The sequence below is a fragment of the Achromobacter aegrifaciens genome (genome assembly GCF_902859965.1).
Lineage (GTDB): Bacteria > Pseudomonadota > Gammaproteobacteria > Burkholderiales > Burkholderiaceae_B > Achromobacter > Achromobacter aegrifaciens.
On sequence record NZ_CADIKO010000001.1, the window covers coordinates 907,867 to 965,232 of the forward strand.

49 protein-coding genes (1 of these 49 only partly in view) are annotated in these 57,366 nt (G+C 66.7%); 16 read left to right on the plus strand and 33 right to left on the minus strand.

The genetic code is table 11. The features are described 5' to 3' along the window. Positions 1 to 223 precede the first annotated feature (223 nt). The 3 genes from HV793_RS04230 to HV793_RS04240 form a co-directional block, all read right to left on the minus strand. On the minus strand, positions 224 to 994 hold the full coding sequence (locus HV793_RS04230) for a phytanoyl-CoA dioxygenase family protein (RefSeq protein WP_119451679.1): 771 nt from the start codon (positions 992 to 994) through the stop codon (positions 224 to 226). A gap of 5 nt (positions 995 to 999) precedes the next feature. After that, positions 1,000 to 2,100, minus strand: coding sequence for an AI-2E family transporter (locus tag HV793_RS04235; protein WP_054458797.1), 1,101 nt, complete (start codon positions 2,098 to 2,100; stop codon positions 1,000 to 1,002). Between the two features lie 150 nt (positions 2,101 to 2,250). After that, complete coding sequence (locus tag HV793_RS04240) at positions 2,251 to 3,318, minus strand: LysR family transcriptional regulator (protein WP_054458795.1); 1,068 nt, start codon at positions 3,316 to 3,318, stop codon at positions 2,251 to 2,253. A 384-nt stretch (positions 3,319 to 3,702) separates the two neighbouring features. Between HV793_RS04240 and HV793_RS04245 the strand changes: the two genes are divergently transcribed. The 3 genes from HV793_RS04245 (at position 3,703) to HV793_RS04255 (ending at position 9,692) form a co-directional block, all read left to right on the plus strand. Further along, positions 3,703 to 4,899: an efflux RND transporter periplasmic adaptor subunit gene (locus tag HV793_RS04245; protein WP_054458793.1), complete on the plus strand. Its 1,197-nt coding sequence runs from the start codon at positions 3,703 to 3,705 to the stop codon at positions 4,897 to 4,899. Positions 4,900 to 4,924: 25 nt separating this feature from the next. Beyond that, positions 4,925 to 8,140 (plus strand): efflux RND transporter permease subunit, encoded by a 3,216-nt coding sequence (locus HV793_RS04250; protein ID WP_175212734.1) that lies wholly within the window; start codon positions 4,925 to 4,927, stop codon positions 8,138 to 8,140. Between the two features lie 73 nt (positions 8,141 to 8,213). Further along, positions 8,214 to 9,692, plus strand: coding sequence for an efflux transporter outer membrane subunit (locus HV793_RS04255; protein ID WP_054458788.1), 1,479 nt, complete (start codon positions 8,214 to 8,216; stop codon positions 9,690 to 9,692). Positions 9,693 to 10,159: 467 nt separating this feature from the next. Here the strand turns inward: HV793_RS04255 and HV793_RS04260 are convergent, their stop codons facing one another. The 10 genes from HV793_RS04260 to HV793_RS04305 form a co-directional block, all read right to left on the minus strand. Continuing rightward, positions 10,160 to 12,736, minus strand: a complete 2,577-nt coding sequence (locus HV793_RS04260; protein ID WP_054459221.1) for a sensor domain-containing protein — start codon at positions 12,734 to 12,736, stop codon at positions 10,160 to 10,162. A 35-nt stretch (positions 12,737 to 12,771) separates the two neighbouring features. Beyond that, positions 12,772 to 13,572, minus strand: coding sequence for a biofilm regulation diguanylate cyclase SiaD (gene siaD / locus HV793_RS04265; protein WP_054459223.1), 801 nt, complete (start codon positions 13,570 to 13,572; stop codon positions 12,772 to 12,774). Continuing rightward, the gene (gene siaC, locus HV793_RS04270; protein ID WP_054459225.1) at positions 13,569 to 13,946 is read right to left on the minus strand and encodes a biofilm regulation phosphoprotein SiaC; all 378 of its coding nucleotides are present in this window, start codon (positions 13,944 to 13,946) and stop codon (positions 13,569 to 13,571) included. Before siaC ends, siaD begins: the two co-directional genes overlap by 4 nt. A 36-nt stretch (positions 13,947 to 13,982) precedes the next feature. Further along, positions 13,983 to 14,522: a biofilm regulation protein kinase SiaB gene (gene siaB / locus HV793_RS04275; RefSeq protein WP_054459227.1), complete on the minus strand. Its 540-nt coding sequence runs from the start codon at positions 14,520 to 14,522 to the stop codon at positions 13,983 to 13,985. 23 nt (positions 14,523 to 14,545) lie between these two features. Then, positions 14,546 to 16,528 (minus strand): biofilm regulation protein phosphatase SiaA, encoded by a 1,983-nt coding sequence (gene siaA, locus HV793_RS04280; protein WP_199728345.1) that lies wholly within the window; start codon positions 16,526 to 16,528, stop codon positions 14,546 to 14,548. 308 nt (positions 16,529 to 16,836) lie between these two features. Further along, a complete protein-coding gene (locus tag HV793_RS04285) occupies positions 16,837 to 17,541 on the minus strand; it encodes an ABC transporter ATP-binding protein (protein WP_175159935.1) in 705 nt (234 codons plus the stop codon). Further along, positions 17,541 to 18,308, minus strand: a complete 768-nt coding sequence (locus tag HV793_RS04290) for an ABC transporter ATP-binding protein (protein ID WP_175212735.1) — start codon at positions 18,306 to 18,308, stop codon at positions 17,541 to 17,543. Before HV793_RS04290 ends, HV793_RS04285 begins: the two co-directional genes overlap by 1 nt. Then, positions 18,305 to 19,270, minus strand: coding sequence for a branched-chain amino acid ABC transporter permease (locus HV793_RS04295; RefSeq protein WP_054459232.1), 966 nt, complete (start codon positions 19,268 to 19,270; stop codon positions 18,305 to 18,307). The genes HV793_RS04290 and HV793_RS04295 overlap by 4 nt, the downstream gene beginning before the upstream one ends. A 2-nt stretch (positions 19,271 to 19,272) precedes the next feature. Then, positions 19,273 to 20,193 carry a branched-chain amino acid ABC transporter permease gene (locus HV793_RS04300; protein WP_013391329.1) on the minus strand — a complete coding sequence of 307 codons (921 nt, stop codon included), beginning with the start codon at positions 20,191 to 20,193 and terminating at the stop codon, positions 19,273 to 19,275. Between the two features lie 207 nt (positions 20,194 to 20,400). Beyond that, positions 20,401 to 21,564: an ABC transporter substrate-binding protein gene (locus HV793_RS04305; RefSeq protein WP_054459234.1), complete on the minus strand. Its 1,164-nt coding sequence runs from the start codon at positions 21,562 to 21,564 to the stop codon at positions 20,401 to 20,403. A 359-nt stretch (positions 21,565 to 21,923) separates the two neighbouring features. On the opposite strand from HV793_RS04305, the gene HV793_RS04310 reads away from it, so the two are divergent. From HV793_RS04310 to HV793_RS04330, 5 genes are all read left to right on the plus strand, one after another. Continuing rightward, positions 21,924 to 22,418, plus strand: coding sequence for a MarR family winged helix-turn-helix transcriptional regulator (locus HV793_RS04310; RefSeq protein ID WP_175212736.1), 495 nt, complete (start codon positions 21,924 to 21,926; stop codon positions 22,416 to 22,418). Positions 22,419 to 22,468: 50 nt separating this feature from the next. Next, the gene (locus tag HV793_RS04315; protein ID WP_175212737.1) at positions 22,469 to 23,491 is read left to right on the plus strand and encodes a hypothetical protein; all 1,023 of its coding nucleotides are present in this window, start codon (positions 22,469 to 22,471) and stop codon (positions 23,489 to 23,491) included. A 99-nt stretch (positions 23,492 to 23,590) separates the two neighbouring features. Further along, positions 23,591 to 24,817, plus strand: a complete 1,227-nt coding sequence (argJ, locus tag HV793_RS04320; RefSeq protein ID WP_054459243.1) for a bifunctional glutamate N-acetyltransferase/amino-acid acetyltransferase ArgJ — start codon at positions 23,591 to 23,593, stop codon at positions 24,815 to 24,817. A gap of 24 nt (positions 24,818 to 24,841) precedes the next feature. Next, positions 24,842 to 25,708, plus strand: a complete 867-nt coding sequence (locus tag HV793_RS04325; protein ID WP_054459246.1) for an ATP-binding protein — start codon at positions 24,842 to 24,844, stop codon at positions 25,706 to 25,708. After that, positions 25,701 to 26,663 (plus strand): Nudix family hydrolase, encoded by a 963-nt coding sequence (locus HV793_RS04330; protein ID WP_175159722.1) that lies wholly within the window; start codon positions 25,701 to 25,703, stop codon positions 26,661 to 26,663. The genes HV793_RS04325 and HV793_RS04330 overlap by 8 nt, the downstream gene beginning before the upstream one ends. A 99-nt stretch (positions 26,664 to 26,762) precedes the next feature. Here the strand turns inward: HV793_RS04330 and HV793_RS04335 are convergent, their stop codons facing one another. Then, positions 26,763 to 27,956, minus strand: a complete 1,194-nt coding sequence (locus HV793_RS04335) for a low temperature requirement protein A (protein WP_054459250.1) — start codon at positions 27,954 to 27,956, stop codon at positions 26,763 to 26,765. A 496-nt stretch (positions 27,957 to 28,452) separates the two neighbouring features. On the opposite strand from HV793_RS04335, the gene vapC reads away from it, so the two are divergent. Continuing rightward, positions 28,453 to 28,863 carry a type II toxin-antitoxin system tRNA(fMet)-specific endonuclease VapC gene (gene vapC / locus HV793_RS04340; protein WP_119451847.1) on the plus strand — a complete coding sequence of 137 codons (411 nt, stop codon included), beginning with the start codon at positions 28,453 to 28,455 and terminating at the stop codon, positions 28,861 to 28,863. A 135-nt stretch (positions 28,864 to 28,998) separates the two neighbouring features. Here vapC and HV793_RS04345 read toward each other — a convergent pair whose 3' ends face one another. From HV793_RS04345 to HV793_RS04365, 5 genes are all read right to left on the minus strand, one after another. Then, entirely contained in the window at positions 28,999 to 29,739 is a 741-nt protein-coding gene (locus tag HV793_RS04345) for a branched-chain amino acid ABC transporter ATP-binding protein (RefSeq protein WP_054459254.1), read from the minus strand. 1 nt (position 29,740) lies between these two features. Beyond that, complete coding sequence (locus HV793_RS04350; protein ID WP_054459256.1) at positions 29,741 to 30,448, minus strand: ABC transporter ATP-binding protein; 708 nt, start codon at positions 30,446 to 30,448, stop codon at positions 29,741 to 29,743. Between the two features lie 14 nt (positions 30,449 to 30,462). Further along, positions 30,463 to 31,344, minus strand: coding sequence for a branched-chain amino acid ABC transporter permease (locus HV793_RS04355; RefSeq protein WP_054459258.1), 882 nt, complete (start codon positions 31,342 to 31,344; stop codon positions 30,463 to 30,465). 9 nt (positions 31,345 to 31,353) lie between these two features. After that, positions 31,354 to 32,346: a branched-chain amino acid ABC transporter permease gene (locus HV793_RS04360; protein WP_175180458.1), complete on the minus strand. Its 993-nt coding sequence runs from the start codon at positions 32,344 to 32,346 to the stop codon at positions 31,354 to 31,356. A gap of 89 nt (positions 32,347 to 32,435) precedes the next feature. Next, positions 32,436 to 33,320: a LysR family transcriptional regulator gene (locus HV793_RS04365; protein WP_054459262.1), complete on the minus strand. Its 885-nt coding sequence runs from the start codon at positions 33,318 to 33,320 to the stop codon at positions 32,436 to 32,438. Positions 33,321 to 33,481: 161 nt separating this feature from the next. Here HV793_RS04365 and HV793_RS04370 point away from each other — a divergent pair, with 161 nt between their 5' ends. Both HV793_RS04370 and HV793_RS04375 read left to right on the plus strand, forming a co-directional pair. Next, entirely contained in the window at positions 33,482 to 34,714 is a 1,233-nt protein-coding gene (locus HV793_RS04370; RefSeq protein WP_054459264.1) for an amino acid ABC transporter substrate-binding protein, read from the plus strand. Between the two features lie 64 nt (positions 34,715 to 34,778). After that, positions 34,779 to 36,197: an amidase gene (locus HV793_RS04375; RefSeq protein ID WP_175212738.1), complete on the plus strand. Its 1,419-nt coding sequence runs from the start codon at positions 34,779 to 34,781 to the stop codon at positions 36,195 to 36,197. A gap of 39 nt (positions 36,198 to 36,236) precedes the next feature. Here HV793_RS04375 and HV793_RS04380 read toward each other — a convergent pair whose 3' ends face one another. Beyond that, positions 36,237 to 37,175: a LysR family transcriptional regulator gene (locus HV793_RS04380; RefSeq protein ID WP_175212739.1), complete on the minus strand. Its 939-nt coding sequence runs from the start codon at positions 37,173 to 37,175 to the stop codon at positions 36,237 to 36,239. 147 nt (positions 37,176 to 37,322) lie between these two features. Here HV793_RS04380 and HV793_RS04385 point away from each other — a divergent pair, with 147 nt between their 5' ends. Next, the gene (locus HV793_RS04385; RefSeq protein WP_119451851.1) at positions 37,323 to 38,096 is read left to right on the plus strand and encodes an SDR family oxidoreductase; all 774 of its coding nucleotides are present in this window, start codon (positions 37,323 to 37,325) and stop codon (positions 38,094 to 38,096) included. A 10-nt stretch (positions 38,097 to 38,106) separates the two neighbouring features. Beyond that, on the plus strand, positions 38,107 to 38,376 hold the full coding sequence (locus HV793_RS04390) for a hypothetical protein (protein ID WP_054459270.1): 270 nt from the start codon (positions 38,107 to 38,109) through the stop codon (positions 38,374 to 38,376). Positions 38,377 to 38,429: 53 nt separating this feature from the next. Here the strand turns inward: HV793_RS04390 and HV793_RS04395 are convergent, their stop codons facing one another. The 7 genes from HV793_RS04395 to HV793_RS04425 all read right to left on the minus strand — a co-directional run bounded on the left by HV793_RS04395 (position 38,430) and on the right by HV793_RS04425 (position 50,000). Then, positions 38,430 to 39,950 (minus strand): efflux transporter outer membrane subunit, encoded by a 1,521-nt coding sequence (locus HV793_RS04395; protein WP_054459273.1) that lies wholly within the window; start codon positions 39,948 to 39,950, stop codon positions 38,430 to 38,432. Further along, positions 39,947 to 43,060 (minus strand): multidrug efflux RND transporter permease subunit, encoded by a 3,114-nt coding sequence (locus tag HV793_RS04400; protein ID WP_054459275.1) that lies wholly within the window; start codon positions 43,058 to 43,060, stop codon positions 39,947 to 39,949. Before HV793_RS04400 ends, HV793_RS04395 begins: the two co-directional genes overlap by 4 nt. Continuing rightward, positions 43,057 to 46,155 (minus strand): MdtB/MuxB family multidrug efflux RND transporter permease subunit, encoded by a 3,099-nt coding sequence (locus HV793_RS04405; protein ID WP_175212740.1) that lies wholly within the window; start codon positions 46,153 to 46,155, stop codon positions 43,057 to 43,059. The genes HV793_RS04400 and HV793_RS04405 overlap by 4 nt, the downstream gene beginning before the upstream one ends. Positions 46,156 to 46,168: 13 nt before the next feature. After that, positions 46,169 to 47,443, minus strand: coding sequence for an MdtA/MuxA family multidrug efflux RND transporter periplasmic adaptor subunit (locus HV793_RS04410; RefSeq protein WP_054459279.1), 1,275 nt, complete (start codon positions 47,441 to 47,443; stop codon positions 46,169 to 46,171). A 233-nt stretch (positions 47,444 to 47,676) separates the two neighbouring features. Continuing rightward, positions 47,677 to 48,429, minus strand: coding sequence for a cell division protein ZapD (gene zapD, locus HV793_RS04415; RefSeq protein ID WP_175212741.1), 753 nt, complete (start codon positions 48,427 to 48,429; stop codon positions 47,677 to 47,679). A gap of 61 nt (positions 48,430 to 48,490) precedes the next feature. Continuing rightward, complete coding sequence (gene coaE / locus HV793_RS04420; protein WP_125472749.1) at positions 48,491 to 49,120, minus strand: dephospho-CoA kinase; 630 nt, start codon at positions 49,118 to 49,120, stop codon at positions 48,491 to 48,493. Positions 49,121 to 49,151: 31 nt separating this feature from the next. Beyond that, the gene (locus HV793_RS04425) at positions 49,152 to 50,000 is read right to left on the minus strand and encodes a prepilin peptidase (protein ID WP_175212742.1); all 849 of its coding nucleotides are present in this window, start codon (positions 49,998 to 50,000) and stop codon (positions 49,152 to 49,154) included. Between the two features lie 203 nt (positions 50,001 to 50,203). On the opposite strand from HV793_RS04425, the gene HV793_RS04430 reads away from it, so the two are divergent. After that, entirely contained in the window at positions 50,204 to 50,992 is a 789-nt protein-coding gene (locus HV793_RS04430; RefSeq protein WP_175212743.1) for a copper resistance protein NlpE N-terminal domain-containing protein, read from the plus strand. 90 nt (positions 50,993 to 51,082) lie between these two features. Here the strand turns inward: HV793_RS04430 and HV793_RS31230 are convergent, their stop codons facing one another. The 4 genes from HV793_RS31230 to HV793_RS04450 all read right to left on the minus strand — a co-directional run bounded on the left by HV793_RS31230 (position 51,083) and on the right by HV793_RS04450 (position 53,602). After that, positions 51,083 to 51,499 (minus strand): response regulator transcription factor, encoded by a 417-nt coding sequence (locus HV793_RS31230; protein ID WP_175212744.1) that lies wholly within the window; start codon positions 51,497 to 51,499, stop codon positions 51,083 to 51,085. A gap of 116 nt (positions 51,500 to 51,615) precedes the next feature. Then, the gene (panC, locus tag HV793_RS04440; RefSeq protein ID WP_054459288.1) at positions 51,616 to 52,470 is read right to left on the minus strand and encodes a pantoate--beta-alanine ligase; all 855 of its coding nucleotides are present in this window, start codon (positions 52,468 to 52,470) and stop codon (positions 51,616 to 51,618) included. 36 nt (positions 52,471 to 52,506) lie between these two features. Continuing rightward, a complete protein-coding gene (locus tag HV793_RS04445) occupies positions 52,507 to 53,397 on the minus strand; it encodes a segregation and condensation protein A (RefSeq protein WP_054459290.1) in 891 nt (296 codons plus the stop codon). A gap of 16 nt (positions 53,398 to 53,413) precedes the next feature. Continuing rightward, on the minus strand, positions 53,414 to 53,602 hold the full coding sequence (locus HV793_RS04450; RefSeq protein WP_042796240.1) for a DUF3460 family protein: 189 nt from the start codon (positions 53,600 to 53,602) through the stop codon (positions 53,414 to 53,416). Positions 53,603 to 53,700: 98 nt separating this feature from the next. On the opposite strand from HV793_RS04450, the gene HV793_RS04455 reads away from it, so the two are divergent. Together HV793_RS04455 and glpK are read left to right on the plus strand one after the other, a co-directional pair. Further along, positions 53,701 to 55,155, plus strand: coding sequence for a DHA2 family efflux MFS transporter permease subunit (locus HV793_RS04455; RefSeq protein WP_054459292.1), 1,455 nt, complete (start codon positions 53,701 to 53,703; stop codon positions 55,153 to 55,155). Then, positions 55,142 to 56,668, plus strand: coding sequence for a glycerol kinase GlpK (glpK, locus tag HV793_RS04460; protein WP_119451860.1), 1,527 nt, complete (start codon positions 55,142 to 55,144; stop codon positions 56,666 to 56,668). The genes HV793_RS04455 and glpK overlap by 14 nt, the downstream gene beginning before the upstream one ends. A 311-nt stretch (positions 56,669 to 56,979) precedes the next feature. Here glpK and HV793_RS31030 read toward each other — a convergent pair whose 3' ends face one another. Continuing rightward, the gene (locus tag HV793_RS31030; RefSeq protein WP_217481755.1) at positions 56,980 to 57,138 is read right to left on the minus strand and encodes a hypothetical protein; all 159 of its coding nucleotides are present in this window, start codon (positions 57,136 to 57,138) and stop codon (positions 56,980 to 56,982) included. Between the two features lie 192 nt (positions 57,139 to 57,330). Further along, a protein-coding gene (locus HV793_RS04465; protein WP_054459385.1) for a lysophospholipid acyltransferase family protein crosses the window boundary here: on the minus strand, positions 57,331 to 57,366 show its end. 705 nt of this gene lie beyond the right edge of the window; 36 of the gene's 741 nt are visible here — the last part of the coding sequence; the start codon falls outside the window, past its right edge; its stop codon occupies positions 57,331 to 57,333.

Below are 57,366 nucleotides of genomic sequence, written 5' to 3' on the forward strand. Positions count from 1 at the left end.
GCCCTCTCAGCACCGGAAAAAGCGCCCGCAGCCGAGCCCGCCAGCGAGCGGGCGCAGTGGTCGACAATCAAGGGGAAAGATCCCGTCAGGACACGAACCCGGACCGGGAAAGTCGGCGCATGCGGGGCCGCGCCCGGAAAGATTTCAGGCGGACAGCACGGGCCGCAGTAGCGGCTGATCGAGAAAGGAACAGCGCCGCAGAATGCGGCGCTGACTCAGAGCATCAGGCGGCCGGGACCGTCAGCGGCACGCCCGGCTGGCTGGCCGAGCGCGTACCCGGCAGCGGATGACAGGACTGTGGATGGTAGGTATGCACCAGCGACAGCTTCACGCGGTCGCTGGCGTTGCCCTGGGCGGCATGCAGGGTGCGGCAATGGAAGAACACCACGTCGCCCGCCTGCAGTTCGGGGCAGACCGCGCGGGCGATCCACTCGGCGTTCTGGGGCGCGTCGTCGCGGAAGAACTTCTGCTGGTCGAACTGTTCCGGCGCGAAGGCGGCCGCGTGCGAACCCGGGATGAAGGACAGGCCGCCGTTGGCGCGCGTTTCCGGGCCCAGCGCCAGCCAGGTGGACACCAGATCGGTGTCGGAAAACGACCAATAGCGGATGTCCTGGTGCCAGCCGGTCAGGCTGCCATAGGCCGGATGCTTGGTCATCACGCAGTTGTGATGCACGGTGGACAGCACCGGCGTTTCGCCGAAGTAGCGTCCCAGCCACTGGCCGATGCGGGAATCGGCGGCCCATTGCGCGAACAAGGGGTCGCGGCCATAGGCGCCGAGCAGGCGCCGCACGGTCAGCCCGCCTTCGGCCGCGCGCGACTCGGGCGCGCCGGGATAGCGCAGGTCGGCTTCGTATTCGATGGGCGCGACGTGGTCGCGCAAATGGCGTTCGGCAACGGCGCGCAGCGCCGCCACCTGTTCCGGGCTGGCGAACTGGCGCGCCACCACGAAGCCCTGCTCGCGCAGGACGGCTATCTGGTCATCAGGCAACAACATGGCATTCAAGCAGCAGGGGGTTGGGCGGGAGGATTGATGCGGGCGGCATCGCGTTCCTGCACCTCATGGTGCACCCATTCGCGCCACACCGCCACCAGCAGGGCCATCAGCACGGGGCCGACGAACAGCCCGACGATGCCCATCGTCTTCACGCCCCCCACCAACCCGAAGAAGGTCGGCAGGAAAGGCAGCTTGACCGGCCCGCCCACCAGCCGCGGACGCAGGGTCTTGTCGACGATGAAGAGTTCCACGCTGCCCCACACCATCAGCGCGATGCCCGCCACCAGATGGCCCGAGCCGACCAGATAGAGCGACACCAGCGTGAACGACAGCGGCGCGCCGCCGGGTATCAGCGCCATGAAGCCGGTGACCACGCCCAGCAGCACGGGCGACGGCACGCCCGCCACCCAGTAGGCGATGCCCAGCACCACGCCCTCGCCCAGGGCGATCAGGCCCATGCCGGTGACGGTGGAGTTGATGGTGGCCGGCACCACGCGCGAGAAGCGCTGCCAGCGGGCAGGCAGGATGCGTTCGCCCAGCACGTCCAGCTGGGCCACCATGCGGATGCCGTCCTTGTAGACGAAGAACAGCGTGATCAGCATGAACAGCACGGTCAGCAGCAACTGGAACACATTGCCCGTGGCCGCCAGGACCATGCGGTAGATATTGCCCAGATGCTCGCCGCTGACGGCCTCGACCAGGGCGCCCAGCGCATGCGGCTGGCCGATATAGGATTCCCAGTACTGGCTCAGGCGCTCGCCCACCACGGGCATGGAGGTGATCCAGTTGGGCACGGCCACGCCATGGCGGTTGGCGGCGATGGCCCAGGCGAAGAAGGTACTGGCTTCCTTGATGGCGTAGGACAGCGCGAACGACATCGGCACGATCAGCACGACGATCACCACCAGCAGCGCCAGCGAGGCTGCCAGCGCGTTGCGGCCGCCGCAGCGCGCGACCAGCCGCTGGTACAAGGGCCAGCTGGCCAGGCCGATGATGAGTGCGGCGAGCGCGGGGACCAGGAAACCGCTGAGGAAGTACACCCCCGCCAACAGCACGAGCAACAAAAGCCAACGGGCGATCAGGTAAGCGGGTAGTACAGGCTGCATGGAGCGGATCGACAGTAAGGACGTTGTAGGCTTTGACTGTCGGACTATACAGACGTTTCATGCAATTCGAGGGACGCAAGGTCTGTATTTACTACGGGGTTTCCCGTGATTCCCCAGGTGGAGGGCGGATCCGCCCCCCACGCCATGCGCTTACAACGCGTACTCCGCGGCCTCTTCGCGCGCGGTACGGCGGCGCGGCGGCAGGTATTCCTCCAGCGCAGGCCTGGGCGCGGCGGACGGCGCGGCGTTCGCCTGGCCGGCCCCGCGGGCGTAGACGCTGCAACTGGCCGCGGCCGGATCGGTCTCGTCGCGGCCGCTCAGTAGCGGGCAGCTGGCGAACAATTCAGCGGCCCAGTCGGTGAAGGCGCGCACCTTGGGCGAAAGCTGGCGGCTTTGCGGATACAGCACCGAAATCGCGGTGGGGCTGGGCTTCCATTGCGGCAGCACCTCGATGAGTTCGCCCGATTGCAGGTGCGGCAGCGCCATGTAACGCGGGGTCTGGATCAAGCCGAAGCCCTTGAGCCCGCAATCCAGGTAGGCGCCGGATTCGTTCACCGACACCACGCCCTTCATTTCGACTTCCTGGTGCTTGCCGTCGACCCGGAAATCCCAGGCGCAATTGCGGCCGGTACGGCTGGAGAAATAGTGCACGGCGTGATGGTCGCGCAGTTCGTCGATGCTCTGCGGCAAGCCATGGCGCGCCACATAGGTGGGCGAGGCGCAGGTCACGCTCTGCAGCGTGCCGATGCGGCGCGCGACCAGGCTGGAATCCTCCAGGTCGCCGGCGCGGATCACGCAATCCACGGCCTCCTGCACCATGTCGACCGGGCGGTCGCCCAGGCCCAGCACCAGCTCCACGTCGGGGTATTTGTCGTGGAAATCACACAATGAGGGGATCAGGATCAGCCGCCCGATGCAGGTTGGGGCATCGATGCGCAGCCTGCCCTTCAGGCGCAGGGCCGCTTCCTGGAAGCAGGCCTCGGTTTCCTCGACGTCGGCCAGAATGCGCACGCAGTGCTGGTAATAGCCCGCGCCGTCGGGCGTCAGGCCGATACGGCGCGTGGTGCGGTTGAGCAGGCGCACGCCCAAGAGGCGTTCGAGGTTCTGGATGATGGTGGTGACGGTGGTGCGCGGAAGCGAGAGGCTGTCGGCCGCCCGGGTGAAGCTATTGGCGTCCACGACGCGCACAAACACCTGCATAGCCTGAAAACGGTCCATGGCGACGGTGTCCTTTAGGGGAAATAGTCGGTGTGGACGGAGCATAACCCGATTTCGGCGTTGATTAGTCGATCCTTACGACTAGTGTTGCCGAAACATCAGGGTTTATCCGACCCCCTAAACCGCTCAGAATGCAAACCATCTTGAAGTGCCCTTGCCGCCAGGCGCCATCAAAGGGCAAGCCTATCCTCAGATTCCGGCACCCGCAAAGACCCGCCCCGATCAGGCGCCTTTGCCTGGGATGCGCAGCAGCATTGCATGTTGCATTGCAGCATTTCCGCCGGATCCCGAGGACAGGCCTGCCCCAGGCCGCCGCAGCCGCCTCCGCCCCCAGGCTCATCCAGGCAAGCGCGCTTTCGCCCCATCATCTCTCAAGGAAACACCATGGTTTCGCGCAATCGTATTGCTGTGCTCGCCGTCTTTGCCGCCATCGTCGCCGCTGGCGGCGGTTATGCCCTCTTCCGCGCTCCCGCTGGCGCCAATGCGGCGCAGGCGCAGACTGCCCCCACGGCGCCGCCAGTCGAAGTGGCCGAGGTCCTGAACAAGACCATCGTGGACTGGCAGCGCTACTCCGGCCGCCTGGAAGCCATCGACCGCGTCGACATCCGTCCCCTGGTGTCGGGCACCCTGACCGCCGTGCACTTCCAGGACGGCAGCATCGTCAAGAAGGGCGACGTGCTCTTCACCATCGACCCGCGTCCCTACGCGGCCGAGGTGGACCGCGCCGCCGCCGCCCTGACCGCCGCGAAGGCCCGCGCCTCGTATACCGCCAGCGAACTGGCCCGCGGCCAGCGCCTGCTGACAGACAACGCCATCGCCCGCCGCGATTTCGAGGAAAAGCAGAACGCCGCACGCGAAGCCGCCGCCAACCTGCAAGGCGCCCAGGCGGCGCTGGACTATGCCAAGCTGAACCTCGGCTACACCCGCATCGAAGCCCCGGTGGACGGCCGCGTGTCGCGCGCCGAGGTCACGGTGGGCAACGTGGTGGCGGCTGGCGCCGGCTCCGTGCCGCTGACCCGCCTGGTGTCGGTGTCCAAGATGTACGCATCGTTCGACGTGGATGAACAAACCTTCCTGCGCTATGTGAACCCTGCGCGCGGCGGCCGCGCCGGCGCCGTGCCGGTGGAGCTGGGCCTGGCCAACGAGGAAGGCTATTCGCGCACCGGCGTCGTGCAGTCCGTGGACAACCGCCTGGACACCACCTCCGGCACGATCCGCGTGCGCGCCGAGTTCGACAACGCCGACGGCCAGCTGCTGCCCGGCCTGTACGCCCGCGTCCGCCTGGGCGGCAGCGAACCGCGGCAGGCCGTGCTGATCGACGAAAAGGCCATCGGCACCGACCAGGACAAGCGCTACGTGCTGGTGCTGGACGACAAGAACCATGCCGTCTACCGCCAGGTCAAGCTGGGCGCCAACCAGGAAGGCCTGCGCGTGGTCGATTCGGGCCTGGCCGCCGGCGAACGCATCGTCGTCAACGGCCTGCAGCGCATCCGTCCCGGCGATGCCGTGACCCCCACCGTCGTCCCCATGGTTGCGGCCCAACGCAACCCGGTCAAGACCGCCTCGGCCACCCTGAACTGAGCCGGCGCGTCTAACGAGAACGTCCATGAATATCTCGAAATTCTTCATCGACCGGCCGATCTTCGCCGGCGTGCTGTCGGTCCTGGTGCTGCTGGCGGGCCTGCTGGCCATGTTCCAGCTGCCCATCTCCGAGTATCCGGAAGTGGTGCCGCCGTCCGTGGTCGTGCGCGCGCAGTATCCAGGCGCCAACCCCAAGGTCATCGCCGAAACCGTGGCCTCGCCGCTGGAGGAATCCATCAACGGCGTCGAGGACATGCTGTACATGCAGTCGCAGGCCAACAGCGACGGCAACCTGACCCTGACGGTCAACTTCAAGCTGGGCGTGGACCCGGACAAGGCGCAGCAGCTGGTGCAGAACCGCGTGTCGCAAGCGCTGCCGCGCCTGCCGCCGGACGTGCAGCGCCTGGGCGTGACCACGGCCAAGAGCTCGCCCACGCTGACGCTGGTGGTGCACCTGATCTCGCCCAATGACCGCTACGACATCACCTACCTGCGCAACTATGCGATCCTGAACGTCAAGGACCGTCTCGCCCGCATCACCGGCGTGGGCGAAGTGACGGTGTGGGGCTCGGGCAACTATTCCATGCGCGTCTGGCTGGACCCGCAGAAAGTCGCCCAGCGCGGCATGACCGCGAGCGAAGTTGTCGCCGCCATCCGCGAACAGAACGTGCAGGTCGCCGCCGGCGTCATCGGCGCGTCCCCCACGCTGGGCGACGTGCCGCTGCAACTGAACGTGAATGCCCGCGGCCGCCTGCAGACCGAAGAGGAATTCCGCGACATCATCCTGAAGACCTCGCCCGATGGCGCCGTGACCTACCTGTCGGACGTGGCCCGCGTGGAACTGGACGCGCAGGAATACGGCTTGCGGTCGCTGCTGGACAACAAGCAGGCGGTGGGCATGGGCATCATGCAGTCGCCCGGCGCCAACGCGCTGGACGTGTCCAGCCAGGTGCGCGCCGCCATGGCCGAGCTGTCGCAGGACTTCCCGCCGGGCGTGGAATACCGCATCGAATACGACCCCACCCAATTCGTGCGCGCCAGCATCAAAGCCGTGGTGACCACGCTGCTGGAAGCGATCGCCCTGGTGGTGCTGGTGGTGATCCTGTTCCTGCAGACCTGGCGCGCGTCCATCATCCCGCTGCTGGCGGTGCCCGTGTCCATCGTGGGGACCTTCGCCCTGCTGCTGATGTTCGGCTATTCCATCAACGCGCTGTCGCTGTTCGGCATGGTGCTGGCTATCGGCATCGTGGTGGACGACGCCATCGTGGTGGTGGAAAACGTGGAGCGCAACATCGCCGCGGGCCTGAGTCCGCGCGATGCGACCTATCGCGCCATGCGTGAGGTCAGCGGCCCCATCATCGCCATTGCGCTGACGCTGTGCGCGGTGTTCGTGCCGCTGGCCTTCATGACGGGCCTGACCGGCCAGTTCTACAAGCAGTTCGCCATGACCATCGCCATCTCGACGGTGATCTCGGCCTTCAACTCGCTGACCCTGTCGCCCGCGCTGTCGGCCATCCTGCTCAAGAGCCACCACGACAAGCCCGACTGGCTGACCCGTGGCATGAACCGCGTCTTCGGCCGCTTTTTCAACTGGTTCAACAATATGTTCGGCCGCGCGTCCGAGTCGTACGGCACGGGCGTCACCAAAGTGATCCGCCGCAAGGCCAGCGCCATGGGCGTGTACGCCGTGCTGGTGGCCGCCACCGTCGGCGTCTCCTATCTGGTGCCCGGCGGCTTCGTGCCCGCGCAGGACAAGCAGTACCTGATCGCCTTCACGCAGCTGCCCAACGGCGCCTCGCTGGACCGCACGGACGCGGTGATCCGCCGCATGAGCGACATCGCCCTGAAGGAACCCGGCGTACAGAGCACCATCGCCTTCCCCGGCCTGTCGATCAACGGCTTCACCAATAGTTCGAGCGCCGGCATCGTGTTCGTCATGCTCAAGCCCTTCGAAGAGCGCAAGAACGCCGCGCTGTCGGGCGACTCCATCGCGGGCTCGCTCAACCAGAAGTTCGCGGCCATCCAGGACTCGTTCATCGCCGTGTTCCCGCCCCCGCCCGTGATGGGCCTGGGCACGCTGGGCGGTTTCAAGTTCCAGATCGAAGACCGCAGCGCCGCCGGCTACGCCGCACTGGACAAGGCCAAGCAAGCCTTCCTGGAAAAGGCGCGCCAGACGCCGGAACTGGGCCCCGCCTTCTCCAGCTACGAGATCAACGTGCCGCAGCTGGACGTGGACCTGGACCGTGTCAAGGCCAAGCAACTGGGCGTGCCGGTGACGGAAGTCTTCGACACCATGCAGATCTACCTGGGCTCGATGTATGTCAACGACTTCAACCGTTTCGGCCGCGTCTTCCAGGTGCGGGCGCAAGCCGACGCGCAATTCCGCGCGCACGCCGACGACATCCTGCAACTGAAGACTCGCAACGTCGCCGGCGAAATGGTGCCGCTGTCCTCGCTCGTCACCGTCAACCAGACCTTCGGCCCGGAAATGGTGGTGCGCTACAACGGCTACACCGCCGCCGACATCAACGGCGGTCCGGCGCCCGGCTACTCGTCCGACCAGGCCCAGGCCGCGGCCGAGCGCATCGCCGCCGAGACCCTGCCGCGCGGCATGAAGATGGAGTGGACCGACCTGACCTACCAGCAGATCCTGGCGGGCAACGCGGGCCTGTGGGTGTTCCCGATCAGCGTGCTGCTGGTGTTCCTGGTGCTGGCCGCGTTGTACGAAAGCCTGACCCTGCCGCTGGCCGTGATCCTGATCGTGCCGATGAGCATCCTGGCCGCGCTGACGGGCGTCTACCTGACCGGCAACGACAACAACATCTTCACGCAGATCGGCCTGATGGTGCTGGTGGGCCTGTCGGCGAAGAACGCGATCCTGATCGTGGAATTCGCCCGCGAACTGGAAATGAACGGCCGCAGTCCGCTGGACGCCGCCATCGAGGCCAGCCGCCTGCGCCTGCGCCCCATCCTGATGACGTCCATCGCGTTCATCATGGGCGTGGTGCCGCTGGTGCTGTCCTCGGGCGCGGGTTCTGAAATGCGCCAGGCCATGGGCATCGCGGTGTTCTTCGGCATGCTGGGCGTGACCCTGTTCGGCCTGTTCCTGACCCCCGTGTTCTACGTGCTGCTGCGCACGCTGGGCGGCAAGACGCTGCACTCCGCCGCGCCGCACGAGGCTCCCGTGTGCGTCCCGCACGTGGCCCCGAACGCGCAACCCGCCCAGCAACATCACGCCTGAGCCGGCTCACCACAGTAGCTAGACAGCGCCTTCCGCCCCCTAGGCGGAAGGCGCCCACAAGAGAATAGTCATCATGATCAAAAGACTGACCCGCGGTTCCGCCCTGCTTGCCGTCCTGCTCGTGCTGGCCGGCTGCGCGGTGGGCCCCACCTACGAACGCCCCTCGGCCGCGGTGCCCGCGGCCTTCAAGGAAGCCGCCCTGCCCGCTTCCGAGGCCGGCACCTGGAAGACCGCCGAACCGTCGGAAGACGCGCTGCGCGGCGCCTGGTGGAAAGTGTTCGGCGACGAAGGGCTGAACCAGCTGCAGGAAGAAGCCCAAAAGGCCAACCAGAACCTGCAGGCCGCCGCCGCCCGCCTGACCCAATCGCGCGCGCTGCAACGCGAAGCCCGCGCCGGCTTCTTCCCCAACCTGGACGCCGCCTTCGGCCCCAACCGCCAGCGCCCCTCGGCCGTGTCGCAGGGCCTGCCCGACGGCACCTCGACCAGCCCGGTCACGACTTGGCGCGCCCAAGGCGCCGTTTCCTACGAAGCCGACCTGTTCGGCCGCGTCGCCTCCACCTACGACGCCGCCAGCGCCGACGCCCAGCAAAGCGAGGCCCTGTACCGTTCCGTGCTGCTGGCCCTGCAGGCCGACGTCGCCACCACCTACTTCCTGGTGCGCGAACAGGACGCCGAATCGCAGCTCTACCGCCAGACGGTCAAGCTGCGCACCGACACCCTGCAACTGATCCAGCGCCGCTACGACGCCGGCGACATCAGCGAACTGGACCTGGCCCGCGCCAAGGCCGAACTTGCCAGCGCGCAATCCGAAGCCCTGGGCATCGACCGCCGCCGCGCCGCCTCCGAGCACGCGCTGGCCGTGCTGCTGGGGCGCGCCCCGTCAGACTTCGCCATGCCCGAGCAGCCCATCCAGAAGGTCGCGCTGTCGATCCCCGCCGGCCTGCCATCCACGCTGCTGGAACGCCGCCCCGACATCGCCGCCGCCGAACGCGCCATGGCCGCCGCCAACGCCCGCATCGGCGCGGCCAAGTCCGCGTTCTTCCCGCGCCTGGACATCACCGGCGCCTTCGGCTACGAGTCCTCGGACCTGGGCAACCTGTTCCAGTGGTCCAGCCGCACCTTCCTGCTGGGCCCGCTGGTCGGCGCCGCGCTGTCCATGCCCATCTTCGACGGCGGCCGCCGCCAGGCCGGCCTGGACCGCGCCCGCGCCGTCTACGAGGAAGACGTGGCCGTCTACCGCCAGACCGTGCTGAACGCGTTCCGCGAAGTGGAAGACAACCTGGCCAACCTGCGCATCCTGGCCGACCAGACCAAGGCGCAAGACGCAGCCGTCGACGCAGCCGCCCGCGCCGCCAAGCTCTCGCACACGCAGTACCGCGAAGGCTCCATCAGCTACCTGGACGTCATCGAAGCCGATCGCAGCGTCCTGCTGCAGCAACGCGTCGCCGTGCAGCTCAGCGGTGAACAAGCGCGCTCGGCCGTAGGCCTGATCCGCGCAATTGGCGGCGGCTGGGAGAATCCGGTGCCGCCGGAAACGGTGGCATCGAAGTAAGAGGCAGGCGCGCCACTGGCAAGACACGGCAGCCCGTGGCGCCAAGCGCGCAGCGCCTGCGACAGCAACCGCGACCGCAGTCACAGTCGCAGTCGCAATACCAAGCGTATGCCCCAGGTCGGCCGCCCGCGCGGCCGACCTGGGGCGGGCCCCGCAAGATCTTCCACCATCCGCCACCGGCGCCAAGAACGCCAAGCAAACCACCCGCCCCAACACCCGTAAAGATTCAACCAGCCGAGCCAGTCGCTTCGGCGGCCTGGCGTGCGCGGGGCGTCGATAAGCCCGAGGGAATCGGAAGGGAAGGCCGAAGGCCTGGACGACGATGACGAAGGGGAAGTCCGGAGCGAACGCTCCGGACCGCAATCGTTGCCCCGCGCACGCCAGGCCGCCGAAGCGACTGGCGCCTTAAGAACCAACGGAAGCCACAGAAACCACAGAAGCGGCGAAAGCAGCAGCAGCCAAAGAACCTACGGCCGCCCCCGCAGCCACTCCTCAAGATCAGCAGCCGGCAACGGCGGCGAAAACAAAAACCCCTGCCCCGCAGCACACCCCTGCTCGATCAAAAACCGCCGCTGCTCTTCGTTCTCGACGCCTTCAGCCACCACAGGCAGGCTCAGGCTCTCGCCGATACGAATCACAGCGCTGGTCAACGCCCGAGCCGCGTCATCGCTCTCCAGCCCCTGCACGAAACTGCGATCCAGCTTCAGTTCATCCACGATCAGTCGCCGCAAATGCCCCAGGCTGGAATAGCCAGTCCCGAAATCGTCCATAGACAACCGCACCCCCAAGCGATGCAGCTCCGCGATCGTCCGCAACGTACCCGCCGTCGCATCCAGCACCACGCCTTCCGTGATCTCCAGCATCAGATCCGCCGCCGCCAGCCCGAACTCGGCCAGCGTCGCCTCGATCAACCGCGGCAGATTCAGATTGTGGAAATTCGTCGCCGACAGGTTCACCGACACCGACGGCACCCGCAGGCCCTTCGCCCGCCAGACCGCCAACTGCGAACAAGCCTCGTGCACCGCCCAGTCGCCCAGGTCGCCGATCAACCCGCATTCCTCGGCCAGCGGCACAAAGCGCGCCGGCGAGATATCGCCCAGCGTCGGATGACGCCAGCGCGCCAACGCCTCGACCCCGTACAGCTGACCGTTCTTCAACCCCACCTGCGGTTGATAGTGCAACCGCAAAGCCTTCGCCTCCAGCGCATCGCGCAAGGCGGCCTCCAGCGCCAGGCGCTCCTGCGCCTGCCGGTTCATCTCGGCGCTGAAGAAAGAGATGCGGTTGCGCCCCGCCGTCTTGGCCTGGTACATCGCCATGTCGGCATGGCGCAGCAGCGTATCCATGTCGCGCCCGTTCTCCGGGAACACGCTGATGCCGATGCTGACCGAGGGATTGAGCGTGATGCCGCCCACCGAGAACGGCTGAGCCAAGGCGACCAGCACATGCTCCGCCGCCGTCGTCAGTCGACCGTGCTCAAAGTCCGGCATCAGCATCACGAACTCGTCGCCCGACAAGCGGCCCACGATGTCGGTCGCGCGCGCCAGGCGGCGCAAGCGCTGCGCCACGTCGCGCAGCAACGCATCGCCTATGGGATGGCCCAGCGTATCGTTGACCTGCTTGAAGCGATCCAGGTCCAGGAACAGAATGGCGACACGCTTGCGCTCGGGTTCAGCGCGCGCGATGGCCTGCTCGGCCTGCGCCAGCAGCAGGTTGCGGTTGGGCAAGCCGGTCAGTTCGTCATAGAACGCCAACTGGCGGATACGCGCGCGGGCCTCCTCGCGCTCCAGCGCCAGCGCGCACAAGTACACGCACACGTCCACCAGCCGGTGATGGAAATCGTCGGGCAGACGCCGCTCCCGGAAATAAAAACCGAAGGTGCCTATGACCCGGCCATCGCTGGACTTGATCGGCGACGACCAGCAGGCCTTCACGTCGTCCGGCAGCGGCAGGTGGCGATAGTCGTCCCACAGCGGATCGGTGGAGATGTCCGGCACGATCACCGGCCGGCCCAGGAAGGCAGAGGTACCGCAAGCGCCCGCCTGCGGCCCGATGGCCACGCCGTCCAAAGCGTCGGTGTAGGCTTGCGGCAGGCTGGGCGCGGCCAGCGGCCGCAGCAGCCCGGCATCGTCCACCCGCAGGACGCTGGCCGCGACTTCGGGCGCCAGACGTTCGACCTCGCGGCACACCATGTTCATGACCTCGACCACCGAGGCCTCATTGACCATGGCTTGCAGCACGCGGCGCTGCAAGACTTCGTGCACCTTGGTGGGCGTGATGTCCGTCAGCACGTCCACGATATTGACCAGGGCGCCGCGTTCGTCGAACACGGAGTTGGCCATCACCGACACCCACAGCGGGCGGCCGGCGCGATCGTAGACCAGCACGTCCTTGTGGTAGCCCTCGCGGCAGGCGATGCGGCGGCCCAGCTCTTCGCGCGTGCCGCCGTCCGGCCTGCCGCCGGCCAGCAGTTCGCCCAGCTCCTGGTTGACGGCGTCGCCGCGGGAAAAGCCCAGCATGCGCTGGAAGCCGTCGTTCACGTAGAGGATGCGGCCGTCCTTGCCCGACACCGCGACGGCATTGCCGGTTTCGTTGATGCCCAGCAACAGGAGCCGGATCTCTTCCTGGCGGTCGGCATCCGCGATGGATTTGCGGGAGATGACGGAAATGCGTACGACATCGCCGGCTTCGCCGGCGATGGGCATGTAGGTGGCTTCGATCCAGACGAAGCCGCCGTCCTTCTTGCGATAGCGGCAGGTGCCGGTGAAGTGCTTGCCGCCCAGCAGCCTGGCCCAGACCTGCTCGCCGCCGACGATGCCCTTGCCTTCGTCCATGCTGTCGCAAAGCATGTCATGGCGCAGCTCCAGGGCCTCTTCGCGGGCATGGCCGACCAGGGCGAGAAAATTCGCGTTGGCGTTCAACAAGGAGCCAGCCGGATCAAAATCGAACAGCAGCAGCGCCCGATCCATGGACGCCAGATAAGTGGCGGAGTGCCACGCGGCGCCTTGAGGGCGCTCGTCGGTAACGCCTGGATAAGAATCAAGCATATGGGGCTCCATGCCGGATAACAGCTGATCCGGTTTCATCTGCGCTTCGGAAACCCGAGTTCGACGCGGTCGCGTCCGTCCTGCTTGGCCAGGTACAAGGCCTGGTCCGCACGGCTGAGCGTTTCAGAGAAGGTTTCTCCCAACTGGTGATATGCCATGCCTATGCTGACCGTCAATCTCAACACGCCATCCCCCACCGTGATTGCCAAGGCGCGCACCGCGCCAACCAGCCGGTCCATGACGCGCTGGGCGTCCTCGGGCTGGGTGCTGGGCAGCAGCACCAGGAATTCCTCGCCGCCCCAGCGGCCGCATAGATCGTATTCGCGCAAGTTGTCGCCCAACGCGCCGGCCAGCTCGACCAGCGCGCGGTCGCCTGTTTCATGGCCATAGCGGTCGTTGACCGACTTGAAATGATCCACGTCCAGCATCGCCACCACGAAGGTCGATCCGCCGCGAGACACGCGCAAGACCTCCTGCTTGATCATTTCCATCAAGGCGCGCCGGTTCAAGAGGCCGGTCAAGGGATCGCGGTTGGAGGTTTCCTGCAATGCGGAGTTCAGGTCCCGCATCATGTTCTGGTAGTGGTCCGAGATGCGCGCGATGCGGGTCAGCCGGCGCAGTTGCCGGTCGAAACGGTCGCACAGGCCCAGCTCGCGTTCGTGCGCCATGCTCTGGTAGGCGTCCGACAGTTGGGTCACGCGCTCGATGCGCGCCATCTGTTCGGCCGTATGCCGCCAGAGCGCGTCCAGCGCTTCATGCAACGGATGGCCCTGATAGACCGGATCCGCCAGCAATTCGGCGATGCGCTTGTCCAGCTGGGCGGCGTCGGATTTCATTGGCGGCCGACAACGGAAAAGGGAAACGTGCAGTCTTCCTTGAATTCCTCGGCCAGTTCGCCGACGCGCTCATTGCGCATGTCGTAGAACCATGTGACGCTGACCTCGCGGCCCTTGTTGTGGGCAGCCTCCAGCAGATCGAAGATGTCCATGACGGACTTGATGCTGCTGGTGTTCAGGTAGAGCAGTTCCAGCTCCAGCTTCAGGGGCGCGGCGCTGCTCAGCAGATAGGCTTCGACCCATTCGATGACGGGACCGAACAGCTCGAAGGAATTCTCGGGATAGGAGTCGCCGCGCATCGCCAGCACGCCGGCAGCGGTGTCGGCGGTGATGGCGGGCGTGGACTGGGTCCCGGGAATGTTCAAATCGTTCATTAGTTGCTCCAAATATATTCTTGGCCCGGCACGCCTTCAGATCACGACGCTCAGGCTGAAGAAGGCCTGCCCGGGCGCTGCGGCGGGCGTCAGGCTGGCCTCCAGCGGCGCGCCAGCGCGGCGGGCGATATCGATCAGCCCCAGGCCGGCGCCCGAGGCGACGCCCTGGGCGCGCGGCTTGTGCAGCTGCGCCTTGTACTCGGCCTTCAGCGCCGCCTTGTCCAGCGCGGCCAGTTCCTGGATGCGGGCGACCAGCGCCTCGCCGTCCTCCGCCTTGACCAGGTTGCCCGCCGACACCACGTAGCGGCTTTCATCGCGGCGGCCGATCACCACGGTGGCCGAGGCGTCCAGGTCGTCATGCAGCGCGGCGTACTGGCGGATGTTCTGGATCATCTCGATGTAGACGGAGAAAACGTCCATGGCCTCGGCCGGCCGCGCGTGCTCCGCGTTCAGATAGTTCTTGAGCGCATTGCCGATTTCCTCGATCAGGCTGCGGGAAGTCGGTCCGTTGAAGCACAACAGAGTGCGATTCTGGTTGAACCGTTCGCCCAATGCGTAAAGATCGGAGGCATTCATGGGGGTAACCGCCCTGATAACGTTTATTCGAAACGGAACGACAGCAAGGTGATGTCATCACGCTGCGGCCGCCCGCCTTGGTACTCTGCCAGCGCCTGGGTAAAGGCGGCCGCCTGTTCGGTTAACGGCCGGCGCGCGTGCGTCTTGAGCATTTCCGCGAACCGGGTATTGCCAAAGCCAAAGCCGTGTTCGCCTCCCGCCTGGTCCAGGAACCCGTCCGTGACCAGGTAGTAGGTCCAGCCGGACTCCATCCGCAGTTCGATGTTTTCGTAGGTCTCGGTGCGCTTGTCGCCCAGCGCCCGCTTGCCGCCGGGCACCTCGCGCAGTTCCTCGCCGTTGCTCGCGTACAGGCTGATCTTGGCGCCCGCATAGCGCAACCGGCCGCCCTGGCGGTCAATATAAACCAGGGCCGCATCCGTGTTCGTGGCCAGCGCACGGGGCAATTGCGCGTCGGCAAGCATGGCGCGGATGGCGTTGTCGGTGCGGGTCAGGATGGCGGCGGGGTCGGCCGGGCCGGCCTCGGTGATCGCCAGATCTATGGCGGCGCGGGCCAGCATGGTCATCAATGCGCCGGGCACGCCGTGGCCGGCGCAATCCATGATGCCCAGCAGGCAGTTGGCGCCGTCGGAGCGGAATACGTAGAAGTCGCCGCCCACCACGTCGCGCGGCTTCCACAGCACGAAATGGTGCGCGCCCAGGGACTGGGTAAGCTGGCGATCCGGCAGAATGGCGCGCTGGATCAGGCTGGCGTAATCGATGGAGTCGTCGATTTTCTTGTGCGCGGCGGCCATGGCGCGATTGGCGTCCTCGAGTTCGGAGGTGCGCTCGCGCACCTTGGTTTCGAGTTCAGCCGTGTGCTGGCGCACCTTGTCCGCCATCACGCCGAAGGCGCGGCTGAGGTCGCCGATTTCGTCCTGGCCGCCCGGAGGCAGGCGCACGTCGTAGCTGCCGTCGGCGATGGCGCGCGCCGACTGCTGCAGGCGGCGCAAGGGGCGCAGCATCAGGCGCTCGATGGCGTAGCCGAAGCACAGCAACATGGCCGCGAACAGCACCACCAGGCCGATCGCCGCGGGCCAGAGCCAATCCGTGTCCAGTACCCGGGCCGCGCCCAGGTCCACCACCGTCAGCACGTGCCAATGCAGTTCCGGCATGTAGGCTACGGACACCAGCTGCCGGATGCCGTCCATCTTGACCCAGGCGGATTGCACCGACTGCGGGTCGGTCCGCGCCGCCTTCATGGCCGCGGCCAGCTCGGCGCGGCCTTCGCCGCCGTCCAGCAGGTTGAACACCGTGCCACGGGCAGCGCCGCCCGCGCCCGAGTTGTAGGCAATGAGCGAGGCGTCCATGTGGGCCTGGATCGCGCCTTCCTCGTCGACGATGATGGGCGTGACCCCGGGCTGGCCGCTGTTGACGAATTCACGCAGGAATCCGCCTACGTCCAGACCGGAACCGGTCAGGCCGATGACCCGGTCGCCGTCGCGTACCTGGACGTTGATCCAGACCTTGGTGGTCTTGAGCTTCAGGTCCGGGTTGACGTTGATGTTGTATTTGGCGGGCGACGCCAGCGTCAGGTAGAACCAGGCGTCGTCGGCCGCGCTTTTGCTCAGCGTGTAGCGCGGCGTCTCGGACAGGGGCTGGTCGTCGTTGAAGTAATAATTGCCTGAGGCGGCGCTGGCGATGAAGTAGGCGCGTCCCAGCAGATCGCGGCGGTAGCCGTCGGCTTCGCGAAAGAACAGCTCGCGCGCGGCCGGATCGCTTTCGTGCCGCAGCCAGCGGCGAGTGACCTCGCTATCCGCCAACCGCTGCGACAGGGCCAGTTCACGGGACACCGGCGCCAGGATGCGCTGGCGGTTCAATTGCGTGAAGTTGTCGGAGAAAGCCCGTCCGAAGTGCTCCCTGACCCCGTCCAGCACCTGCCAGCCGATCAGGGCCGCCGGCGCCAGGGCAACCAGGCACGCCAGCAACAGCGCCATCAACGATTTTCTGCGCAAACCCCATTTCGCCATGCAAAGTCTTCCTTACTGCCTGATAAGACGTAACGTGCGTGAAGGGGACGCATGGGCAGACTTTCGTTGTGTAACGATGTTTCGCCGCGCGCTTGCCCCGCTTGTCCAGCCATGAGCCTGTTGCAGGCGTACCCTCGAGGCACGTCCGGCGCGACAAGTGTAGAGAACAGTGGATCCAATTGAAACAGGAGCAAACGCTTGTAAGACGCTCGGGCGTCCTAAGTTGCACTACTGCAATGTAAATATCGATTTATTGCTTTTTATTTCACGACCAGCAGCGTTTGCCTGTTTACATTGCAGCTTTCTTGCTACACGCCCAGATAGCGTTCCCAGAGGCCGCGATCCGCGTCCAGGGCCTGGGAGTCCCCCGTCCAGACGACCTTGCCGCGCTCCAGGATCACGTGGCGGTCCGCCAGGCTCAGCAGCCGTTCGACGTATTTGTCGATGACCAGGATGGTCTGCCCGGCCTGGCGCAGGCGCGCCAGGCAATTCCAGATTTCCTCGCGGATCTTGGGCGCCAGGCCTTCGGTGGCCTCGTCCAGGATCAGCAGCCGCGGATTGGTGACCAGCGCCCGGCCGATGGCCAGCATCTGCTGCTCGCCACCCGAGAGCTGATTGCCCATGTTTCGGGCGCGTTCGTGCAGGCGCGGAAACAATTCAAAGACGCGCTCGGGCGTCCAGGGTTCGCCGATGTCCGGGTTGCGGGAGGCGACGAAGGCTGTCAGGTGTTCGCGCACCGTCAGATTCGGGAAGCACTGCCGCCCTTCCGGCACGATGGCCATGCCGACCCGCGCGATGCGGTCCGGACTCCAGCCGCTGATGTCCTGGCCCGCGAACTGGATCTTGCCGCCGCGCAGGGGCAACTGGCCGAACAAGGTGCGCAGCAGCGTGGTCTTGCCCATGCCATTGCGGCCCAGCAAGGTCACGACCTGGCCCGCGCCGATTTGCAGGTCCACGCCGAACAGCACCTGGCTGGCGCCGTAACCGCTCTTGGCGGATTCGATGGTCAGCATCATGCGGTCTCCTCGTCGCCCAGGTAGGCTTGCCGCACTTCCGGGTTGGCGCGGATTTCGTCGGGGGTGCCGGTCGCGATGACGCGACCGTAGACCAGCACCGACAGGCGGTCGGCCAGGCGGAACACCGCCTGCATGTCGTGTTCGACCAGCAGCATGGCGGCTCGGCCCCGCATGGATTCGATCAATTCGGTCAGGCGCACGGTTTCGTCGGGCCCCATGCCCGCCATGGGTTCGTCCAGCAGCAGGACGGCAGGCCGTGCGGCCAGGGCCAGCGCGAATTCGACCTTGCGCTGTTCGCCGTGCGGCAGGGTGCCGGCCGGGCGTTCCAGCAGGCTGGCGTCGATGGCGCATTCCCGGGCCAGCTCGCGCGCCTGCTCGTACAGGGTTGATTCAGCGGCGCGCGGCTTCCAGAAGCGGAAGCTGCTGCCGGCATGCGCCTGCACCGCCAGCACCAGGTTGTCCAGCACGGAGGATTGCTTGAAGATATTGGTGATCTGGTACGACCGCGACAGCCCGGCAGCCACTCGCTGATGGGCGTTCATGCTGGTGACGTCGCGTCCGCCTACCGTCAGCTTGCCCGAGTCAGCCGTCAACGTGCCGGACAGCAGATGGATCAGCGTCGACTTGCCCGCGCCATTGGGGCCGATGAGGGCATGGATCTCGCCCGGGTTCAGGGACAGCGACACATTGTCGGTGGCGACCAGCGCGCCGAAGCGGCGCACCAGTCCCGTGGCCTGCAGGGCCGGCGTTACAGCTGCGTTCATGATCCCGCCTTGCCGGATTGGGTGGCAGCGGCGCGGCCGCTGAACAAGGGGCCGAACAGCCCGACCAGACCGCGCGGCGCGCCGAACACCACGCACAGCAGCAGCACGCCCAGGGGCAGGTGCCAATATTCGGTCCACAGGCGCAGCACTTCCTCCAGGGTCAGCATGACCACGGCGCCCGCCACGCCGCCATAGCGCAGGCCGATGCCGCCCACCAGCACCATAATCAGCAGGTTGGCCGACTGGGTCCAGTGCATCAGGCTGGGCGAGATGAAGAGATTATGGTTGGCCAGCAGCGCGCCCGCCAGGCCGGCCACCGCGCCGCTCAGCGTGAAGGCCATCAGCTTGATGCGATAGACCGGATAACCCATGGATTCCATGCGCGATTCGTTTTCGCGTATGCCTTGCAGGGCGGTGCCAAAGCGCGAGGTCACCACGCGGCCGAACACCCACATGATCAGCGCGAACAGCGCCAGCACCAGGTAATAGAAGCTGACGTCATTGGCCAGGTCGATGCCCGGCAGGCTGGAGTAGCCCGGCAGGTTCAGCCCGTCCTCGCCGCCGTACTGCCGCAGCGAGATGAAGATGTAGAACAGCATCTGCGCGAAGGCCAGCGTGATCATGATGAAGTACACGCCGCGGGTGCGCAGCGAAATCGCCCCCGTGATGCAGGCCAGCACCGCCGCCAGCAGCATGGCCACGGGCCAGACGATCAGGGCGGACGTCACGCCCGACATGGCCAGGATGCCGACCGCGTACGCGCCCGCGCCGAAGAACGCCGCGTGTCCCAGCGCCACCATGCCGCCATAGCCCAGGATCAGGTTCAGGCTGGTCGCGGCCAGCGCATAGATCAGCACGCGCCGCACGAAGGAAATGTAAAAGTCCAGGCCCAACGCCGGCGCGACCAGGGGGAATACGGCCAGCGCGGCCAGCAGGACCACGGTCCAGATCATGGATTTCATGCTCAACCCCGCGCCGGAAACAAGCCGGAGGGCCGGAACACCAGCACTGCCGCCATCAATACATAAATGGCGATGGCGGCCAGCGTCGGTCCGACGCTGGAGGCCACGGCCGGGGAAAAGACCTGGCGCAGCAGCATGGGCAGGAAGGCCCGCCCCGCCGTATCCACCATGCCCACCAACAGCGCGCCGACAAAGGCGCCGCGAATCGATCCGATGCCGCCGATCACGATGCATACCAGCACCAGGATCAGGATTTCCTCGCCCATGCCCACCTGTACCGACGTGATCGGGCCGAGCAAGGCGCCGGCCACGGCGGCCAGCATGGCGCCCAGCACGAACACGCCCAGGAACAGCAGCGGCACGCGCACGCCCATCAGGGTGGCCATCTGGCGGTTGGACGCCCCTGCCCGCACCAGCACGCCCGCACGGGTGCGCGTCACGAACCAGTACAGGCCAGCGGCGGCGGCCACACCGAACACGATGATCATCAGGCGGTAGGCGGGATAGAGCAGATCGGGCAGCAGCCGGACCGGGCCGGACAGCGCGGCCGGCATGTTCAGCATGACGGGGGCCGGCCCCCAGATCATCTTGACCAGATCGTTGGCGATGAGGATGACGGCATAGGTGCCCAGCACCTGGGCCAGGTGGTCGCGCAGCGCCAGGCGGCGGATCAGCGTGAGTTCCAGCACCACGCCGACGATGCCGGTGGCGACTGCCGCCACCAGGACGGCAGCGGTGAATGAACCTGTGCGCTGCATGGTTTCGGCGGCGACATAGGCGCCGGCCATGTAGAGCGAGCCGTGAGCCAGATTCATGATGTCCATGATGCCGAACACCAGGGTCAGCCCGGCCGCGATCAGAAACAACATCAACCCAAACTGCAGACCGTTCAGCAATTGCTCGACGATCAGCGTAAACGTCATGAAGACTTCCCCCTGCCGCGAAGTGCCGATGGCCTGGTTCGCGGCCTAATCAATAGAGCCATCTGATTGCGCATCGCGTCCGCGCACCAGGCACGGCGCATGCAGCGGTGTCACCCGACCCGGATGCCGCGGAGCCGGCTTCGCCGGTCCGCAGGCATGCCCCCTTGAGGGGGAAGCGCGCAGCGCTTCGGGGGTGGGTCTTTCCCTCTACAGCTTACATTCGCCGACGTAGACGTCCTGGTACTTGTCGAACACCTTGCCCACCAGCTTGTTGGTAATGCGGCCGCTGCCGTCCTTGTCGACGACACGCAGGTAATAAGACTGGATGGGATAGTGGTTCTTGCCGTAAGTGAAGCTGCCGCGCACCGAGGGGTAGTCGGCTTTTTCAAGCGCGCGCACGATGGCTTCGCGGTCGGAGGCCTTGCCGCCGGCCTGCTTGACGGCAGCGTCCATGGCCATGATCACGTCGTAGGCCTGGGCAGCGTACACCGAGGGGTAGCGGCCGTTGTATTCCTTGCGGAAGGCTTCGACGAAGGCCTTGTTCTGCGGCACGTCCAGGTCATGCGCCCACTGCGCCGTGTTGTACATGCCCAGCATGGGTTCGCCCACGGCCTGGATCACGTCCTCGTCGGCCGAGAAGCCCGGGCCGATCAGCTTGACGCTTTGCGACAGGCCGGTCGAGACGAACTGCTTGACGAAGTTGATGCCCATGCCGCCCGGCAGGAAGATATAGACGGCGTCCGGCTTGGCGGCGCGGATCTGCGCCAATTCTGCGGCGTAGTCGATCTGGCCGAGCTTGGTGTAGACCTCGTCGCCCGGGGCGGTCTTGTAGCCGCGCTTGAAGCCGTTGAGCGCATCCTTGCCGGCCGGATAGTCCGGGGCCATGATGAACATCTTCTTGAAGCCGCGATCCGCCGCAACCTTGCCGGCCGCTTCGTGGAAGGCGTCGTTCTGGTAGGACGTGCCGAACCAGTACGCATTGCACTGCGCGCCGGCAAACTGGCTGGGGCCGGGGTTGTTCGACAGGTACGGCACCTTGGCCGCGAACAGCGCGGGGCCCACGGCCAGCGCCACGTTCGAGCCGATGGGGCCGGTGAAGAAATCGACCTTGTCGCGCTGGATGTAGCGCGTCACCAGTTGGCGGGCCTGGTCGGGGTTGCCGCCCATGTCGGTCTGCACGAATTCGGCGGGCTGCCCGCCCAGCTTGCTGCCCAGTTGCTTGATGGCCAGGTTGAAGCCGTCGCGGGCTTCGGCGCCCAGGGCGGAGAACGGACCGGAGATGTCGTTGGCGATGCCGACCTTGATGGTGTCGGCGCCGGCCAGTGCCGGCACCAGGGCGGCGGCGGCCAGAAGGGAAGTGATCAAACGCATGGTGGTGTGCTCCGTGCGCGAGCCCGCGCAGAGGGTGTTCTTTTTTGAAATCGCGATTCGAAAAACTTCGTGCAGCACAGCCAAGGCTGGCGTGCTTCATAGTTTAGGTTTAAAGTATTCGGCAAAACAAGTCTAGGGTTTTTACCAAAGGGTTTTTACTAATAAGCTACCGCCATGGTTACCCTCCACCCAAACTATGAACGCGCCGTGCCGGATACCCGGCGCGACGTTCGCGCGACAGTACCCGACATCCCGCCGATACTCAAGAAGCGCGCCGCCGGCAACGCCGCGGCCCGCCTGACGATCCTCGATCGACAGCATCTGGCGCCCGCCCCTCATTCCCGGTAATTTCCATAGCCATGACCGACACCCCCGACCTGGAATCCCGCGCAGCGCCCGACGATCACCATGCGCTGCGCCTGTGGCTGCGCATGCTGACCTGCGCCAATCTCGTCGAGAGCGAGATCCGCAGCCGCCTGCGCAACGAGTTCGACACGACCTTGCCGCGCTTTGACCTGATGGCGCAATTGCAGCGCGCGCCCAAGGGCATGAAGATGGGCGAACTGTCGCGCCACATGATGGTCACCAACGGCAATATCACCGGCATCACCGACCAGCTCGAAAAAGAAGGCCTGGTGGTGCGCACCAAGGTCGAATCCGACCGCCGCAGCTCGCTCATCAAACTTACGCCGCTGGGCAAGAAGAGCTTCTCCCGCATGGCCCGCGCCCACGAATCCTGGGTCAAGTCCATGTTCGGCGACCTGCCCGAAAGCACCCGCAACGCGCTGTTCCAGGCCCTGGGCGAACTCAAGCTGCAAGTGGTGGCGACCTGCTCCGAATCCGCCAAGAACTGAACGCCCGCAGGCGCCCATGTCCGCCTGCGGATTGGCGCATAATTGCCGCCATGATTCCGGTTTCTCTTCCTGGCGGTAATTTCTACGTGCTGATGGCAGCTTCGCTGGCCTGCCTGGCCACGCTGCTGACCTGGCTGGCCGTGCTGGCCACCACCTCCAGCGCCCGGGAATGGCTTGGCGGCCACCGGCGCGGCGGCGCCGTCCTGATGGCCCTGCTCGCCATCGTCGGCGCCATCTTTCCCTATCAGCAGTTCAGCCTGTGGTTTTCGGCCCGGCAAAGCGCCCAGGCCGACGCCGACCGCAAGACCGTGCTGGCCCAGTCCACCCAATTGGCGGGAGTGGAGATGCCGGCCGGCACCGTGCTCAGCCTGGCCAAGCCAGGCGATCTGGCATCGTTCGATCTCGCCGTCTTCCCCGAAAGCAACCCCGCCTCCATCCAGGGCGTCGCGGCCACGCGCATGTTCCGCTACCCGGCCAGCAGCAAGCAGGCCGAGACCCTGTCGGTGGAGATCGCGCGCGACCAGGCGCAGGACGGCTGGCTGTGCGCGCATGGGCACCGCCTTGAATTCGTGCTGCACGATGGCCGCCCGCGCTTTGCCAGTTGCCATCTGGCCATCGGCAATACTCTGAACCAGCAGCCCGTGCCGCCCGGCGCCTGGCTGAAGGTCATCAATGGCGGCAGCGCCGCCGACGCGCCGCGCTGGCTGCTGCGCACCGAAGGCAGCGAGGCGCTGGAGGTGGGGCGCATGCCCATGCTGAAGGTGGACATGCAGCTGGACAGCCAGCGCCGCATGCTGGATTTCGAAGGCCTGCTGGCGCGCGAGACCGTACTGGGCGACATGACCTACCAGCCCGGCACCCGGGTGCTGGCCGCCAACCCCCGCCTGCCCGGCGCCCAGCCCGGCGACCTGCTGTTCTCGCCGTCGCGCGGACGTTCGGCGCGGCGCGCGGGCGGCGAGGACGTGCCGGCGGGCAAGTCGGTGCTGCAGTCCCCGGACGGCGCCGTGCGCAGCGTGCTGGGCAACCGCGAGGCCGGCGTGCTGGACGTCGCGGCCATGCGGATCGGCCCCTGACCGGACGCTGTCCCAATCCGGTGGGATAATACGAAGCTTTCCCCCGCGCGCCGCCTCGCCTGGCGGCGATTCCGTCCTGCTCATACATGAGACGAAGTCATGGCCGTTAATCTGCAGATCCCCTCCGAGTCCGAAATTTTTCCTGTTGCCGGCGTTGAAATCGGCGTTACCGAGGCCGGCATCCGCAAAGCCAACCGACGCGACCTGACCGTGTTCCGCTTCGCGCAGGGCACCAGCGTGGCCGGCGTGTTCACGCGCAACCGCTTCTGCGCCGCGCCGGTGCAGGTCTGCCAGGCCCACCTGGCCGCCGGCGGCCCGATCAGCGCGCTGGTCATCAACACCGGCAACGCCAACGCCGGCACCGGCGAAGAAGGCCTGCAAAAAGCCAAGGACACCTGCGCCGCGCTCGGCAAGCTGCTGGGCGTACCCGCGGCCGAAGTCCTGCCCTTCTCCACCGGCGTCATCCTGGAGCCGCTGCCGCTGGACCGCCTGGTGGCCGGCCTGCCCGCCGCCATCGCCGACCTGGGCGCCGACCACTGGTTCAGCGCCGCCCACGGCATCATGACGACCGACACCCTGCCGAAGATCTCGTCCGCCAAGGTGCAGATCGACGGCAAGACCGTCACCTTCACCGGTATCAGCAAGGGCGCCGGCATGATCCGGCCCAACATGGCCACCATGCTGAGCTTCCTGGCGACCGACGCCGGCATCGCCCAACCGCTGCTGTCCAAGCTGGCCGGCGAAATCGCCGACGCCTCGTTCAACCGCATCACGGTCGACGGCGACACCTCGACCAACGACTCCTTCATCATCGCCGCCACCGGCAAGTCGGGCGTCGAAGTGAACGCCGAATCCGATCCGGCCTACGCCGCCGTGCGCGCAGCCCTGACGGCCGCCGCGCTGGAACTGGCGACCAAGATCGTGCGCGACGCCGAAGGCGCCACCAAGTTCATGACCATCCGCGTCGAAGAGGCCGGCACCACCGAGGAAGCGCTGAAGGTGGCGTACGCCGTCGCCCACTCGCCGCTGGTCAAGACCGCCTTCTTCGCCTCGGACCCCAACCTGGGCCGCATCCTGGCCGCAGTGGGCTACGCCGGGATCGACGACCTGGACGTGTCCAACATCCGCCTGTGGCTGGACGATGTGCTGGTGGCCAAGGACGGCGGCCGTAACCCCGCCTACCAGGAAGCCGACGGCCAGCGCGTGATGAAGCAGGCCGAGATCCAGGTGCGCATCGCCCTGGGCCGCGGCCAGGTCAGCGACACGGTCTACACCTGCGACTTCTCGCACGAATACGTGTCGATCAACGCCGACTACCGCTCCTGATCCGAAACTTCCGGGACTTCAGACGTGACCGCAACCGAGTTCTCCACCCTTATCCAGCGCGCCGAGCGCGTGCTGGCGCAGCTGGAAGCCTGGCTTCCGCCCGCAACGCCCGAAATCGACTGGACCGCCCACGCCTACCGCTGGCGCAAGCGCGGCGCGCGTGGTTGGCTGGACGCCGTACGCCACGTCGCGCGCATCGACATGGCGGACCTGCAGCACATCGAGCGCCAGAAGGGCATCATCGATCGCAACACCCTGCAGTTCCTGGAAAAGAAGCCGGCCAACAACGTGCTCATGACCGGCGCCCGCGGCACTGGCAAGAGTTCGCTGGTCAAGGCCATGCTGGCCGCCTATGGCGACCGCGGGCTGCGCCTGATCGAAGTGGACAAGTCCGACCTCGGCGACCTGGCCGACATCGTCGAGCTGGTCGCCTCCCGTCCCGAACGCTTCATCGTGTTCTGCGACGACCTGTCGTTCGAGGAAGGCGAGGCCGGCTACAAGGCGCTGAAGTCGGTGCTGGACGGGTCGGTGTCGGCCTCGGGCGACAACGTGCTGATCTATGCAACGTCCAACCGGCGCCACCTGATGCCGGAATACATGAGCGAGAACCTGGCGGCCAAGCATCAGCCCGACGGCGAGATCCACCCCGGCGAAACCGTCGAGGAAAAGATCTCGCTGTCCGAACGCTTCGGCCTGTGGCTGTCGTTCTACCCCTTCAAGCAGGACGACTACCTGGACATCGTCTACCACTGGCTGCGCGAGCTGGGCTGCCCGGAAGCGCAGATCGAACCCTCGCGCACCGAGGCGCTGCAATGGACGATCGAGCGCGGCTCGCGTTCTGGCCGCGTGGCGTACCAGTTCGCGCGCGACTGGGCAGCCCGTCATGTCTGAAAAGATCGTCGACGTCGCCGCCGGCCTGATCCTGCGTCCGGACGGCATGCTGCTGCTGGGACAGCGCCCCGAAGGCAAGCCCTGGGCGGGCTGGTGGGAGCTGCCCGGCGGCAAGCTCGAACCCGGCGAAACCGTGCTGGAAGCCCTGGCGCGCGAACTGCAGGAAGAAATCGGCATCCGCGTCACGCAGTCGCGCCCCTGGGTCACCTACGTGCATGCCTACCCCCACACCACGGTGCGCCTGGCGTTCTGCCACGTCACCGGCTGGGAGGGCGAACCGCGCAGCCTGGAAAACCAGCGCCTGGAATGGGTCGCCCCTGCGCAGGCCGCATCGGTGGGCGATCTGTTGCCCGCCACCCTGCCCCCGCTGCGCTGGCTGCAGTTGCCCACGTCCTACGGCATCAGCTCCGTGGGTTCGCGTGCCGGCGTGGCCGCTTTCCTGGGCCGTCTGGAAGCGGCGCTGGCGCGCGGCGTCAAGCTGGTGCAGCTGCGCGAACCGCAATGGCCGGACGGCGTGGCCTCGCCTTCGCTGCATGAAGTGCTGCAACAGGTGCAGAAGCGCTGCCGCGCCGCGGGCGCCCGGCTGCTGGTCAACAGCGTCCATCCCGCCGCCTGGTGGCGCGAGGCCGACGGCGTGCATCTGCGCGCGGCCGATGCCGCCAAGCTCACGGCGCGCCCTGAACTCCCCGCGGGCGCGCTGGTCGGCGTGTCGGCCCACGACAACGCCCAGGTCGTCCACGCACGCGAACTCGGCGCCGACTTCGCGGTACTGGGTCCCGTGCTGGACACGCCCAGCCACCCCGGCGCGGCGACGCTGGGTTGGGAAGGCTTCGTCGCGGGCAATCGCGACGCCGGCATCCCGGTGTTCGCGCTGGGCGGCCAGTCCACCCAGACCGTATCGCAGGCGCTGCGCCACGGCGCGCACGGCATTGCAGGGATACGCGGCCTGATCTGAGCCGCGCGGCGGCTTTGCTGAAAGCCGCCGCCTGCCAGCTCCACGGGGGCATCCAACGGCTCCCTCTGGGGCAGCCCTCCGGCCCTCACGGGATTGACGCTACTCCGCGATTCCTTGCGGAACGCCGGCATGCGCCCTGCGCCGCGACACGCTCTCCCACGCCGCCACCAGAATCATGATCAACGTGGTCAAACCGCCCACCATGAGGTTGTCGGTCACAAAGGCCACGGGCGCCAGCACGGCCAGCAGCACCAGCCCCACTACGTGCGACAGCGGGAAGCGGCCGTAGACCACTGTCTTGTAAATGCCGTTGCCCGCCAGGTATAGCGCCGGGCCACCGATCAGCGCGGCGGCCGCCGGCATGGCGATGCGCCCGTCCGGATGCAATATGACGAGTTCGTTGGCCACGGCGGACACGATCACGCCGGCGATCAGGATGACGTGCACATAGTGGAACCAGGCGCCGATGCGGCCTGGATCGTCGCTATGCACGATGGCCTCGCTGCCGTCACGGCTGCTGGTGTCGAAGTACACCCACCACATGGCGGCCGTGCCCAGGAAAGCCGCCAGCAACGCGATCAGCGCGGGCGCGTTCCAGCGCTCCAGGCCTGCCAGCGTGGCGCCGGTGATGAGCAGGGTTTCGCCCAGCGCCACGATGACGAACAGCTGGCAGCGCTCGGCCAGGTGGCCGCCCTCGATCGTCCATTCGCTGGTCGCGGAACGCCCCAGGCCGGGAAACCGAAAGCCGATCATGGGCGACAGATACTCGCAGGCCACCGCCAGCGCCCACAGCGCCAGCCGCGTGCCGTCCTGGGACAGTCCGCCCGCAATCCACAAGACCGCCGACACGCACAGCCACGCCAGCATGCGGCGGAAGTTGGGCGCCAGCGGATGCGCAGGCCCCAGGTGCAGCACGATGAATAGCGTGCGTCCCACCTGGATCAGCGCGTAGCTGACGGCGAACACCAGCCCCGTGGCGCCGAACGCGCCCGGCAGGGCGGCGCCAAAGACCAGGCCGGCCAGCATCACGGCGAACAGCATGATGCGCATGGGCACGGCGTCGGGATCGAACCAATTCGTGACCCAGCAGGTGTATTGCCAACCCAGCCAGACGGCGAACCACAGCACCAGGGAGTGGAGCGCGCCCAACAAGGTCAGATCATGCAGCAGACCGTGGGAGATCTGGGTGACCGCGAAGACGTACACCAGATCGAAGAACAGCTCGACGAAAGTGACGCGGGCTTCGTGCCCGTCGCGGCGGCGCAGCAGGTTGGCGCTTGCGAGAAAGGTCATGGCGTGGGCCTCGCCTTGGGGATGATGGCGCAGCCAGATTAGCGCAAGGCGGGTCGTGCCGGATCGTCAAAAAATGCAAAGCCCGGCGGGCGTGGCGGCGATGCCACGGGCCGGATCTGCGCGGCCTTGCCGCCACCCGCAACAGCACGGAACCCAGCCGAAGCCGCACTAGGCTCGCAGCGACCTGCGGTAAGCCGTCATAGGCGGGAGACATGCGGCGCGCTATAAAAGGCGGGCGCCATACATCAGTCGAGGAGAGCGCCATGAAATCAGAATCCATCTATAAAACTTCCCATGGCCGCCCAGCAGGCCGGCGCAAAACCGCCGCCCGGCCAGCCAGTCCGGCACTGGGGTACATCGTCGCCATCAACCAACGGCAAACGCCGGCGCCCGCACCCGCCGACAGGTCCTGGGACTCCTGGTTCGCAGGCGAGTCCGTCACTGCCGACTTTCTCAACGACCGCGATCAACCCGTGGACAGGGCAGGAGGCCGCTCATGCCGCTGAAGTTCGTGCTGGACACGAATACCTGCATCTTTGCCATCAAGAACAAGCCCGACGCAGTGCAGCAGGCGTTCAACCGACGGCAGGGCCAGTTATGTATCAGCGCGATCACCGCCATGGAGCTCGCTTATGGCGCGGAAAAGTCCGCCGCCCCCACCCGCAATCACGCCGTGGTCGACGGCTTCCTGAAGCGCCTGGAAGTGCTCGACTATGACCATGACGCGGCAGCAGATTCCGGTCAGCTTCGCGCGGAACTGGCGCGCGCCGGAACGCCCATCGGCCCCTACGACGCCATGATCGCCGGCCACACCCGCTCGCGCGGCCTGGTACTTGTTACGAACAACACGCGTGAATTTTCCCGCGTGCCCGGGTTGCGGCTGGACGATTGGACGCTGAAACACTGAGCCTGGGTGTCCGTCGCCCCGCTGTCGTGCCCCTGTCGTATCGCTGCGCCGTCCTATCGGCTACCTTGGTGACTCCGAACCAATGGAAAAAGCGCCAGGTCGAAAAGCGGCTGGGGCGACCGCTCTGACCCGCAGTCAATCAATCTTGTAATCCATCCAGGACGCAACCATCTCGCGCAACCCGCCGCCGTCGTCGAAGGCTTCGCGCCCGCCCTCGGCCTTGTTGCGGCCCAGTTCCAGGATGTACATATAGTCGGACACCTCGGCGCAGCGGCGCACGTTCTGGTCCACCAGCACCACCGTCATGCCCTCGTCGGCAAAGCCGCGGATTAGCGTGTAGATCTCCTTGGAGATCTTGGGCGCCAGCATGGCGGTGGGCTCGTCCAGCAGAATGACGGACGGCTCGATCAACAAGGCCCGCCCGAACTCCACGAAACGCTGCTGTCCGCCGCTCATGCTGGAGACGGGGTCGTCGCGCTTCTGCGCCAGGATCGGGAAGCGGTCATAGACGGAGTCGATGCGCTGGCGCACGCGAGCCTTGTCCTTGCGGAACGGCCAGCAGCCCAGCAGCAGGTTGTCGTGCACCGACAATTCGCCAAACAGGCTGCGGTGCTGCGGCACGAAGGCCACGCCGTTGCTGGCGCGCTCGTGCGAGGGCTGGGCGCTGATGTCCGCGCCGCGCAGCGTGATACGGCCGGTGCGCGGCGGCAGGAAGCCGAACATGGTCTTCAACACCGTGGACTTGCCGGCGCCATTGGGGCCGATGACGCCCGTCACCTTGCCCGCGCGCGCCTGGATGTTGACGTGGTTCAGGATGGTGATGTCGCCGTGGTAGGCCACGGTCACGTCTTCCAGCGCGAGTATCGACGTGCTCATGTCAGGCTCCCAGATAGGCTTCGACCACGCGGGGGTCGGCGCGCACTTGCTCGGCGTTGCCCTGGCTCAGGATGGCGCCTTCGTTCATGACGATGATGTGGTGGGACAGCTGGTAGATCGAGGTCAGGTCGTGCGACACCAGCACCACCGAGCAGTCGTGCTCGCCCGGCAGTTCGCGGATGACCGAGATCAGCAGTTGCGCCAGCGCCGGATTGACGCCCGCGAAAGGCTCGTCCAGCAACACCACCTTGGGTCGCGCCACCATGATGCGCGCCAGTTCCACCAGCTTCTGCTGTCCGCCGGACAGCTCCTCGGCGTAGTTGTGGCGCAGCCGGTGCAGCTCTACCTTGTGCAGCCAGTATTCGGATTGGGCGTAACGCTCGTCGGCGCTGCGGCCGGTCTGCTGCTGCGCGACCTCCAGATTGTCCAGCAGGGTCAGCTGCCGGAAGATGCGCGGCACCTGGAAGGTGCGGCCCACGCCCAGCCGCGCGACTTCGTGGATCTGCTTGCCGGCGATGTTCTGGCCGTCGAGCTCGATACGGCCCTCGTCCGGCGTGTAGATGCCGTTGATGCAGTTGAGCATGGTGGTCTTGCCTGACCCGTTCATGCCGATGACGCCCAGGATGGAGCCGCGCGGCACGTCCAGGTCCACGCCCTGCAAGGCGACCAGCCCGCCGAAGCGCTTCTTGAGATTGCTGACTTTCAACATGTGTCCGGCTCCTGTTAGCGCAGCGCCTGGCGGCCGAAGAGTCCGCTGGGCCGGATGAAGATGGTGGCGACCATGAGCGCAAAGCCGCAGATGGTGGCAATGGAAGGATTGAAGAACACCACCGAGACTTGCTCCGTGACGCCGAACAGCAGCGCGCCGACCAGGGCGCCCACCGGATGGCCCAGCCCGCCCAGCACGATGACGATGAAGCCGATCAGCGTGTAGTCGTTGCCCATGAACGGCGAGAACGCTGGAAACACCATCGCCACCAGCACGCCGCTGGCGGCGGCCAGGCCGATGCCCAGGCCGAAGGCCACGGCCGACAGGCGTTCGGCGTTGATGCCCACGATGCGCACCGCGTCGCGGTTCATGATGATGGCGCGCAGCGCCTTGCCCAGCTGGCTGCGGTACAGGAACACCGTCAGCGCTCCGATGATGGCCAGGGCGATCACCAGCGCCAGGAGGCGCACGGTCGGGATCAGCACCGGCCCGAATTTCAGGAACACGGGCTCGATCTCATAGGGCAACGAACGCGCGTCGGCGTCGAACACCAGCAGCATGATGGCGCCCAGCATGATGGACACGCCGAACATCAGCAGCAGCGAGCTGATCTCGGGATCGTCCGCCTTGGACAAGCGCGGAATCAGCACGAAGTACAGCAAGTAGCCCGCCAGGAAGAATGCGGCGAAGGCCAGCGGCAGCGCCACCAGCGGATTGATGCCGGCGTACTCCATCAGATAGAAGGCGAAGTACGCGCCCAGCACCAGGAATTCGCCGTGCGCGAAGTTGACCACGCGCAGCACGCCGAAGATCACGTTCAGCCCCACGCCGATCAGGCCGTAGATGGCGCCCAGGATCAGGCCGTTGATCAGCCCTTGGATAATCAGTCCGGTCATGGCGGTTCCTCAGGCGATGTAGCGGCGCAGTTGCGGCTTGCGTTTGATCAGGCTGCCGACGATGCCGCGCGGCAGGAACAGCATCAGCAGCACGATGATCAGGCCCAGCAGCAGCAGGTTCACCACCGGGAATTTCTGCCAGATCATGTGGTCGATGCCCAGTAGCGCCAGCGTGCCGACGACTGGTCCGAGGATGGTGCCGAAGCCGCCCGCCATCGCGTAGATGATGCTCTTGGCGGTGATCAGCACGTGGAAGGCGTACTCCGGATCCACCACGTTCGTGTACCAGGCCTCGATGCCGCCAGCCAGCGCCGGGAACAGCGCGGCCAGCAGCCAGGCCTTGAGGCGGGTGTTGGGCACGTGGATGCCGACGCAGGCGGCCGCGCCGTCGTCGTCGCGAATGGCCTTGAGCGCGCGGCCCAGGCTGGACACCGACAGCCAGGTGACGGTGGCAAGGGTGGCGCCCATCACCGCCAGCATGGCGTAGTAGCTATGCGTGGGGTTGTTGGCATTGGACAGGATGATGCCCATGCTGCCGCCGGTGAAGGACTGCGGCAGGTTGGAGATGATCAGCTTGACGATGGTGGCCAGCGCCAGACTCACGATGCCGAAGTACACCCCGCGCAAGCGCAGCGTGGGCGCCAGCAGCAGCGCGATCGCCACGCCCACGCCGCCCGCCGCCAGCAGCGACGGCAGGATGGGCCAGCCCAGGATCTTGTAGCAAATGCCGGTGGCGTACGAACCCACGCCGTAGAACACCACGTAGCCGAACGGCAGATAGCCGGTGAAGCCGACGCAGATGTTCATGGCGCTGGCCATGGTGATCCACAACATCAGGTAGAACGCGAACGAGATGTTCGACGTGGCCATCGGAATCAGAGCCAGGCCCGCGGCCAGGCCGGCAAAGACGATGATGGCGATGCGGGTGCGCAACCGCACTGCGCGCTGATCCTGCGCGCGATGCGAGGCGGCGCCCGCCGCCAGGACGGGACTGCTGCTCATATGTCTTCCTCCGGGCCGTTTCCGGGTTGGACGGCCGCTTTATTTGGAGGCGATTATGAACAGTTCAAACCATAACTGCAAGTTAAGGACTAACCCTTATTTTCGGCAGGAAAGGCCTCGACAAGCACCCCGCGCAGCTCCTTGATGAACTCCAGGGCGATGGCCGAGGGCTCGCGGTTGCTTGCATAGACGGCCGAGATATTCAGGGGAATGCGCTCGGCCAGCGGCACGATGACCACGTCCGGCATGGTGTTCTGCATGACCGTGAACTCATCCACGATGGCAATGCCTACCCCGGCATTCACCAGGGCGCAGGCCAGCTGGCTCCATGGCACGTCGGCGCACATGCGGCACGGCAGGCCCGCCTGCTCGAAGGCGCCCAGCACCAGCATGCCAAAGGGCATGCGCGTGCCCACCACGATGTGCGGATGCGGCGACAGATCGGCCAGGCTCACCTCGGCACGAGCTGCCAGCGGATGCGCCTTGGGTATGGCGGCCACCATCTTCCCCACATGCAACGGCTGGGACGTCAGGAAAGGGTGGTCTGCCTGCATCACCACCAAGCCCAGCTCGGCCTCGCCCTGCAACACGTCGGTGATCAGCGTGGGCAGCGCCGTCGTGTTCAGGCGCAACAGCAGCTCGGGATGGCGCTGCTGGAAACGCGCCACGGCGCGCGGCACCAGGAACTGAGCCAGGCTGGGAATCGACGCCAACCGCAGCACCCCCGTGCCGTGCTCCGCCAGCGCGTCGGCCAGATCGTTGACGCGCTGCATCATGCGCTGCGTTTTCTCGATTTCCTCAAACAGGCTCTGCACTTGCGAGGTCGGCCTGAGCTTGCCGCGAACCCGCTCGAAGAGCGTCACCCCCATGGCTTTTTCCGTATGCGCCAGCATCCGGCTGACCGCCGGCTGGGAAATATTCAGCAGCCGCGCGGCGCCGCTGATGGACCCGGCCATGACGATGGCCCACAACATTTCGGTCTGTCGGTAATTCAATTTATTCAAGGCGTGCGCTCCATGCCTATTTGTTATACGCTATCTCGCATGTTGAGCAAACATTGCTCAACATATGGCCTGTGTCCGATGGTCCGCCACGGAACGCGGGGCCGCATACCAAAAACGATAGGAGACCTCCCATGCACGCTAGACCCTGGCTGTCCCGCATACCGGCGCTGGCCCTCGCCGTCGCCGCCCTGACCCCTGCCCTGGGGGCCGCCCAGACCTCGGACAAGATCCGCGTCGGCATGACCGTATCGTCGACCGGCAGTTTCGCGCTCGCCTCGCAGTCGGGCGTGCGCGGCGTCGAACTGTGGGTCGACGACGTCAACCGCCGCGGCGGCATCGAAGTCAAAGGCAAGAAATACCCCGTCGAGCTGGTCAAGCTGGACGACCGCAGCGACAAGCAGATGGTGACCCGCGTTTACGAACGCCTGATTGTCGATGAAAAAGTGGATCTGGTGTTCGCGCCCTTCGGCTCCACCCTGACCGCCGCGGCCGCCACGGTGACCGAACGCCTGGGCAAGTACATGATGGTCTGGTCCGCCGCCAGCGACGACCTGTACAAGCAAGGCTTCAAGAACATGGTGTCGGGTACGCAGATGCCGGTGTCGGCGATGCTGCGCGCGAACATGGAACTGGCCGCCAAGCAGGGCGTGAAGAAGGTCGCGCTGCTGTATTCGGACGAACCGTTCCCGGCGGGCCTGGCCGAAGGCGGCAAGGAGCAGGCCGCCAAGAACGGCATGGAAGTGGTGCTGTTCGAGAAGTACCCCAAGGGCCAGAAGGACTTCAGCACGATCCTGCAGAAGGCCCGTGCGGCCGGAGCCGAGGCGCTGGTGCCGACCTCCTACGAGGGCGATCTGATCAGCATGACGCGCCAGATGAAGCAGCTGGATATCAACTTCCCGTATGTCTTCATGGTGTATGCGTCGACCCCGCAATTCCAGGCCATCGGCGCGGACTCCAACTACATCTACAGCCACACCAACTACCACCCCGCGATCAACTGGAAGGTCAACGCCGGCCTGACGCGCGAGCAGTTCGCCGCCGCCTATGACCAGCGCTTCCCCAAGGCCGAGTTCCCGCCCGATTTCCAGACTGCTCTGGCCTATGGCGCGGGCGCGCTGACCGAGGAGATCGTCAAGCAAGCCGGCAGCACCGACGCCGCCGCGCTGAAGAAGGCATCGCTGGACCTGTCGGGCAAGCTCACCGTCATGGCCGGCCCCTACGCCATCGACGAGACGGGCAAGCAGCTCTTGATGCCCTTCCCCGTGGTGCAGCTGCTGCCGGGCAAGGGCATGGTCCCGGTCTGGCCGGCCGACGTGGCCACGCAAAAACCCGTCTACCCCGCCCCCGACTGGAACAAGCGCTGATCGCGCAAGCAGGAAGGCGGCGCGCGGCAGCCCGCGCGCCGCGCTGACATCACCCGAGGAAAACATGTCTGACATTGCATTTGCCACGCTCGGCGAACTTGCGCAGGGCCTGGCCGAAGGCCGCTACAGTTCGGTGGAGCTGGCGCGGCATTACCTGGACCGCATCGACCGCGCCAACCCGGCGCTGGGCGCCTACGTCAGCGTCGACCGCGAGGGCGCGCTGCGCCTGGCCGAAGCCGCCGACGCGCGCCGCCGCGCCGGCTATGGCCTGCTCGGTCCGCTGGACGGCCTGCCCGTCGCGGTCAAGGATCTGTGCGATATCGAAGGCCAGGTCACCACCGCCGGCTCGCAAGCCTGGCGCGAGCGCCGCAGCGCCACCACCGCCACCGCCGTGACCCGCCTGATCGACGCCGGCATGGTGGTGCTGGGCAAGACCCACATGGTCGAATTCGCCTTCGGCGGCTGGGGCACCAACCCCGTCATGGGCACGCCGCGCAACCCCTGGGACCTGGTGCGCGCCCGCATTCCCGGCGGTTCGTCCAGCGGCTCGGGCGTGGCGGTGGCCGCGGGCCTGGCGCCCGCCGCGCTGGGTTCGGACACAGGCGGCTCGGTACGCATTCCCGCCGCGCTCAACGGCATCACCGGCCTGAAAACCACGCGCGGCCTCATCAGCCTGTACGGCGCGGTGGCGCTGTCCCACACACTGGATTCCATCGGCCCGCTGACCCGCGACACCCGCGACTCGCTACTGCTGACCGCAGCCATGTCCGGACCCGACCCGCGCGATCCCGTGACGCGAGGCATACCCGCCTACCGCTACCGCGATCTGCGCGCGGGCGCCAAGCCGCTGGCCGGCACGCGCATCGCCGTCATGCCGCAGGCGCAGTACCCGATCGCCATCGACGCGGCGGTGCAAGGCGCGCTGGACGACACGCGGCGCGCGCTGACCGACCTGGGCGCGGAATGCGTGGAAGCCCCCTTCCCCTTCGATTTCCACGACATGATGCTGCGCAACGGCCTGATCATCGCGGCCGAAGCCTACGCCCAGCACCGCGACTACATCGAGGACGACAGCCTGCCGCTGGGCCGCTACGTGCGCGCCCGCGTGCTGGGCGGCAAGCAGACCAGCGCCGCCGACTACGTGCTGGCGCTGCAAGCCCACGCCCGCGCCTGCGCGGCCTGGCAGGACTGGATGCGCGACTACGACGCCGTCCTCGCGCCCTGCCTGCCGTTTGCCGCCTGCCCGCTGGAAGACGTGGACGAGGCCGCCACGCCGCTGGCCGCCTTCACCCGTCCCGGCAATTACGTCAACGCCTCGGGCCTGGCGCTGCCCGCCGGCTTTGCCGCGGACGGCATGCCCATCGGCGTGCAGCTGCTGGGCAAGCCCAATGGCGAAGACGCGCTGGGCCGCATCGGCATGGCATTCCAGGCGGCCACCGACTGGCACCTGCGGCGTCCGGATCTTTCTGCGATCCAGTTGTAGACCGACGGTTGTAGATCCCAGGCCACCAAGGCCGGCCCCTCAGCAAGACGGGCCGGCCTTTTTTTGCGTTCCACCCAGTCCGCAAGCCGGCCGCAGCAGCGCCTCCAGCCAGTCCGCGAACACCTGCACCCGCCGCGATGGAGATCGCCGCTGCGGATAAAGCAGCGTCATCGGCATGGGCGCGGGGCGGTGGTCGGGCATGACTTCGACCAGCTCGCCCGCGGCGATCTGCGGCTGCACGTCGTAGGCCGGAATCTGGATCAGACCCAGACCCGCGACGCAGCTGGCAATATAGGCTTCGGCGCTATTGACCGTGACCCGCCCACGCAGAGGCGCGGTCCGGGACACGCCGCCATCCAGCCATTCCCAGGGCGCAAGCCGGCCGGTGGATGGCGAAGCGTAGTTCACGCAAGCATGCCCCGCCGCCAGATCGTCCGGCGTCAACGGCACGCCATGGCGCGCCAGGTAGGCCGGGCTGGCGACGTTGATCAAGCCCAGCATGCCTATCGGCCGCGCCACCAGGCCCGAATCCGGCAACACGCCGACTCGCAACACGCAATCCACGCCCTCTTCGATCAGGTTCACGGCACGGTCCGTCACGCCCAGCGTGACGTCGATCTGCGGATAGGCCTCCAGAAAAGACGGCAACGCTGGCGCCACGATGAGGCGGCCCACACGTCCGGGCACGTCCACGCGCAGCATGCCGCTGGGACCCACCGAACTGTGGCGAAAGAGGTTCTCGGCCTCTTCCATGTCGGCCACCAGGCGCAGACAGCGCTCATAGAAGGCCGCGCCTTCCTGCGTGGGCGCCACCTGCCGCGTGGTGCGGTTCAGCAGCCGCGCGCCCAGCCGGCCCTCCAATTCCTGCACGGCGGCAGACACCGTGGAGCGCGGCAGGCCCAGCGTGTCCGCCGCGCGCGAGAAGTTCGCGCATTCGACGACGCGGGCGTAAACCCGGAACAGATCTATGCGGTCCATGGGGCGGATGGCTCCTGCGAGGCCTGGCCTCACTGTTCGTGATTTCTGGATAGAGATACCAGAAATATCAGTTTTGTGCGGATTTTTTGGAATATATCATCGTCGGCACAAGGGCTCGCATTCGGCAGCCCGATAGCGGAGAGGACCATGGCAGACCACGGAATCAAAGGCAAAACCGTCATCATCGCGGGCGGCGCGAAGAACCTGGGCGGCTTGATCGCGCGGGACCTGGCGCAGCAAGGCGCGCGCGCGGTGGCGGTGCATTACAACAGCGCGGCCACCAAGGCCGACGCCGACGCGACGGTCGCCGCCGTCAAGGCCGCCGGCGCGCAGGCCGTCGCCTTGCAGGCCGACCTGAGTTCGGCCGGCGCAATGGAAAAGTTGTTCGCCGACGCGGTGGCCGAGGTAGGCCGGCCGGACATTGCGATCAATACCGTCGGCAAAGTGCTGAAGAAGCCCTTCACCGAAATCACGGAAGCGGAATACGACGAGATGGCTGCGGTGAACTCGAAGTCCGCCTTCTTCTTCCTGAAGGAAGCCGGCCGCCACGTCAATGACAACGGCAAGATCTGCACGCTGGTGACCTCGCTGCTGGGCGCCTACACGCCCTTTTACGCGGCCTACGCCGGCACCAAGGCGCCGGTGGAGCACTACACCCGCGCCGCGTCCAAGGAGTACGGCGCACGCGGCATTTCCGTGACGGCGGTAGGGCCCGGTCCCATGGACACGCCGTTCTTCTATCCGGCCGAAGGCGCCGACGCGGTGGCGTACCATAAGACCGCGGCCGCCTTGTCGCCGTTCTCGAAAACCGGGCTGACCGATATCGAGGACGTGGTGCCCTTCATCCGCTTCCTGGTGTCGGACGGCTGGTGGATCACCGGCCAGACGGTGCTGATCAACGGCGGCTACACCACCAAATAGGAGCGGCGCCATGCACGTACTGTTGACCATCGTCGGAGGCCTGCTGCTGCTGGCCGTGTTCGCGCTGTTCGGCAAGCAATGGGGCGGCGACGCCGCAGGCTCGATCGCCGCGGCCAAACTGTTCCTGCCCGCGTGGCTGCTGATGGCTATCGTCAACATGTGGGTCGGCGTCACGCGCGCCGGCTACACGGTGCGCGAAGAACTGCCCATCCTGCTGCTGGTGTTCGCGGTACCCGCCGCGGCGGCCTGGCTGGTCATCGCCTTCCTGCCGCGCGGGTGAAACGCTGGCATTGACCGCGCCAGCGCTCCATTCCGCATCCGCGCGGCCCGACCTCAGGGCTGCGCGGGAGCCGCCGCAGGCGCGACGGGATTGTCCACGCGCGCTTGCGCCCCCGCGGCAGGCAGTCCTTCCCATCCGCCGCCCAGCGCCACGATCAGATTGACGCTGGCCGCGAAGCGATTGCCCAGCAGGCTCAGCGCATTGCGTTCGCTGTTGAGCGCGGTGGCGTCCACCACCGCCACGCTCAGGTAATCGACCAGACCCGCCTTGTACTGGTTCTGCGTCAGGCGCAGCGATTCACGCGCCGCTTCGAGCGCGCGGCGCTGCACCACCTGTTCGTTCTCCATGACGCGCAACTGGATCAGGTAGTCCTCGACCTCGCGCAATCCGGTCAGCGCCGTCTGACGGTAGGCGGCCGCTTGCGCGTCATAGGACGCGCGCGCCTGTTCCACCTGCGCCTCGCGCGCGCCGCCATCGAATATCGTCAGCGCCAGCGCCGGTCCCAGCGACCAGAAACGCGCCGGCGCCGTCAACAGTTCCGCGAACTGGCCGTTGCGAAAACCGCCATCGGCCGACAGCGTCAGGCTGGGGAACCACGCGGCCTGCGCCACGCCGATCTGCGCATTGGCAGCGGCGGCGCGGCGTTCGGCCGCCGCCACGTCAGGACGGCGTTCCAGCAGCTCGGACGGCAGGCCCACCGGGATCTGCGGCAGTTGCAGCGCGAACACCGTGGGCGGCAGGCTGAATTGCGACGGCGCCTGGCCCATCAGTACGGCGATGGCGTGTTCGAGCTGGCCGCGCTGCCAATCCAGGTCGATGGATTGCGCGCGCGTGCTTTCCACCTGCGTGCGCGCCACGGCCACGTCGGCCTGCCCCGCCACGCCCACGGCGTAGCGGTTCTGCGTCAGCTGCAGGGATTTTTCATAGGCCGCCACGGTGGCGTCCAGCAGGCGTTTCTGTTCATCCAGCACGCGCAATTGCAGATAGGCCTGCACCAGCGCGGCCTGCGCGCTCAGGCGCGTGGCGCCCAGGTCGGCCAGGCTGGCCGCGGCGCTGGCCTCCGAGGATTCCACGCTGCGCCGCACGCGGCCCCACAGGTCCACTTCCCAGCTGACGCTGCCGGTCAGTGAATACTGGTTCGAAACATTGCTGCCGGACGAAGTCGAAGAGCCATTCTGCCCGCCGCCGCTGCCCGAGCGCGTCATGCCCGCGCCCGCGCCCACCGTGGGGAAGAAGCCGGCGCGCGCGCCGCGCACCAGGCCCAGCGCCTGCCGGTAGTTGGCCTCGGCCTGGGCCACGGTCTGGTTGGACGCGTTCAGGCGCTCCACCAGGCCGTTCAAGGTCGCATCGTCGTAGACCTGCCACCATGCGCCGCGCTCGGCCTGGTCCAGCGGCCGGGCGGGCTTCCAGCCTTCGACCTGGTCCTGCCCTTCCTTGTAGGCCGTGCCCACGTCCAGCGCCGGGCGCTGGTAATCGGGGCCGACCGCGCAAGCGCCCAGCAGCGCGCACAGCGCGGCCGCGGCGATGCTGCGGGGAAAGAACAGGTTGGGAACAGACTTGGCGTTGCGCATCATGTGGGTTCTATGGAAGCGGAGGACCCGTTCCTGGAAGCGCGCTTGCGCGCGGCCCAGAGACGGAAGCGGTCCAGGTAAAGATAGACCACGGGCGTGGTGTACAGCGTGAGGATCTGGCTCAGGACCAGGCCGCCGACGATGGTAATGCCCAGCGGCTGGCGCATTTCCACCCCGGCGCCGGTGGCGAGCACCAGCGGCAGCGCGCCGAAGATGGCGGCCATGGTTGTCATCATGATGGGGCGAAAGCGCGTCAGGCACGCCTGGAAAATGGCCTCGCGCGGATTCATCCCCTGGGTGCGCTCGGCGTCCAGGGCGAAGTCCACCATCATGATGGCGTTCTTCTTGACGATGCCGATCAGCAGGAACACCCCGATCAGCGCAATCAGCGTGAAGTCATAGCGCACCAGCAGCAGTGCCAGCAGCGCGCCCAAACCGGCCGACGGCAGGGTCGACAGGATGGTCAGGGGATGCACGAAGCTTTCATACAGGATGCCCAGCACGATGTACATGGTGACCAGCGCCGCCAGGATCAGCCAGGGCTGCTGCGCCAGCGTCTGCTGCAGGGCCGCGGCGGTGCCCTGGAAGCCGGCCTGGATCTGGTCCGACGGCAGGCCGATGCGCGCCACCGCCGCATCGATGGCGCTGGTGGCCTGGCCCAGCGACACGCCGGGCGCCAGGCTGAACGAGATGGTATCGGCCACGAACAGCCCCTGGTGCTGCACGCTGAGCGGCGCGTTGGCGTTTTCCAGGCGGGTGAAGGCCGACAGCGGCACGCGCGCGCCGGCCGTGGTGATGACTTCGACCTGCCTGAGCGATTCGATGTCCTGCGCGAACTTCGGGTCCACGCCCAGCACCACGTGGTACTGGTTCAACGGCCCGTACATCACCGACACCTGGCGCTGGCTGAAGGAGTTGTTCAGCACCGTGGAAATGGTGGACATGCTGACGCCCAGGCGGGTCGCGGCCTCGCGGTCGATCACCAGATTGATCTGGCGGCCCTTGTCCTCGACGTCGGTGTCCACGTCGGTGATCTCGGGGATCTGCGCCATGGCCTGCTGCACCTTGGGCATCCAGGTGCGCAGCAATTGCAGGTCGCCCGCCATCAGCGTGTAGTCGTAAGAGCCCTGGCTCTGGCGCCCGCCGATGCGTATGTCCTGCTGCGACACCAGGAACATGCGCGCGCCGGGCATGTTCTGCAGCTTGCCGCGCAGCCGGTTGATGACCACGTCCGCCGAGACCTTGCGCTCTTCCAGGGGCTTTAACTGGATCTGCATGAAGCTGCTGTTGCTGCCGCCGCGTCCGCCCGCGTAACCCGTCATGCTCTGCACGGCCGGATCCGCCAGCACCACCTTGCGCAGCGCTTCCAGCTTGGGCAGCGTGGCCTGGAACGAGGTGCCCTGGTCGACCCGGAAAAAGCCCAGCAGCTGGCCCGTGTCCTGCTGTGGGAAGAAACCCTTGGGCACCACGGTGTACAGATAGACGTTCAGGCCCACGGCCACCGCCAGGATCAGCATCATCAGGCGGCTGTGCGTCAGCGCCCAGCGCAGGCTGCGGCGGTAGCCGTCCAGCATGGCGTCGAAGCCACGCTCCGACCAGCGCGCGAGCCGGCCCGGCGGCTTCTCTTCCGGGGCTTCCTGACGCAACAGGCGCGCACACATCATGGGCGTCAAGGTCAGCGACACCACCAGCGACACCATGATGGCGGCCGACAGCGTCACCGCGAACTCGCGGAACAGCCGCCCGACCACGCCGCCCATCAGCAGGATGGGGATGAACACCGCCACCAGCGACAGGCTCATTGACAACACCGTGAAGCCCACTTCGCGCGAACCGCGCAGCGCCGCACGCATGGGCGACATGCCCCGTTCCACGTGGCGCATGATGTTCTCCAGCACCACGATGGCGTCATCCACCACGAAGCCGGTCGCCACGATCAGCGCCATCAGCGAAATGGTGTTCAGCGTGAAGCCGCTGAGGTACATGATGCAGAAGGTGCCGATCAGCGACACCGGCACCGCCACGCTGGGAATGATGGCCGCGCGCCAGCGCCGCAGGAACAGCAGCACCACCAGCACCACCAGGCCCACCGCGATGATCAGGGTGAGCTCGGCCTCGTGCAGCGAGGCGCGGATGCTGGGCGTGCGGTCCTGCGCCACCGTCATGTGCGCGTCCGCCGGCATCAGTGCCTGCAGGATGGGCAGCTGGGCGCGCACCGCGTCCACGGTTTCGATGATGTTGGCGTCGGCCTGGCGCCGCACGATCATCAGGATGGCCTTGCGTTCATTGAAGAAACCGGTCTGGTACAGGTCTTCGACCGAGTCTTCCACGCGGGCCACGTCGGACACGCGCACCGGCGCGCCGTCCTTCCAGGCGACGATCAGCGGCCGGTATTGCTCGGCGCGGCTGAGCTGATCGCTGGCCATGATCTGCCAGTGGTAGCGGTCATTCTCCAGCACGCCCTTGGGACGGTTGGCGTTGGCATTGGCCAGCGTGGTGCGCAGCTGGTCCAGCGACACGCCGCGGTTGGCCAGCGCGCCCGGCAGCACGGTGACTCGCACCGCCGGCAGCGAACTGCCGCCCACCGTCACCTCGCCCACGCCGTCCACCTGCGACAGCTTCTGCGCCACGATGGTCGAGGCGATGTCGTAGAGCTGGCCCTGGCTGAGCGTGTCGGACGTCAACGCCAGGGTCATGATGGGCGCGTCGGACGGATTGGACTTATGGTACGTGGGATTGCTGCGCAAGCCGGTCGGCAAGAGCGAGCGCGCCGCGTTGATGGCGGCCTGCACGTCGCGGGCCGCGCCATTGATGTCGCGCGACAGATCGAATTGCAGCGTGATGCGGGTCGAGCCCTGCGAGCTGCTGGAGGTCATCTCGGTCACGCCGGCGATGCTGCCCAGCGAACGCTCCAGCGGCGTGGCCACGCTGGACGCCATGGTTTCCGGACTGGCGCCCGGCAGGCTGGCCGACACCGAAATGGTGGGGATATCCACCTGCGGCAACGGCGCCACGGGCAAGAGGAAGAACGACAGCAGACCCGCCAGCACAACCGCCAGGCTCAGCAGCGTGGTCGCCACCGGCCGGACGATGAAGGGTGCCGACAGGATCATGACGCATCCTCCGCCCGCGCCTGGTCCACGCCGCGCCAGCGGCGCGACATGCGGTCGAACATCAGGTAGATGACCGGCGTGGTGAACAGCGTCAGCACCTGCGACAGCAGCAGCCCGCCCACCATCACCAGGCCCAGCGGCTGGCGCAGCTCCGCGCCCGTGCCGGTCGACAGCATCAGCGGCAGCGCGCCGAACAGCGCGGCCAGCGTGGTCATCAGGATGGGCCGAAAGCGCAGCAGCGCCGCTTCATGGATGGCCGCGCGCGGACTCAGCCCGCGCTTGCGCTCCGCGTCCAGCGCGAAGTCGATCATCATGATGGCGTTCTTCTTGACGATGCCGATCAGCAGGATGATGCCGATGATACCTATCATGTCCAGCTCGGTGCCGCTGATCAGGAGCGCCAGCAGCGCCCCCACGCCGGCCGAAGGCAAGGTCGACAGGATGGTGATGGGGTGGATATAGCTTTCGTACAGCACGCCCAGCACGATGTACATCGTCACGATGGCGGCCAGGATCAGCCACAGGGTGCTGGACAGCGAATTCTGGAACGCCAGCGCCGCGCCCTGGAAGCGCGTCTCGACGCCGGTGGGCAGGCCGATATCGGCCTCGGCCGCAATGATGTCCTCCACCGCGCCCGACAAGGAAGCGCCCGGCGCCAGGTTGAAGGACACCGTCACCATGGGGAACTGGTCCAGCCGGTTGACGGCCAGCACCGTCTTGCCCTCGCTGATGTGCGCCACCGATGACAGCGGCACCTGCGCGCCGGTCGAGGTCGGCACGTGGATCTGGCCCAGCGAGGCCGGCGTCACCTGGAACTGCGGTTCGACCTCCAGCACCACGCGGTACTGGTTGGATTGCGTGAAGATGGTGGAAATCAGCCGCTGGCCAAAGGCGTTGTAGAGCGCCTCGTCGATCACCGCCGCCGTGATGCCCAGCCGCGACGCGGCGTCGCGGTCGATCTCGACCCAGGTCTGCAGGCCGTCGTCCTGCAGGTCGTCGGTCACGTCCTTCAGGCCGGGCACCTGCCGCAGGCGGTTCACCAGCTTGGGCGTCCATTCGCTCAACACCTTCAGGTCGGGATTGGACAGCGTCATCTGGTACTGCGTGCGGCTCACGCGGTCCTCGATGGTCAGGTCCTGCACCGGCTGCATGTAGACGGTCAGGCCATCCTGCTTGGCCAGCGCCTGCTCCAGGCGTCCCATCACCGTGCGCAGGTCGCCGTTGCGCTCGGCTTGCGGCTTGAGCGCGATCTGCATGCGTCCGGCGCTGAGCGTGGCGTTGCTGCCGTCCACGCCGATGAAGGACGATACGGCCTGCACGTCGGGATCTTCCAGCACCAGGCGCGCGGCCTCGCGCTGACGCTCCGCCATGGCGGGGAAGGAAATCGATTGCGGCGCCTGGGTGATGGCCTGGATCAGCCCGGTGTCCTGCTGCGGGAAGAAGCCCTTGGGGATCACCAGGTACAGCAACACGGTCAGCGCGAAGGTTGCCAGCGCCACCAGCAGCGTCAGCGGCTGATGCCGCAGCACGACCTGCAGCCAGCGGTCGTAGCCGGCGATCACGCGGTCGATGAAGGCGCCCGTAACCTGATGGAAGCGGCCGTGCTTCTGCTCGGATTCGGCGCGCAAGAGGCGCGCGCACATCATGGGCGTCAGCGTCAGCGACACCACCAGCGATATCAGGATGGAAACGGCCAGCGTGATGGCGAACTCGCGGAACAGCCGCCCCACCACTTCGGTCATAAAGAGCAGCGGGATCAGCACGGCGATCAGCGAAAAGGTCAGCGAGATCAGCGTGAAGCCGATCTGCGAGGCGCCCTTGAGCGCGGCTTGCAGCGGCGTCTCGCCTTCCTCGATGTGGCGGGCGATGTTCTCGATCATGACGATGGCGTCGTCCACCACGAAGCCGGTGGCGATGGTCAGCGCCATCAAGGTCAGGTTGTTGATGGAGAAGCCGGCCAGGTACATGATGCCGAAGGTACCCACCAGAGACAGCGGCACCACCACGCTGGGGATCAGCGTCGCCGTCAGGCTGCGCAGGAACACGAAGGTCACCATGACCACCAGGGCCACGGCCAGCATCATCTCGAACTGCACGTCGGCCACCGAATCGCGGATGGTCTGGGTGCGGTCGGACACCACGCTCACGTCCAGGGTCGCGGGCAAGGCGGCGCGCAGCTGGGGCAGCAGCGCCTGGATCCGGTTGACCACGTCGATCACGTTGGCGCCCGGCTGGCGCTGGATGTTCAGGAGGATGGCGGGCTTGTCGCCGGCCCAGGCCGCCTGGCGCGTGTCCTCGGCGCCTTCGACGGCGCGCGCCACGTCGGACAGGCGCAGCGGCGCATTGTTCTTGTACGCGATGATCAGGTCGTTGTAGTCGGTGGGCGTCTTGAGCTGATCGTTGGCGTTGATGGTGGTGGACCGCTGCGGTCCGTCCAGATTGCCCTTCGGCTGGTTGACGTTGGCGCCAACGATGGCCGTGCGCAGGTCCGACAGCGACAGGCCGTTGGCCGCCAGCGCCTGCGGATTGACCTGTACCCGCACCGCCGGACGCTGGCCGCCCGCCACGCTGACCAGGCCCACGCCGGGAATCTGCGACAGCTTCTGCGCCACCCGCGTATCCACCAGGTCGCGCACCTGCGGCAAGGGCATGGTGGGGGACGTGATCGCCAGCGTCAGCACCGCCGCATCCGCCGGGTTCACCTTGTTGTAGGTCGGCGGCACCGGCAGGTCGCTGGGCAGCAGGTTCGAAGCGGCGTTGATCGCCGCCTGCACCTGCTGTTCGGCCACGTCCAGGGGCAGCGTCAAATTGAACTGCAGCGTGATGACCGAGGCCCCGCCCGAACTGGTGGACGACATCTGGTTCAGGCCCGGCATCTGTCCGAACTGCCGTTCCAGTGGCGACGTCACCAGCGAAGTCATCACATCGGGACTGGCGCCGGGGTACAGCGTCACCACCTGGATCGTCGGATAGTCCACTTCCGGCAGGGCCGAAACGGGCAGCAGCCGGTAGGCGATGAAACCGGCGATCAGGATCGCCACCATCGACAGCGTGGTGGCTACCGGACGCAGGATGAACAGGCGCGACGGGCTCACGATGTTTCCCGGCTTACTTCGACGGCGGCGTGGTGCCGGCCGGCGCACCCGCGCCCAGGGTCTTGTCGCGGGTGGCGGGGATCACGTCCGAGCCGCCCACCACTTCCACCTTGGCGCCCGCGCGCAGACGGTCGGTGCCTTCGACGACCACCCGGTCGCCGGGCTGCAGGCCTTCGTTGACGGCCACCATGCCGTTGTTGACGGCGCCCAGCTTCAGCTGGCGCACCTGCACGGTGTTGTCCTGCTGCACCAGGAACACGAAGGCGCCGGCCGAGCCTTGCTGGATGGCGGCGGTGGGGATCGCGGTCACGTCCTTGCGCGTGAGCACGTGCAGGCGCACGTTGACGAACTGGTTGGGAAAGAGCGCGTCGTCGGCGTTTTCAAAACGCGCCTTCAGCTTCAGGGTGCCGGTGGTGACGTCGATCTGGTTGTCCATCGTTTCCAGCTGGCCCGTGGCGATGCGCCGGGTGTCGGCGCGGTCATAGGCATCCACCGCCAGCGTCTTGCCGGCGGCGATCTCGGCGCGCACTTCGGGCAGCTGGGTCTCGGGCAGCGTGAACACCACGGAAATCGGCTGGGTCTGGGTGATCACCACCAGTCCGTTGGTGTCCGAGCTGGACACCAGATTGCCGCGGTCCACTTGGCGCAAGCCCAAACGGCCGCTGATGGGCGCGGTGATACGCGCGTATTCCAGTTGCAGGCGGGCGTTGTCCACGTTGGCCTGGTCGCTCTTGACGGTGCCTTCGTACTGCCGCACCAGGGCGGCCTGCGTGTCGACCTGCTGCTTGGCGATCGAGTCCTGCTTGTACAGCGCCTGATAACGCTGCAGGTCGCGCCGGGCGTTCTCCAGCTGGGCCAGGTTCTGCATCTGCGTGCCGCGCGCCTGGTCCAGGGCCACCTGGAACGCCCGCGGGTCCACCTGCGCCAACAGGTCGCCGGCCTTCACTTGCTGGCCCTCCTGGAAGGCCACTTCCACCAGTTCGCCGCTGACCCGGCTGCGCACGGTAACGGTGTTGTAGGCGGTGACCGTGCCCAGCGACTTCAGGAAGATATCGATGTCCTGCTTGGCGGCCGTGGCGATGCGCACCGGCACCGCGGGGGTCATCATGGCGCCCGCTGGCGGCCGGCCGCCGGGACGCCCCCCCGGGGCGCCCGCCCCGCCCGGCTTGGCCGCGGGCCGCAGCACCAGCCAGGCTATGCCCGCCACAACGAGCAATACCAGCGCCAGCCCGAGCAGGCGGCGGCGGGTCCAACGGGTGGGCGGAGATACGGGACGGCTATCAGGCATGGAACAGTTCCGGCACGGGCGGAGGAAAGCCGTATTGTGTACCAGACCGTCCCGGTTTCCAGCGCCGCGATCCCTGGTTGAAACTGGGAGCAACAGGAATCTGGGCGGAAGGCAAAGTGGGCCGCCTGGCCCCGCAGGCTTGGTCGGCCTTGCCCCATTCAAGCGCTGCTTGGTGGGTTACACGCGTCGGACAACGGGCGGAGTTGCGCGAGGATGCTCGCGCTCCACCCATGCTATGAGGTGCAGAGCGTCATCTGGAAGGGGACGTCGCGGGCGACCTGCTGGGGCTTGAATTCGCCGTCCTGGGTGGAAAAACGTATCCAGATCATGTACTTATTGGCACTGATCTCGGGAAATACGCCCTGGGCCGGGTCCAGCCAGACCCGCAGCAGCTGGAACTGCTTGCCGCCCAGCATCTGCTGGTAGGCGCCCTGCTCGCCCACGATGTCCGACTTGCGGCCCGATTCGCGCAGCAGGCGCAGGGCCAGGGTCAGGCCGTCATACAAAGGAATGAAGGGTGCCACCCAGGCCTGCAGGTCGGCGCAGCGGGAGGCCTCGGATTTGTTCTGCCAGGCGAAATACGACGGCATGTCGACCTGCGTGGCGCTGCCCGGCACCGACAGGCGTCCGCGCAGGCTGGTCAGCCATTCGTTTTCGCGCAGGGACTGGCCGGTCTTGCCAGGCGCGGCCAGCGCCGTGGTCACCTTTTCCATTTCGCGCAGCATGGCTTCAAGCGCATCCTGTGCAACGCCGGGATGATCGCGCAGCCCGACCAGCGCCATGCGCTGGCGTTCCAGGTCTTGCAGGACCGCGCCTTTTACATCGGTGCGTTCGCAGGCGTCGAGCAAGTCGAACAGGGAGGTGACGGCAACCTGATGCAGGCGCGAGTCCCCCTCGCGGGCAAAGAAGAACAGCCTGTCGAACAGGTATTCCAGCCGCAGATAAGCGCGGATGCGCTCATTGAAGGGGTATTCGTAAACGATCACGCTTCTTTACAGGCCCATCTGTGTTTGGCCGGCTGGGCCAATGTTATTCAGGGGTGCCGGCCTAGCGCGGAGCTTGCCGGCCCGTCGTGCTCGCCAGCGCCAGCCAGCGGTCATGCAGGGTCTTCGCCTGCGCGCGCAGTTGTTCCGGCGTAGTGCCTGCGTCATTGACGATGACGTCGTCGGCGACTTCCAGACGGCTTGCCCGCGCAGCCTGTGCCGCCATGATACGCCGTATGGCAGGCTCCGTCAGCCCGCTGCGTTGGCGCACCCGCGCCACCTGCGTCTCCGGGTCGCAATCCACCACGCAGATGCGGTCCAGGCGCGAGCGCCAACGCGGCAACGATTCAACCAGCAGCGGCACCACGAAGACCAGATACGCACCGGTCGCAGCCGCGGCCTGGCGCTCGGTCTCCTGCCCGATGGCGGGATGCAGCACGGCCTCCAGCCGCAAGCGCACCTGCGGATCCGAGAACGCCTGATCCCGCATCCACGCGCGGTCCAGCGCCCCGTCCGGCGTCAATGCCCGCGGGCCGAACTCGCGTTCTATCGCAGGCATGGCCGCACCGCCCGCGGCGGTCAGCTCACGCGCGATCTCGTCGGTATCGACCAGCGTCGCCCCCCACTCTGCGAGCATGTCCGCCACCCGGGTCTTGCCCGATCCGATGCCGCCCGTCAGACCTATCTTCAACATACCGCCCATCCCATGGAGGACATGAACCGCCCTATTGCAAAAACTGCCCCAAGCCGTGCTCGCCGCCCACCAGCAGCGTCACGACGCCCGCCAGCGCAAGATAGGGACCAAAGGGCAATGGCTGCCCGCGACTGGCGCGGCCGCTCAAGGTCAGCGCGCCGCCGATCAGCACGCCCAGCAACGATGCGCTCAGCAGCAGCGTCGGCAGGGCTTCCACGCCAAACCATGCGCCCAGCGCGGCGAGCAGTTTGAAATCACCATAGCCCATGCCCTCGCGCCCCGTCAGCAGGCGGAACACATGAAAGATAACCCACAGGAAGACGTAGCCCGCCACCGCCCCCACCACCGCCATCTGCAGGCTGGCATAGGCATCGAACAGATTGACCAGCAGCCCGGCCCAGAGCAGCGGCTGGGTCAATGCGTCGGGCAGCAGTGTGGACTCGAAGTCGATCCAGGCCAGCGCCACCAGCATGACCGACAAGCCCATGGCGGACAGCGCCAGCGGCGTGGCGCCGAACCGCCAGGCGCATGCAGCGAACAGCGCGCAGGTCAGCAGTTCGATGGCCGGGTAGCGCCACCCGATGGCCACGCCGCAAGCGCCGCAGCGACCCCGCAACAGCAGCCAACCCAGCAGCGGCAGCCGCCGCCAGCCCGCCACGGGGGTGTCGCAGGCGGGGCAGTGCGATGCCGGCGACCACAGGCCATAGCGCCCCGCCGCAAGCGGCTTGCCCGAGGCTTCCTGGCAGTGCGCCTGCCATTCCTGCTCCATCATGCGCGGCAGCCGGTGGGTCAGCACCGTCAGCCAGTTGCCGACGAACAAACCCGCCAGCGCCGCCAGGCCGATGAACAGGCCCAGAGGCAGATCGAAGACATGCCGCATCGCCGTCATCCGCACGCGCGGCACTGGGCCGCGACGGCGCCACGCCAGGAGCTGGCGATAGTGCGCGGGGCAGGCTGGCGGCGGCCGTGTCGTAAATAGTGCATAAAGTGTTGAGGATGCCCAAGTGCGGCTAAGGGGAACGTATCGAATCTTCGCATAAGTGCGTAAAATCGGAGACAGACTCACCACACGGATAAGCTGCCATGACCGCGCGCGTAGAAATCGGTACCCGCTCCCGCAAACTCAGCGTCATGGGGCTGCTGCTCGCAGGCACCGCATTGGGCGCAGCTGGCTGTGCCCAACAGAAAACCGAAGGCTACTACGACCCTCCCGCCGAAAGCACCGTGACCGACGCCCAGTACCAGGGGTCGGGCGCGGGATATCGCAGCGTCATCCGTGCGCCGTCGCAAGTGCAGATCGCGCTCAAGCCGGATGCCCCCCGCAAGAACCAGAATCAGGCCGCCCAGGCCGCCGCCGGCGGTCAGACCACGGAAGACGGCCAGGCAGTCCCGGCAGACACCGAGCACACCACCTCGGCATCCGCCGCAAGCGCGCCGGCCGCCGCCAGCCCGGCAAATGCCAGCGCGCCCAACCCGGCGGTGCAGAGCCTGGTGCCGCAGCCGCAGACCTACATGGGCACCCTGCCGTGCTTCTCGCCCGCCATGCAGTGCACCGCACAGCGCGTGACGCTTACGCTGGCGCCCAATGGCCGTTGGCGCGGCCGCGTGGCCTACCTGGAAAACGATCCCAAGAAAGGCCCGCCGGTTACCGAGCAAGGCTGCTGGGATGCCACCGACGAGCGCCCGCCGCGCGTCATCCTGATGGACAGCAAGGGCAATGGCCGCGCGGAATTCGTGGTGGCTGCCAACAACGTGCTGCGCGTGCGCTCCATTGACGGCCAGACGCCCAACCTGAACTACAACCTGACCCGCCAGCCTGATCTGGACCCGATCGACGAATTGGCCAAGGCGGCCGCGCCCCAGTGTCCTTGAGGCCCGCCGGCGGCCATTGAGTACGCCGCCTGCGCAGCTTCCTACCCGGGCCCGACGAACATCACGTTCGCCGGGCCCGGTGCTTTTGGACTACCCAGACTGGCTGTCTGGGTCGGCGCCAAGATCGGAACGGCGTGCAGCGGGACTTGCCAGGCATGGGCTGTACGCTGGCGTCGGCGGTTCATGCAGCACATAGCTCGGACTGACGCTGCCGGGCGGGGGCATGGAAACCAGCGCATGCCGGCGGTCCGGCCCAGCCGCCCCAGGCACGGGCGAGGCACCGGAACGGCCGTGCTCGCACAGCCGGCACGCCAGTTGCATGGCGTTGCGCACTTGCAGCTTGGTGAAGATGCGGGAGCGGTGGGCCTCGACCGTGCGCAGCGAAATGCCCAGGTCTATGGCGATGACTTTATTGGGGCGGCCGGCGGCCACATAGGTGACGATTTGCCGTTCGCGGGGAGTGAGGGAAGAAAGAACGGCTTCCAGATCGGGACGGGGAGCTTGCATGGGGCGGCTCGCTTGCAATGTAGGATTGCACCGAGTCTGACCCGCCTCCCGCCACCACGTAAGCTGGTAGTTCTTTCAGGGGTGGACATGGACGCCACCCCCGCGGCCTTGCCGTCTCAGGCCGTGTAGGCCAGTTCCAGATTGTCGATCAGGCGGGTCGTGCCCAGCTTGGCGGCCGCCAGCGCCACCAATGGTTCGCCGGCCTGCAGGTCGGCGGCTTCGGGACGCTTGAGGTCGCGTTGGCGGCGCAGAGCCACGTAGTCCACCTGCCAGCCGCGCCGGGTCAGGGTCTCGACGGCTTCGCGCTCCAGGGCGGCGGCATCGCGTTCGCCCTGGGCCAGGCGCTCGTTGGCGTGCCGCAACGCGGCATACAACGCAGGCGCCTCGGCGCGGTCGGCGTCGCTGAGGTAACGGTTGCGCGAGGACAAGGCCAGGCCATCTTCGGCGCGCACGGTCTCGTGCGCCAACACTTCGACGGGCAATTGGAATTGGCGGCACATGTTGCGCACCACCATCAGCTGCTGGTAGTCCTTCTTGCCGAACACCGCCACGCGCGGCTGCACGCAGGAGAACAGCTTCAGCACCACGGTGCTGACGCCTTCGAAGAAGCCGGGGCGGAACTCGCCTTCCAGGATATCGCCCAGGTCGTCCGGGGGCTGCACACGGAAGTTCTGCGGCTCCGGATACATCTCGCGCTCGTTCGGCGCGAACAGCACGTAGACGTCGCGCTCGCGCTCGAGCTTCTCGATGTCGGCGGCGAGCGTGCGGGGATACTGGTCGAAGTCTTCGTTGGGACCGAACTGCAGGCGGTTCACGAAGATGCTGGCCACCACCGGATCGCCATGCTGGCGCGCCAGCTTCATCAGGGACAGGTGGCCTTCGTGCAGGTTGCCCATCGTGGGCACGAAGGACACGCGATTCTGGCCGCGCAGGTGATCGCGCAATTCCTGGATGGTGTGTACGACTTTCAAGGAGTTTCTCCGGGGTTGGGAGCAGCCCGGTGAGGATCAGGCCGCGACCGCCGACACGCTGGTGTAGGCCAGGCGCACGTAGATGGGAGCATAGGGCTCGGCCTGCGTAATTTCCAGCAGGGACTCGCGCGCCAGCTCCAGCATGGCGATGAAATGCACGACGACCACCGCCGCGGGCGCGCCTTCGCGGACGCGCTCCATGAACAGGTCGCCGAATTCCATGAAGCGCACGTCGTTCAGGCGCCGCAGGATATGCGTCATGTGATCGCGCACGGACAACTGTTCGCGCGTGATGTGGTGATGCTGGTTCAGCTTGGCCCGCTTCATGATGTCGGCCCACGCCGCGCGCAAGTCGTCCACGCTGACCTCGGGCAGCATGCGCTCGACGCTCAGGTCGGCCACCGCCTGGCTGCTGACGAAGTCGCGGCCCAGCTGCGGCATCGCGTCCAGCTTCTGGGCGGCCAGCTTCATCTGCTCGTATTCGAGCAGGCGGCGCACGAGTTCGGCGCGTGGATCTTCCGGCTCTTCGCCGGTGTCGGTCTTCTTGACCGGCAGCAGCATGCGCGACTTGATCTCGATGAGCATCGCCGCCATCAGCAGGTACTCTGCGGCCAGCTCCAGGTTGTGGATGCGGATCTGCTCCACATACGACAGATACTGCCGCGTGACATCCGCCATGGGGATGTCCAGCACATTGAAGTTCTGCTTGCGGATCAGGTAGAGCAGCAGGTCGAGCGGCCCTTCAAACGCTTCCAGAAACACTTCCAGCGCATCCGGCGGGATGTACAGGTCCGTGGGCATCTGGAACAGCGGCTCGCCATACAGGCGCGCGAACGCCACGCTGTCGATCGTGTCAGGGGTGCTGTCGACGGGCGGTTCCACTAGCGCGGCCAGGGCGTCGCCCGGGACGGAAGCGTTTTGGGCCATGATTGCCGCAATGGGCTCAGTCGGCCTGGTAGACGTACGGCTTTTGCGGCACGCGGGCCGCGCGGAAGCCTTCCAGCAGCTCCGAGTCCTGCGGTTTGTCCCAAAGGCGGGCGCGGCCCTCGCGCTGGCGCTCTTCGGTGCCAGGATGCGATTTCTTGTAGTCCTTCAGGAAAAGGGTGATCTCGGATTCGTAGTTGGTCGCCATGGCACCAATTTCAATGGGTTTCGGATGTAGGGAGTTTACTTCACGGCGGCCCACCCCCCGGCGTTACAATCTCGCGGCACCCATCGCCCCCGCCCGCCATGTCCGCAGAAACCGCAGCAGCAGCCCGCCCCGCTCCTCTTTCCAGTGAGCAAGCCGCGCGCGCGGCGCGCATGATTCCCTTCATCGTGGGCTGTGCGCTGTTCATGCAGATGCTGGACGCCACCGTGGTCGCCACTGCCCTGCCAGCCATGGCCCACGCCCTGGGTTCGACCCCGGTACGGCTGAACGTGGCCATTACTTCCTACCTGCTGTCGGTGGCGGTATTCGTGCCCGTCAGCGGCTGGGCGGCCGACCGCTACGGCGCGCGGCGGGTATTCGTGGCGGCGATCGGCCTGTTCACGCTCAGCTCGGTGGCCTGTGCGCTGTCCCAGGATCTGCCGCAACTGGTCCTGGCCCGCATCGTCCAGGGGATGGCGGGCGCAATGATGGTGCCGGTGGGGCGCATCATCCTGCTGCGCACCGTGCCCAAGCAGGACTTGCTGAAGGCCATGTCCTTCCTTTCCATTCCGGCCCTGCTGGGCCCCGTGATCGGACCGCCGTTGGGCGGCTTCATGGTCACCTACATGTCCTGGCACTGGATCTTCCTGATCAATATCCCTATCGGTATCCTGGGAATTTTCCTGGTGCTGCGCTACGTCGCGGAAATCCGCGAGGAAGCCGCCCCGCGCCTGGACTGGCCGGGCTTCCTGCTCAGCGCGATCTGCCTGGCGACCCTGGTCAGCGGTTTCGAGGCCATCGGCCGCGACGTCATGCCGCCGTCCGTGCTGCTGGGGCTGATCGTGGTCGGCACGATCTGCGGCCTGCTCTATGGCTGGCATGCCAAGCGCACCGAACACCCCATCATCGACCTGTCGCTGATGCGGATCCCCACCTTCGCCATCTCCACGCTGGGCGGCAACCTGTGCCGTTTCGCCGTGGGCGCCACGCCCTTCCTGCTGGCCATGCTGCTGCAGGTGGGTTTTGGCCTCACGCCGTTCGCGGCCGGCCTGATCACCTTCGCCAGCGCCGCGGGCGCGCTGCTGATGAAGTTCGTGGCCACCCCCATCGTCAAGCACTTCGGCTTTCGCCGGGTCCTGACCGTGAACGCCGTGCTGGCGGGCGCGTTCATCGTGGTCTGCGGCGCCTTCACGCCCACCACGCCGGTGTGGCTGATGATCGCGATCCTGCTGGTCGGCGGCTTTTTCCGTTCGCTGCAGTTCACCGGGGTAAATACGCTAACCTATGCCGACATCCCCCCGTCCAAGATGAGCCGCGCCAGCAGTTTCGCCGCGATGGCGCAGCAGCTGGGCATCAGCCTGGGCGTGGGCGTGGCCGCGGTGACGCTGAACATCAGCATGTCCCTGCGCGGCGCGGAAACGCTGGCGATCCGCGATGTCGTCGCGGGCTTCATCGTCGTCGGCGTGCTGTGCATGGCTTCGACCTTCTCCTTTAGACGCCTCGACCCTCTGGCCGGGGCACACCTGAACGGCGCCAAACAAAGTGACGACGAATGAATTTGTCCTAGCCCTGGACCAGGGCACGACCAGCTCCCGCGCAATCGTGTTCGACCGTGAGGGCGTGGTGCGCGGCGTGGGCCAGCGCGAATTCCGCCAGCACTATCCGCGGCCGGGCTGGGTCGAGCACGATGCCAGCGAGATCTGGCATAGCCAGCTGGACGTGGCGCGCGAAGCCCTGCGCAATGCCGGCGCGACCGCCGCCGACATCGCCGCCATCGGCATCACCAATCAGCGCGAAACCACCCTGATCTGGGAACGCGCCACCGGCCGCCCGCTGGCGCGCGCCATCGTCTGGCAGGACCGCCGCACGGCGCCCATGTGCGACCAACTGCGCCAGGACGGCCACGCCGATTTCCTGCAATCGCGCACCGGCCTGGTGCTGGACGCCTATTTTTCCGGCACCAAGCTCGCCTGGCTGCTGGATCACGTGCCGGGCGCACGCCAGATGGCCGATCGCGGCGAACTGGCCTTTGGCACGGTGGACACCTGGCTGATCTGGCAACTGACGGGCGGCGCGGTGCACAGCACCGACCCGAGCAATGCCTCGCGCACCATGCTGTTCGACCTGCACACGCAGGACTGGAACGACGAGATCCTGGCGCTGCTGAAGATCCCGCGCAGCGTGCTGCCCACCATCGCGCCCAGCAGCGCGGTGGTGGGTGAAGCCCTGCCCGAATGGTTGGGCGGTTCGATCCCGATTGCCGGCAACGCCGGCGACCAGCAGGCCGCCACCTTCGGCCAGGCCTGCTTCACGCCGGGCATGGCAAAGAACACCTACGGCACCGGCTGCTTCATGCTGATGAACGTGGGCGAAAAACCTGTGCAGTCCCACAACAACCTGCTGTCCACGGTAGGCTGGGGCCTGCCGCAGGCCGGCAACAGCGGCTGGCGCCCGACCTACATGCTGGAAGGCGGCGTGTTCGTGGCCGGCGCGGCGGTGCAGTGGCTGCGCGACGGCCTGGGCATCATCCAGCGTTCGGAAGAAATCGAATCCCTGGCCGCCAGCGTGGCCGACACCGACGACGTCTTCATGGTCCCGGCCTTCGCCGGCCTGGGCGCGCCGCACTGGGATCCGTATGCGCGCGGCACGCTGGTGGGCCTGACCCGCGGCACCACCCGCGCCCACATCGCCCGCGCCACGCTGGAATCCATCGCTCTGCAAAGCGCCGAACTGCTGACCTGCATGAACGGCGACAGCGGCATCGCGCTGACCGAGCTGCGCGTGGACGGCGGCGCCGCCCGCAACGACCTGCTGATGCAGATGCAGGCGGATTTGCTGGGCGTCCCGGTGGTCCGCCCGCGCGTATCGGAATCGACGGCGCTGGGCGCCGCGGGGTTGGCGGGGCTGGCGGTAGGGTTCTGGTCGGGGCTGGAGGAGTTTGCCTCGAAGTGGCAGGCTGAGCGGACGTTCGAACCGACTTGGCCGGAGTCCGTGCGGGCTGCGCGGATGAAGCGGTGGCGGCAGGCGGTGGAGTTGTCCAAGGGGTGGTCGGATAGTGCTGGGAAGTAGGCGGGCTTTGTAGCTTCTGGCGCTGAGTTCGCCCGAGGCTGCGTTTGCATGGTTTCGAGGCGCCGTTCCAGTGCTTCGTAGGCCGCCCATCGGCGCGGGCGCCTGAGTGGCGGGCGCCCACGATTGCGGTCCGGAGCCTTCGCTCCGGACTGCCCCGTCGTCATCTTCGTCCAGGCCTTCGGCCTTCCCTTCAGATTCCCTCGGGCGCATCGAGGTTGCCCGCCACTCAGGCGCCCGCGCCGATGGGCTACTTGAATCTTGGACTGATGCGCTGCTAGAGCTGTGGTCAGGGACGATTCTTGGGCTGCCCGTCATTCTCGGCCGCGCGGGCGGCCGAGAATGACATACGTGATTCCTTGAATTTCGATTGTGTTCGCTTGCGCGAATGCGGCGAGTGGTTTGCTAATGGTCGCCAGCTCATGGGGGATGGGCGGTGATGGATGGCGCGCGGTGACGAACTGCTTGCGCATGCTGACCGTCACGCGCGCCACCCATCCCGCACTGACGTTGAATGACGATGGTTGGCCAACCGACGCGCTTCAACGTCCCGCATACCCAAAATCACCAACCACCAGCGCGCAGCGCCAACACGCGACGCAAGACACCGCGTAAGCCCCAAAAGGCCGCCCGCGACGACGGACGACCTACGAAGCGCTTATGCGCTACAGCACACTCGAAATCGCATCCCGCGCCTGATG

Bases quoted from the DNA above. Each gene is read 5' to 3' on its own strand.
- HV793_RS04445 (WP_054459290.1), bottom strand. From the start codon at position 53,397: ATGGCCCAAAACGCTTCCGTCCCGGGCGACGCCCTGGCCGCGCTAGTG.
- HV793_RS04290 (WP_175212735.1), bottom strand. From the start codon at position 18,308: ATGAACGCAGCTGTAACGCCGGCCCTGCAGGCCACGGGACTGGTGCGC.
- HV793_RS04335 (WP_054459250.1), bottom strand. From the start codon at position 27,956: ATGACCTTTCTCGCAAGCGCCAACCTGCTGCGCCGCCGCGACGGGCAC.
- HV793_RS04285 (WP_175159935.1), bottom strand. From the start codon at position 17,541: ATGCTGACCATCGAATCCGCCAAGAGCGGTTACGGCGCCAGCCAGGTG.
- HV793_RS04365 (WP_054459262.1), bottom strand. From the start codon at position 33,320: ATGTTGTGGGCCATCGTCATGGCCGGGTCCATCAGCGGCGCCGCGCGG.
- HV793_RS04260 (WP_054459221.1), bottom strand. From the start codon at position 12,736: ATGCTTGATTCTTATCCAGGCGTTACCGACGAGCGCCCTCAAGGCGCC.
- HV793_RS04395 (WP_054459273.1), bottom strand. From the start codon at position 39,950: ATGATGCGCAACGCCAAGTCTGTTCCCAACCTGTTCTTTCCCCGCAGC.
- HV793_RS04450 (WP_042796240.1), bottom strand. From the start codon at position 53,602: ATGGCGACCAACTACGAATCCGAGATCACCCTTTTCCTGAAGGACTAC.
- siaC (WP_054459225.1), bottom strand. From the start codon at position 13,946: ATGAACGATTTGAACATTCCCGGGACCCAGTCCACGCCCGCCATCACC.
- HV793_RS04355 (WP_054459258.1), bottom strand. From the start codon at position 31,344: ATGACCGGACTGATTATCCAAGGGCTGATCAACGGCCTGATCCTGGGC.
- HV793_RS04240 (WP_054458795.1), bottom strand. From the start codon at position 3,318: ATGGACCGTTTTCAGGCTATGCAGGTGTTTGTGCGCGTCGTGGACGCC.
- HV793_RS04345 (WP_054459254.1), bottom strand. From the start codon at position 29,739: ATGAGCACGTCGATACTCGCGCTGGAAGACGTGACCGTGGCCTACCAC.
- HV793_RS04245 (WP_054458793.1), top strand. From the start codon at position 3,703: ATGGTTTCGCGCAATCGTATTGCTGTGCTCGCCGTCTTTGCCGCCATC.
- HV793_RS04370 (WP_054459264.1), top strand. From the start codon at position 33,482: ATGCACGCTAGACCCTGGCTGTCCCGCATACCGGCGCTGGCCCTCGCC.
- HV793_RS04250 (WP_175212734.1), top strand. From the start codon at position 4,925: ATGAATATCTCGAAATTCTTCATCGACCGGCCGATCTTCGCCGGCGTG.
- HV793_RS04410 (WP_054459279.1), bottom strand. From the start codon at position 47,443: ATGCCTGATAGCCGTCCCGTATCTCCGCCCACCCGTTGGACCCGCCGC.
- HV793_RS31230 (WP_175212744.1), bottom strand. From the start codon at position 51,499: ATGCAAGCTCCCCGTCCCGATCTGGAAGCCGTTCTTTCTTCCCTCACT.
- HV793_RS04235 (WP_054458797.1), bottom strand. From the start codon at position 2,100: ATGCAGCCTGTACTACCCGCTTACCTGATCGCCCGTTGGCTTTTGTTG.
- HV793_RS04230 (WP_119451679.1), bottom strand. From the start codon at position 994: ATGTTGTTGCCTGATGACCAGATAGCCGTCCTGCGCGAGCAGGGCTTC.
- HV793_RS04375 (WP_175212738.1), top strand. From the start codon at position 34,779: ATGTCTGACATTGCATTTGCCACGCTCGGCGAACTTGCGCAGGGCCTG.
- HV793_RS04330 (WP_175159722.1), top strand. From the start codon at position 25,701: ATGTCTGAAAAGATCGTCGACGTCGCCGCCGGCCTGATCCTGCGTCCG.
- HV793_RS04385 (WP_119451851.1), top strand. From the start codon at position 37,323: ATGGCAGACCACGGAATCAAAGGCAAAACCGTCATCATCGCGGGCGGC.
- HV793_RS04360 (WP_175180458.1), bottom strand. From the start codon at position 32,346: ATGAGCAGCAGTCCCGTCCTGGCGGCGGGCGCCGCCTCGCATCGCGCG.
- HV793_RS04455 (WP_054459292.1), top strand. From the start codon at position 53,701: ATGTCCGCAGAAACCGCAGCAGCAGCCCGCCCCGCTCCTCTTTCCAGT.
- siaB (WP_054459227.1), bottom strand. From the start codon at position 14,522: ATGAATGCCTCCGATCTTTACGCATTGGGCGAACGGTTCAACCAGAAT.
- HV793_RS04300 (WP_013391329.1), bottom strand. From the start codon at position 20,193: ATGACGTTTACGCTGATCGTCGAGCAATTGCTGAACGGTCTGCAGTTT.
- siaD (WP_054459223.1), bottom strand. From the start codon at position 13,572: ATGAAATCCGACGCCGCCCAGCTGGACAAGCGCATCGCCGAATTGCTG.
- HV793_RS04380 (WP_175212739.1), bottom strand. From the start codon at position 37,175: ATGGACCGCATAGATCTGTTCCGGGTTTACGCCCGCGTCGTCGAATGC.
- coaE (WP_125472749.1), bottom strand. From the start codon at position 49,120: ATGTTGAAGATAGGTCTGACGGGCGGCATCGGATCGGGCAAGACCCGG.
- HV793_RS04310 (WP_175212736.1), top strand. From the start codon at position 21,924: ATGACCGACACCCCCGACCTGGAATCCCGCGCAGCGCCCGACGATCAC.
- HV793_RS04430 (WP_175212743.1), top strand. From the start codon at position 50,204: ATGACCGCGCGCGTAGAAATCGGTACCCGCTCCCGCAAACTCAGCGTC.
- HV793_RS04255 (WP_054458788.1), top strand. From the start codon at position 8,214: ATGATCAAAAGACTGACCCGCGGTTCCGCCCTGCTTGCCGTCCTGCTC.
- HV793_RS31030 (WP_217481755.1), bottom strand. From the start codon at position 57,138: ATGCGCAAGCAGTTCGTCACCGCGCGCCATCCATCACCGCCCATCCCC.
- siaA (WP_199728345.1), bottom strand. From the start codon at position 16,528: ATGGCGAAATGGGGTTTGCGCAGAAAATCGTTGATGGCGCTGTTGCTG.
- argJ (WP_054459243.1), top strand. From the start codon at position 23,591: ATGGCCGTTAATCTGCAGATCCCCTCCGAGTCCGAAATTTTTCCTGTT.
- HV793_RS04315 (WP_175212737.1), top strand. From the start codon at position 22,469: ATGATTCCGGTTTCTCTTCCTGGCGGTAATTTCTACGTGCTGATGGCA.
- vapC (WP_119451847.1), top strand. From the start codon at position 28,453: ATGCCGCTGAAGTTCGTGCTGGACACGAATACCTGCATCTTTGCCATC.
- HV793_RS04350 (WP_054459256.1), bottom strand. From the start codon at position 30,448: ATGTTGAAAGTCAGCAATCTCAAGAAGCGCTTCGGCGGGCTGGTCGCC.
- HV793_RS04425 (WP_175212742.1), bottom strand. From the start codon at position 50,000: ATGCGGCATGTCTTCGATCTGCCTCTGGGCCTGTTCATCGGCCTGGCG.
- HV793_RS04295 (WP_054459232.1), bottom strand. From the start codon at position 19,270: ATGAAATCCATGATCTGGACCGTGGTCCTGCTGGCCGCGCTGGCCGTA.
- HV793_RS04305 (WP_054459234.1), bottom strand. From the start codon at position 21,564: ATGCGTTTGATCACTTCCCTTCTGGCCGCCGCCGCCCTGGTGCCGGCA.
- HV793_RS04400 (WP_054459275.1), bottom strand. From the start codon at position 43,060: ATGATCCTGTCGGCACCCTTCATCGTCCGGCCGGTGGCGACCACGCTG.
- HV793_RS04390 (WP_054459270.1), top strand. From the start codon at position 38,107: ATGCACGTACTGTTGACCATCGTCGGAGGCCTGCTGCTGCTGGCCGTG.